This is a genomic window from Anaerobranca gottschalkii DSM 13577 (genome assembly GCF_900111575.1).
Taxonomy (GTDB): Bacteria; Bacillota; Proteinivoracia; order Proteinivoracales; family Proteinivoracaceae; genus Anaerobranca; species Anaerobranca gottschalkii.
Genome location: NZ_FOIF01000011.1, coordinates 1 through 48,247, shown reverse-complemented (window position 1 = coordinate 48,247; position 48,247 = coordinate 1). Strand labels below are relative to the sequence as shown.

Genomic DNA, 48,247 nt, shown 5'->3' with positions numbered 1-48,247 from the left:
AGTAAAATGAATAAAAAAGTTAATCAATCATTTGTAGGAATACCACATCAAGAATTTATAAAAAAGGTAATGTATAAAGCAGAAAATGTGGGAATAAAAGTAATACTTGTAGATGAGAGTTATACAAGTGGAACATCATTTTTAGATAATGAATTGCCTATAAAAGAAAACTACAACAAATCAAGACGAATCCATAGAGGTCTATTTAGGAGTAATAATGGCACTTTAATAAATGCAGATTTAAATGGAGCATATCAAATAATGAAAAAAGTATTCCCCAATGTATTTTCGGAGGGGATAGAGGGTGTGGGGTTATACCCAATCAGAGTAAACATAGCTTAAGCTGTGTTGACTGATAAATAATTTTATTAAAATATTTAATATTTTTATCGATTTTAATAAAATTAATAACCTGGTAAACTGTCCTATTAGTTCATGAAACTAGCTAATTATTAAATTATAAATAAAGGTAAAAAATGAGATGAAAACAAGAAAAAGTAAAATAAAAAAAACAAAAAAGAAGGGATCAGCATATGAAAAAAACTGTCTTAATCACAGGGGCATCCCGGGGTATTGGAAGGGAAACAGCTAAATTATTTGCACAGAATAATTACAATGTAGCCATTAACTACTATCAGGGGGAAGAAGCTGCTGAAAGTTTATTTCGGGAACTAATTAATAATAACTACAGTGCAATAAAAGTAAAGGCTGATGTCAGAGACAGGAAAGAAGTAGATAAAATGGTTACCACTATATATAATTACTTTGGCAACATAGATGTTTTAGTAAACAATGCCGGTGTTGCTCAAGAAAAACTATTTACTGATATATCTGAAGAGGATTGGGATTGGATCTTTGATGTCAATGTTAAAGGGATATTCAACTGCTGCCAAAGTGTTTTACCTAAAATGATATCTAATAAACAGGGTAAGATTATTAACATATCATCAATCTGGGGAATAACCGGTGCTTCCTGTGAAGTACACTACTCTGCTGCAAAGGCAGCAGTAATTGGTTTTACCAAGGCACTGGCTAAAGAAGTTGGACCATCTAACATTCAAGTTAATTGTGTTTGTCCAGGGATTATTCAAACAGACATGATCTCCCACATAGATGAATCAATAATGGAAGAACTGAAAAGGGAAACACCTTTAGGGGTAATCGGTTCACCAAGGGATGTAGGTGAACTGGTATTATTCCTTGCATCAGATAAAGCAAATTTTATTACAGGCCAAATTATCAGTCCTAACGGTGGATTAGTAATATAAAATATGGTATAATTTTTTAAATTATTGATTCATCAAAATATTTTTTATAAGGAGAGGGGATGGTTCCGTGTTTAAATTATGGATGAAAAAAAGAAAGGATGAAGAGTTAGCCCGGATAAATACTGAAGAACACATTAAAGGACAAGAAAAATTAGTAAAGCTTAAACAAAATGAAGAAAATCTTTTACATAATTTGGATGTTAGAATTAAAGACTCCCAAAACCAAACGGAAAATTTAATTAGTATCATTGAAGCCATTTCCAAGAGGGTAGAAGAACAAGTAAAGTATATTAACCACGTTGTTGATGAAATAACCAACTACTCTGCCATGGCAGAGGAATTGGCTGCCAGTTCCGACACATCCTATCAAACAGCGAAAGATACCTTAGATGTCATAGAAGAAGGTAGTAAAGCTGTCCATAATACTTTAGAAGCTATGGAAGAAATTAAAAAATCAATAACTTCTGTTATGAATGAAATAACAGAATTAAAATCTGCCGCTGCACAAATTGATAGTATTTTAGGTATAATAAAAGGGATTGCCGATCAAACCAATTTATTATCATTAAATGCAGCGATAGAAGCAGCTAGAGCTGGAGAAGCTGGGTTAGGATTTGCCGTAGTTGCTAAAGAGGTTAAAGTCTTAGCCGATAGAAGTGCAAAATCTGCCGATGATATTTCAAAAATTATTGAGAATATCAATTTAAATGTAACAAAGACAGTTGCTGCTATTGAAAAGAGTAACGAAAAAATAATTGAGGGTTCACAGATAGCGGAAAAATCCAATACATCTTTTAACAAAATTCAATCATCTATAAATCAGTTAATTGCCAGTATGAAAGAAATAAATAGTTCGATTAATGAGCAAAGCAGTGGCCTAGAGGCAATACTAATGTCAACAGATAATATGACAAAGATCTCCGAAAAGGCAATGTCAATGGTGGAAAGTGCTTTAATGAATACCCAGTTTACTAAAGCAGCATTAACGGCTTTAGGTCAAGTTGCTCTTTTATTAGACGGAATGACAAAGGAATTAATTAAAGAAACTGCCGATGTTGAAAAAGAACCTATTAACCTGACATTTTACTTTGGAGGTTCTTTGCCTAGTTTAGATCCAGCTATTAATAACAGTATAGAAGATGTAAGATTTTTATCAAATATTCATGCCGGTTTACTTACAACCAGTGAAAGTGGAGATGTATTACCCGCTTTAGCTAAAAACTGGTATGTTGAAGATGATAATTTAACTTGGGTATTTAATATTAGAAATAATGCTACTTTCCATAATGGGAAAAAAATCTATGCAAAGCACATCAAATACTCTTTAGAAAGGGTATTATCACCAAAGCTCAACTCCCCTAACACCTGGTTTATTGATTACATAGAAGGTGCTAAAGAATTCATGGAAGGAAAAGCTCAGGAAGTTAAGGGAATTAAGGTACTAGGGGATTACAGTTTATCAATTAAGCTTTCTTTTCCTTTTAGTGGATTTTTGCTGTTTTTATCCCAACCTTGTTTTGCTGTGATGGATCCTGAAGAAGTAGAACGGGGAAGATTCATAGGCTGTGGAGCTTATATGATAGAAGAGGTCAATGAACAAGGTTATAAACTTAAAGCCTTTGATAATTATTTTGGTGGAAAACCCTATTGTGATTACATAAATGTAGTAAAAAAAGATGATAATCCCTTAGAAAGTTTTAAAAATAAAAAATATGATTTCTTCATAGTATCTAACAAAAAAGAGTTAGAAGAAATCAAAGAAACACCATATTACAATAGACTTAAAAGTTATGAACTTTTAGGAACTATCTTTATTGGTTTTAAAATTAAAAATACCGACTCTCCTTTTACTAAAAAAGCAGTAAGGAAAGCCTTTAATTATGCAATTAACAAAAAGAGGATAATTGATGAATTGACAGGTGGGTTAGGCTCTATAGCAAAATGTGTAGTTCCTTCCGGGTTAATTCCTACTGACCATGTTAGAGGTTATGAATATAATCCTGAAAAAGCTAAAGAAATTTTAAGGAAAGAAAAGGTGAATTTAAGTAGACCTGTTAATATCCTTTGTGGACCGAAGACCCATCCTGTACTAAAATTTATCGAAGAAGATCTAAAGGCACTAGGCTTAACATGTAAATACACTAATGTATCAAATGAAGAATATAGATCCACAAAACTACAAAAGGGTTATGATATTTTCTTTTATGGTTGGTATGCAGATGCTATGGAACCTTCTTCATTTATTGAGCCACTATTTGTCACAGGAAGTACTTCAAATTTATGTGGTTATGAAAATGATTATTTAGATAAGTTGCTAAAACTGGCTAAAGAAACGACTAATCCCATGAGAAGGTTGGAATATTATAAGGAAATTCAACAAATACTCTCTGAAGATGTCCCATGTATCCCTTTGTATCATCCCCACAACGGAATCATCACCGGAGAAGATGTCCTTAATGTAAATTTATCTAATATAGCTATGATTAAATTTGATAATATTATTAAGGGATAACAATAGGAAAAACCCCACTTGGTAAATACTAAGTGGGGTATTATTAAAATAATAACTTAGGAGGTAATTTTTTATGAATAAAGTCTATTATATAAAAAATACTGGAACAGATTATCAGCAGCTAGGGCGAGATGCTCTGAGGTTATTAAAGGAAGTCATAAGGGAAACCAAACATCAATTCACAAAAGAAGTTCCTATAAAAGTTCACTTTGGAGAAAAGGGCAATAAAACCTTTATACCGGCAATTTGCTATGATGAGATTATTCACTACCTAAAAGAAACTGGGGTATCTCCCTACTATATCGAAACCAATGTTTTATATAGAGGTGCGAGAACTACTAAGGAACAACACATAGAAACTGCAAAAAAACATGGTTTTACCCAAATCCCGATAATAATAGCAGATGGAGATATCGGTACAGACTACTATGAAGTTCCAATTGACAAAGAATATATTAAGAAGTGTAAAATCGGGAAGGAATTTAGTAAGTTCCCTCAATTTATAGTAATGAGCCATTTTAAAGGCCATGGTGGTGCAGGGTTCGGAGGAGCCCTAAAACAATTGGCTATGGGCTTTGCCTCCAGAGGGGGTAAATTAGAACAACACTCAGGGATAGCACCGATAGTCAATGGAGATAAATGTATTAGTTGTGGCCTTTGTGTAGATAAATGCGATTTTGAAGCAATTCAAATCGCTCCTAAAGCAATAATTGATGGAGAAAAATGTGTAGGTTGTGCTGGATGTATAGCCGTTTGTCCTGAAGGGGCAATTAAAAACACCTGGGGAGGATCTAATTTTTTTGAAAAACTGGCAGAATATGCCTACGGAGCGGCAAAGGATAAAGATATAATTTATATTTCCTTTGTTCACAACATCACCAAAGACTGTGATTGTGTTGGTACAGCCATGGAATTGATTGCCGAAAATATCGGTATTTTGGCAGGAAAAGATCCCGTTGCTTTAGATACAGCCTGTTTAGATTTAGTTCAAAAATCCAGTGGAGAAAAGCTCTTTGAAAAGGGCCGGGCTACTTTACACCATGCTGAAAAAATTGGCTTAGGAAGGATGGATTATCAGTTAATTGAAATTGATTAAATCATTATAGTTTAACCGTGGGAAATATCGGCAAGTTCCAGGGTAGAAGGTAAAGTAAAAGGGGATTTATTAAGGATATAGTAACTAGAGATAGTAGTTGCCCTTAGGGCAAAGAATATATCATTTTCGATACTTGGAGATTTTTTTCTATACTCCTTCTCTAAAGCAGTAATAGTATCCTTTATATTGCCCCCTAGTAAGCTGTTAATTTGCAGATTTTCTGCAGTTAGCAGCTTATTCTTATCTAATTTTCTAAAAGTATTGTGGAGGGCAAATTCATATTTCATATGGTTAGATAAATTAAATTTTTCTTTGGAATAGTGGGGTGCACAGAAAAAATCTGCTAAAAAGTGGTTAATTACCCCGAGGGAAACAGAAAACTTCTCTATTTCTTCTAAAGATGATAATTTTTCCCCTTCCTCTAAAACGAAATTGAAGGACTCTTTGAAGTTATGGCCCCTTGAAAATAGAGGTAATAACAAATCTGGTTTGATATTACCGTAAATAAAGGAGTTTTTTCGTAGGTTAAAGAAACCTTGTCTTTTTAGATAGTTATAGACTTTATTACCGATCAAAACATGGGTATTTACAAGCATTTATTCATCTCCTCGGTATTTCGACTTTGTAAGTTCAATTTATCATATCAATATTATTAAAAGATTTCAATAAGGTTAAGTTAATGTAAAAATAAAATATATAAAAGGTGATGTTGTTACCCATCACCTTTTATTCTTTCCCTAAATATTAATATCTAAACAGTTTTCTTTTTCCTAAAGATTTTGTATTTTTTATACTAGGCTTGATAGAGGCTGAAATTTAGTGGAAATTAAAAATATAAAAATAATAATATTTTTTTAAAAAAGGGTATTTATTAATTTGGTAGAATAATATATTTAATGGGGTTTACAAAAAAAGGAGGAGAAAAATGTTCAAAAAAATAATAAGCAGTGCTTTGATTTGTATTCTTGGTATTAGCTTTTTAGGAGGGAGAGTTGCGAAAGCGGAAGAGGTTCTATCTTCACAAGATACAATTCAATCAATCTTAAATGCTAAAGTTGAGGAAAAGTACGATCCTATGAATGGTTGTTTTTATTATGGAATGGATTTTGATTCATTAACAGAAGAGGAGATGCAAATACTCTCAAATGGCAACATTACAGTAAAAATTAATGAAATAATAGTAGCGATTATTATTGGGGGTACGATTATTTACTCTACAGGTAAAAGTGCTGAGGAATGGGTTGCGATATCTATGGAGTGGTCTGCTGATGCTCTCAGATGGGTTGGGAGTGGAGCTGTAGAACTAGTAAGATGGTGGTTTACTTGGGATTACTTCGTGGGATATAATGGAAATGGCTGTGTTAGTTATGATAGAGGAATGACTTGGATATGTCCTTACTAAGGAGAAAAAAATGAGTAAAACAAGATTTGTAATAGAAACCATTTTGACTATAATTGTTTGCATTTTCTTTGTTGGATTTTTAGGTTTAGATGCTTTTTTAGCCAATGTATTGGAAAAAATTTTCGGTGAACCTAATGTGGTTTCAAAAATAATTATACCTCTGATTGGCATACTAGTCTCTTACTTTATAATTCGTAGGAATTACAAGAGATTAACAAAATAACCCCCATTACACAAAACAAGACACCCTCTAAAAGAAGGTGTCTTATTTAATGAAATGAGTCCTTATTTGTTCTTTAAAGCCCCTTTGATAGGTTGTCCATATTTTCTCCTTTAAACAAAGCCATTACATATATATCATGGTATTGGCCATCTCTATAAAGTTCTTCTCTCAAAATTCCTTCTACTTTAAAGCCTACCTTTTCAAAAGCCTTTATTCCCCGCTTATTAAAAGAAAAGGTATTGAGTTTAATTTTATTTATATTTAGTTGCTCAAATATAAATTTGATTAAAACATGGAGGGCATCGGTTCCATAACCTTTACTTTGATAATTTTTATCACCTATGAAAATGCCAATTTCTGCCCAACTATTTTTCCAATCGATTTTATTGATACCACAACCACCGATATATTTACTTTCTTCTAAAGTTTCAATAGCAAAAGAATAGCAGTCTTTAGTAGCACTATTATTTGCCATCCACCTTTCTTCATCTTCCAAAGTGTACAGGTAGGGGATGCCTGGGTTAATGAGTCGTTTAATATCTGGATCATTAATATATGTTAAAGCAGTATTCAAATCTTCTTTCCGATATTCCCTTAATCTTACTTTTTTTCCTGTAAACATAATAAATCCTCCTTAAACTTTAGTCAAATAGCTTTAACTTTCTACCCATTGCTACAGCTTGGGTTCTGCTTTTAACCCCTAATTTTCCATAAATATTGCTGGTATACCATTTAACTGTTCCTACCGTTAGGAACAACTTATCGGCGATCTGTTGGTTACTAAACCCTAAACCTAGTAATTGTAGAATTTCTAATTCCCTAGTAGTTAAATCTTCTACTAAATCATAGGAATTTTGGGAGCTGTTTACTTGTATAGGGATATTTATTTTTTCTTCTTTAATAATTTGATAATAACCGGAATCTTCGGCCACTTTTTTAGCCTTTTCTAAGATTTTTTCTGCCCTTTCTCTATTTCCTAATTTTTTTTCTAAACGGGAGGATAAAAGCAAAGTTTCAATATATAGCTTTTTATCACCTTTTAACTGGGCATTTTCTTCAATTATTTTCAACTGTTTACCTATAGCTGCGGAAATTTTTTCTTCTTCTAATAGGATATTAAATAATATTAAATATCCTTCTTCTAGACCATACTGGACGAGGCTATTTTCCTTAATCCCCAGAGAGGATAAAATTTCTTTAGCTTTAAACTTATTTCCTAATTTTAAGTTAATACGACTTTCCCAGAGGGCTGAAATGTAAAGGAAGACTGATGAAAGAGTTTCTGAGCTGTTAAAGTTAATTTCATTTATTAACTCTAAAGCTTGGTGATATTTTTTCTGGTAATTCAATAAAGCTACTTTATAAAATGAGTTCCAAATATAATATGGTTTTTCAGGTTTACTTAAATATAGCCCTTTTTCTATATAATGTTCTGCTCCTTCTATATTTCCTTTTTCCATTTCCACTGCACCTTTTAAAGCCCAAATACCCCCTACCCGACTGATAAAAGAAAAACCATGCTCCCTAATTAATTGAATTAACTTTTGTATTAATTCTTCCGTTTCTTTTAATTTTCCAAGTTTAAATAATGTAATAGCGACCTTTGTTCCGGTAGATAAAATGAAATAGGGATTTTGATTATCAGTATGATAGAATAAGCTTTTAAGTAATAATGATGGGCTTTTTTAAATTCACCGGAAAAAAACAAAGCATCGCCACAGACAACCGTTGTTGCCATAGACCAAAAGAAATCCCCTTGGGGCAATAAATTTAATGCCTTTTTACTAGTTTCTAAAACATCTGTCAAACAAACTTTGCCAGCATAAATTTTATAATAAACCTGGATAGTCGTTAAAATACCTAAATAACCTTCATCTGAAGAATTAACTTCACTGGCTAAATTTAGGTAATATTCGACTTTTTTCATATCACCTAATATCAGCATTATAAATGCCTTATATAAAATCAAACGGGGATATTTTTTTAAAATATCTAAAGAGAAGTTTTGGAAATATTTATGGATTAATTGCAAATGGTTTAAATTAAATAATTGTTCGATAGGAAAATGATGGAGTACAAAGGCGGTTTTATCAAAGTCATTGATTATATAGCTATGATAAAGGGCAGTACTAGGTTCGTTAGATTGAAGAAAATAGTCAAATGCCCTTTGATTTAAGTGGATAAATTTTTCGTAATAATGTTTTTTTAGCATTGATAATAATATTTGAGAAAAAAGAGGGTGGTATGTAAACCAACTTTTTTTCTCATCTAAGGGTATTAAAAAGAGGTTATCTCTATCCAGTTTAGCTAATATTTTTTCACTATTGGACCGTTCAGTAATTTGATCACAAAGGGTAGAATTAAATCTTTGGAAAATAGAGGTTTCTAAAAGGAAATCTCTAATTTCTTTTTCTTGGTTATTAAATACTTCTTCAGTTAGAAAATGTAAAATAGAACAGTGATTTCCCGAAAACTTTTTAATAAAACCTTCCACATCTTTCGTTGATAAGAGGGAAGATATAGCTAGTTTTAAGCCGGTAACCCAACCTGCAGTTTTTGTTAATAAAATTTCTATTTCTTCATCTTTTAATAACAAGTTATCGTATAGTTTCAGCATTGTAGAAATTTCTTCTATTGTAAACTTTAATTGATTAACTCCAACCTCTAAAAGCTTTTCTTTAGCTCTCCACTTGGCAAGTGGCCAAGGTGGTAGAGAACGGGTAGTAACAACTAGATGAAGGTTTGGAGGTAGGTTTTCAATAAAATAAGCCATTCCTTGATGAATTTCAGAGTTTGTTATCAAATGATAGTCATCAAGGACTAAATACATTATCCCTTCCCTTTCCATTAACTCATTTAATAATGGGACTATAATGCTTTTAGATGACCACTCAGTAAAATAATTATTGGAATTAAGAAAGTGAAGGATATTTTTCCCTAAATTCCTGTCGAATTTTTGTAGAGCAGTTATTATATAGCCCCAAAACAGTGAAGGGCTATTATCATGTTCATCTAAGGATACCCAAGCTGTACTTTCTTTTTCTTTTTCCAACCATATCCTTGTTAATGTAGTTTTGCCATAGCCGGCAGGGGCACAAAAAAGGGTTAATTTACGACAAAACATTTTTCCAACTTGTAAATTATCATTTAATTTGTTTACAAGTTCATAACGGGGTACCACCTTTGTGTTTAATGGGGGAACAATAACTTTAGTTTTTAGAAATTCCTGCATAAATTTCATCTCCCATCCTTAAGGAGTTTATAATTATTTTCAACATAGGAACAATTATTCCTGCTTTTAGTAAGGAATTATTTTAAAAAAGTCTAACTTTTGGCAGGTCAGAAAAAAAGTTGAACAAGTTAAAATTAAACTAGAAAAAATTTGGAGGTGTTATCATGAATGTAATTGAAATTAAAGGGCTAACAAAATACTATGGCGATTTCCGCGCTTTAAATCAAATCAATTTAAATGTAAAGAAAGGTGAAGTACTAGGTTTTCTAGGTCCCAACGGTGCTGGTAAAACCACAACAATTAGGATATTGTTGGGAATGTTAAAAAAAAGCAGTGGTATTGCCAAAATCTTTGGTAAAGATGTTTGGAAAGATTCAGTGGATATCCACCGGCGCTTAGCTTATGTTCCCGGTGATGTTCATCTTTGGCCTAATTTAACCGGTGGAGAAGTTATTGATTTATTTTGCCAGTTAAGGGGTGGGTTAGATCAGAAAACTAAAAAGGGGCTTATCCAACGATTTGATTTAGACCCTACCAAAAAATGTGGCACATATTCTAAGGGAAATAGACAAAAAGTTGCTTTAATCGCAGCCTTTTCTTCCGATGTTGATCTATATATTCTCGATGAACCAACTTCCGGATTAGATCCTTTAATGACCTGTATCTTTCAAGAATGTGTTAAGGAATTAAAGGAAAGAGGAAAAACAATTTTAATGTCAAGCCATATTTTAGCAGATGTAGAAAAATTGTGTGATACAGTAACAATTATTCGCCGGGGAGAGATTGTAGAAACCGGTACCTTAAAAGATTTACGGCATATGACTAGAATAACCATGGAAGTAGAAACTGAGGTCCAACCAACGGAATTAAAAAACTTTGAATGGATTTATAATTTAAAAGTAGTTGATAACAAAATGATTTTTCAAGTAGATCACAATAGAATTAATGAAATCCTTCAATACTTGACGAAGTTTAACATAAAATCTATGGTTAGTACTCCCCCTACTTTAGAGGAATTGTTTATGAGCTATTATGGTGAAGATATAGCTTTATTAAAAAATGGAAAAGGAGGAGGGATTTAGAGTGAAAAATACTGATTTTCAAGGAACAAAGACCTTAGTAAAATTAGCCCTTAGGAGAGATAGAATAATATTACCTTTATGGATAATAGGTATTTTTTTCCTAATAACACTTATTACTGCAGTATACGGGGAATTCACCCCACAGGATATGGCGGAAATGATTATTATGGCCTCCCCTTCTCCGGGAATGCGTTTGTTAATGGCCCCTGCTTTTCCCGAATATGTTGATGGATTAGGCACTTTCTTTTTAGTTAGGATGTCATTGATAATTACTGTTCTCATTGGAATAATGAACATTCAACTAATTATCAGGCATACAAGAAATAACGAAGATACTGGTTGTACAGAGATGTTAGCTTCAATGGAAGTAGGAAGGTATGCCCTATTATCTGCAGCACTAACAGTGGCAGTAATAACTAATATCTTGCTATCGGTATTTATAACCTTAGGATTTGTTGTCAATGGTTTACCATTATTAGGTTCTTTGGCAGCTGGAACATCCTTTGGAGGTATTGGGCTAGTTTTTGCTGGAATAGCAGGGATTACAGCCCAATTAAGTTCAAGGAGTAGAGATGGATCTAGTCTAGCTTTTTTAATAAAAGCCTTTTTAATTTTAATAAGTTCCTTAAGTAATGTATTTGGCCAGTTAAATCAAGGGGGATTAGGTTTTCAAAGTGCTTCTTTTACCTGGGTTTCCCCTGTAGGTTGGGTCCAGCAAATCCACCCCTTTAGTAAAAACAATTTTTGGATTTTACCGTTATTTATCATCTTGTTTCTGATTTTAGTTAAAGGGGCCTTTTCTTTGATCGATATCAGAGATATTGGAAGTGGAATAATTCCCGCTAAAAAAGGACCTGAAAAGGCTGCCCAATGGATGTTAAATCCCTTAGGTCTAGGATGGAAACTACAAAGGAAAGGGATTTTAGGTTGGGCAATCCCAATGATAATCTTTGGAGCTATAATGGGAGGTTCAAGCACAGAATTTGGGGATTTCATGGAAAATATGGAAGGTTTTGAAAACATGATAATCAATAGTGAAAATTTTCTCTATGTCTTTATCGGATTGATGGCTAGTATATTACTAATATACGCTAAAACTGGAGTTATGAGGATGTATTCAGAGGAAAGGGAAGGTTATGCTGAAGGAGTTTTAGCTACCGCTGTTAGTCGAACTACTTGGGCATTGAGCCAACTTATTTTAACGGTACTAAGCTCTATAATTATAATGATAGCTTTTTCTACCAGTGTTGCCTTAGCAGCTGGGGTCTCCTCACAAAGTCTTAGCCAGTTTATAAAAGGGGGGCTTTATCAGAGTACAGGTATTATAGTTGTTATAGGGTTTTCCACTGCTGTATACGGTTTGTTTCCTAAAGTTAGTAAAGCTTTATCTTGGATTGCTGTATTTGCCAGTATCTTTTTAGGTCCCTTCTTTGGTCCTCTATTGAATTTGCCAGAAAGTGTGCAAAAAATTTCCCCCTTTACCCATATAGCAACTTTTCCTCAAGATGTGAAGTTAAGTAATCTGTTAATTTTAATTATAATAAGTGGACTTTTAGCACTTAAAGGTTTAGCTGCCTTCAATAAAAGGGACTTAAAATTATAAAAAATGTAATCAATAAACATGGGGTCAACATACCCCGTTTTTTTTCTTGATTACAGGTATTTAACCTGATATTATTTTTTTAAATAAAGATAAGGTGAGGGGTGGAAGTGTGAGGGTAATATTGATAAACGGTAAAATTTATGTAGAGAAAAATAGATTTTGTGAAGGGTTATTGATTGAAAAGGGTATAATTAAAGAAATTGGTTCTAATGACCAAATAGGAAAATTAAAAGGAGATAAAGTTATAGATCTTCAAGGGAAAACAGTACTTCCTGGCTTTAACGACAGTCATTTACATTTGTCTGGTATAGGTGCAGCTATGTTTAATTGTAATTTAATGGGAACAAATTCTATTGAAGAAGTCATCCAAAGGGGTATTAATTTTTTAAGGGAAAACCCTAATCTCCAGGTCCTTTATGGTAGAGGTTGGAACCAGGATTATTTTATCTTTGGGGAAAAGAGGTTACTAATTAAGGAAGATTTAGATAGAATTTCCAGAGAAATTCCAATAATTTTTGATAGAGTATGTGGTCATCTTTCAGTTGGAAATACTAGAGCATTAGAACTCCTTGGGGTAAATTCAAATACCATTGTCAATGGAGGAACAATAGAGCTTGATGAAAAAGGAAAACCCAATGGTATTTTTACTGAAAGTGCTGTGGCTTTACTTTATTCTCTGATACCTCCTAAAAGTTATAAAGATAGGGAGATGGAATTTTTAAAAGCTCAAGATTATTTATTAAGTTTAGGGGTTACGTCTGTTCAATCCTGTGATGTAGTAGTAGATTCTACAAATCGGGAATCAGAATGTATGTTTAATATTATCAAAGGGCTTTATAAGGAAAAGAAATTAAAAATCCGCTATAGCCATCAATTTAACTATCAAAGGATAGAAGATTTTCATCGGTATATAGATGGAGAATTAAAATCAGAAGGGTATGATGATATCTATTTATCAAAGGGAGGTCTAAAACTTTTTTGTGATGGTTCTTTAGGGGCAAGGACTGCATTGATGCTAGAAGATTATAAAGATGCACCGGGTAACAAAGGAGTAGAGGTATTAACTGAAAGGGAGCTGTCTAATTTTGTAAAATTGGCAACTGAAAATAAAATCAGAGTAGTAATCCATGCCATTGGTAATGGAGCTGTTCAAAGGGTTATCAATGTCTATAAAGATAGTATTGAAAAATGGGGGAATAAAGACAATTATCTTCGCCATGGTATTATCCATTGCCAAATAACTACAAGGGAACAGTTAAAAAAGATTGCTAAATTAAAGATTCCTGTCATGTATCAGCCAATTTTTTTAGATTATGACAGGAAAATTGTGAAGGAACGGGTAGGAGAAGATTTAGCCAATACTTCATATGCCTTCAATACTTTATATAAACTGGGAGCACCAATAAGTTTTGGTACTGATGGACCTGTAGAAAATTGCAATCCCTTTATCAATTTGTATTTTGCTGTAACGAGGGGTGGATTTAACTTAGGTGAGAAGATGAAATTAGAAGATGCCATTGATGTTTATACATTAGGTAGTGCATTTAATGAGCATAAAGAAAGGGTAAAGGGAAGGTTAAAGCCGGGATATGTAGGGGATTTAATCTTATTAGATAAAGATATTTTTAAAATCCCAGAAGAAGAGATAAAGGATATTAAAGTACAAATGACGATGGTTAATGGAGAAATAATTTATCAAAGATAGAATTAAAGTTAAAATTATTAGATATAAATTTAACAAAAATCCCTTTTAAAAAAAGAGTTTTTTTGCTAAAATTCATCTTGTGTATTTGATTAAAGCAGTGGTAAAAATATTAAAAATAAACTTATAAGGGAGTAATTAAAGTTGAAAAATAAAGGACAAAATCAAACACCTCTTTTTACAGCATTAAAAGAATATAGTAAAAGTGGTATAGTGCCCTTCGATGTACCAGGTCATAAGCAAGGTAAGGGAATAAAGGAATTTACTGAATATGTAGGAACTACCCTTATGGAGTTAGATGTTAATTCTGTAAAATGCCTTGATAATATTTGTAATCCTATTGGAGTAATCAAGGAAGCAGAGGACTTGGCAGCTCAAGCCTTTGGTGCAGATCACAGTTTCTTCCTGGTCAATGGTACCACTTCTGGGGTCCAGACAATGATTATGAGTGCTTGCAAACCAGGGGATAAAATCATAATCCCTAGAAACGCTCATAAGTCAGCTATATCTGGCATTATTTTAAGTGGAGCAATACCAATTTATATTCAACCGGAAATAGATGAGAATTTAGGTATAGCCATGGGAGTGACTGTGGAACGGGTGAAGAAAACGATCAAAGCACACCCAGATGCTAAAGCTATTTTTCTTATAAATCCCACATATTATGGAGCAACATCAAATATCAAAGAAATTGTAGAAATAGCCCATCAACATTCTATGGCGGTACTAGTAGATGAAGCCCATGGAGCCCATATGGGATTCCATGAAGAATTTCCCCCTTCTGCCATGGAATTGGGGGCAGATATGAGTGCAGTAAGTCTTCATAAAACTGGAGGTTCATTAACACAAAGTTCCCTTTTATTATTAAAAAAAGGGATAATAGATCCCTTCACAGTTAAAGCAAACCTTAACTTGACCCAAACTACCAGTGCATCCTATTTACTAATGTCTAGTTTAGATGTGGCCCGTAAACAGCTGGCTACCCAAGGTCAAGAATTATTAGATAGGGTATTAAAATTGGTAAGAAAAGCTAGAGAGGAAATAAATAAAATCGATGGATTATATGCCTTTGGTAAAGAATTAGTAGGTAATCCAGGGGTATATGATTTTGATGAATCAAAGCTTGGTGTAAATGTCAGGAAGTTAGGATTAACTGGTTTCGAAGTTTATGATATCTTGAGGGATGATTATAAAATTCAGGTGGAATTAGCAGATTATTATAATATTATGGCTATAGTTAGTTTAGGAGATACAGAACAATCATTAAATGCTTTAGTTAATGCTCTAAAGGATATTGCTTTTAGATATAGAAAAGATGAAGAAATTAAGATGATCACCAATGTCTTAAAAAACCCTGCTGTTATTGTTTCACCCCGGGATGCATATTACAGTAGTAAAAGGGTGGTTAAATTAGATGATGCAGTAGGAGAAATCAGTGGTGAGTCAATTATGGCATATCCTCCTGGAATACCCGTTGTTGCCCCAGGGGAGAGGATTACTAAAGAAATGATTGAATATATTAAATTGTTAAAAGAAGAGGAAACCCTTCTTCAAGGTACAGAAGATCCCTATATAGAATATATAAAGGTACTAGGGTTAAATACCAACGGTTTTGGTAAATAGAAATTTAATGAACACAACTATTAAAGGCAAATTACTTAAATATTTTAAGTGATTTGCTTTTTTATTCATCACAAAACAGTTAAATAATGATATAATTAATGAAAAATTTGATTTTTATTAGACAAATTCCCTGTACTACATTGTTGGAAGAGGAGTTAGAGATTAAAGATAAGTTAATTGGCTTAGGTTTTGAAACTTGGTTTGATTGGAAACCAGATTATTTATATTTTGTTATGGAGTTAAAGTAAAATTAGTTTATGGTTAAGAAGGGTGAATGTAATGAAAGAAAAGGAAGCACATTTTAAACATCTAACGGAAAAGATTTCAGAAATAGTTGCAATTCTCGATTTTACTGGAAATTTTAAGTGGTTAGGTAAATACCATGAGGTTTTAGGTTATGAAGTAAAAGAATTAATGGGGAAAAACGCTTTAAGTCTAATCCATCCCCAAGACCTTCCCCTAATAAAGGGTGAATTCGATAGGTTAGTTAGTGGTGAAATTGAAAAAACAAGGGTAGTTTTTCGTTATAGAAAAGGGGATAATAGTTATATTTGGTTAGAAACTATAGCACAAATCATTAGTGGTGATAAAGAAAAGGGGATATTTTTAACTTCCCGGGATATAACTTCATATTATGAAGAAGGACAAGCTTTAAAATTAATTTTAAAATATTATAATGATTTTATTCAGTACAATAATAAAGAAATAAATTACAAAAAAATAACCGATGATTTTGCTAGTATCGTTAATTCTTTGGCGGTAGCCCTTAATATATATGGGGATGATGGCAAAACTTTTGTAACAAAAGCTATCTCAGTTAAGGGTGAGATTTTAACTAAAGCTGTGAAAATCTTAGGATTTACCTTAGAGGGGAAAGAGTGGCAACATGATAAAATTAGGGCAGAAAAAATAAAAAATCAGGTAACCACTATTTTTCCAAAATTAGAAGATTTAACAGGGGATGTTATACCAAAGGGTATTGTAACAACTTTACAAAATATGTTTAGTATTGGTGAAGTTGCAGTGGTCAAGATAATGGAAGGGGAAAGGATGTTTGGAGATTTTACCATAATTATGCCTAAAGGAACAAAATTTAGGAACGAAACTGTAGCAGAAATATTTGCTAATCAGTTAGGGTTATTGCTAGAAAGGCAGCAAAAAGAAAAAGAAAAGATAGCGATAGAAAGGGCTTTAAGGGAAAGTGAAAGTAAATATCGGAATATTTTTAATCATTCTCCAGTAGGGATTTTTTATTTTAACAGCAGTGGAGTAATTACTGACTGTAATGGGGCCTTTATTGAAATTTTAGGTTCAACAAAGGAAAAAATATTAGGTACTGATATTTTCAGTCTTGATAATGTAGGGGTAGTAAGGGGTACTAGGGAGGCGTTAGAAGGAAAAAATGCCTATTATGAAGGATTATATACTTCTAAAACCAGTGGTAAAACAATTTATGTATTTTCTAAATTTGCCCCTATTTTTACAGATGGTGGGGAGATTACTGGTGGTATGGGGATAGTTGAAGATATGACAGAAAGAAAAAAGATGGAAGATATCCTCCATTTCGAAAAAGAGTATCTTCGTACGACATTACTGGGGATAGGAGAAGGAGTTATATCTACCGATAAATGGGGCTACATAAACTTGTTCAATCCTGGGGCTGAAAAAATAACGGGATGGAAAAGGGAAGAAGCACTAGGGAAGAAATTTTATGAAATAATCAAGGTTATAGCTAGGGAAGAAAATGCTATTAAAATTGAGAGAAAAGATAAGAAGATCATTTATATAGAAAAAAATAAATCACCTATCAAAGATCAAAAAGGAGAGGTAATAGGTGAAATTACTGTATTTAGAGATTGTACAGAAAAAATAGAAAGACAGAAAAAAATAGAGTTCTTAAGTTATTACGATGAATTAACAGAACTATATAATCGCCGTTATATAGTAGAACAGTTAAAAAGACTAGACAATGAATATAGTCTTCCTTTAGGTATAATTGTAATAGACATAAATGGACTAAAAATAACCAATGATGCTTTTGGCCATGATACAGGGGATAGACTAATAAAATTAGTGGCAAATATATTAACCCAGTGTTGTCCACCCCAAAGTATCATTGGTCGGATGGGGGGAGATGAATTTGTCATTTTACTCCCTAACACAAATGAAACAATAGTGGAAGAACTAATAGAAAAGATTAAAGGAAAAGGAGCCCAAAGTAAATTAGAATCAGTAGTTGTATCCTTCGCTATTGGCTATGCTATTAAAAAAGAGATAGTTGAAAGTTTAGGGGAAATCTATAAATTGGCAGATCATAATATGTATAAAGATAAATTAAAAAGAGGGAAATCAATTGGTGGAGAAATAGTAGAAAATGTATTAAAGACAATAAACAGTCAGTATCTTCAAGAACAAATCCATTCTGAAAGGGTTTCCCAATATTGTGAAGCTATAGGTAAGGCTTTAAATTTAACAGAAAAGGAAATTGTAATTTTAAAAGGTGCAGGGGCATTGCACGACATAGGTAAAATAACGGTTTCACCGGAGATATTAAATAAGAGTTCTAAGTTAACCCCTGAAGAATACGAGGAGGTAAAAAGGCATCCAGAAATAGGTTACCAAATACTCCGCTCTATAGATGAATATCGGCTTATGGCGGAATTTGTCCTCTGTCATCACGAACGGTGGGATGGTAAAGGATACCCCAGGGGATTAAAAGGAGAAGAAATACCCTTAGAAGGGAGGATAATCTCTGTAGCCGATGCCTATGAGGCAATGACTGCTAAAAGGAGTTATCAAAAAACTAGAACAAAGGAGGAAGCTTTGGCAGAATTAAAAAGATGTGCCGGAACACAATTTGATCCAAAGATAGTAGATGTTTTTATAAAAGTAATGGGATGATTTTTTATTTACACTCGAAATTTTTATGATAAAATATATAATAGAAAAATAAAATATAAGGCACTAGGAGAGCTGGAGAGGCCAGCTGAGAAAAAGACCCGATAAAGTCTTTGATCCTTAGTACCTGATCTGGGTTATACCAGCGTAGGGAAGTGCTATAAAATTATATATAAAATAAAATCTTTTATTTATATATGATTAATTAGCACATACCTACAGGTGTGTGCTTCTTTTTTTATAGATTTTAAAAAATAAATTTTAGGAGGGATAAAATGAATAAAGAAACAAAAAGATTGGCTACAGCTGCAATTTTCATTGCTATTGGAGTTTTATCTTCTCATCTGTATATACCGATTGGGGTAGCTAAAGTTTTTCCAATACAACACTGTTTAAATTTACTTACAGCCCTTTTTTTCCCTTTAAGCTATACCCTGTATATTCCCTTCACTATTTCTATTCTCCGGAATATCTTAGGTACTGGAACCTTATTAGCTTTTCCAGGGAGTATGATAGGTGCTTTTTTGGCAGGGATCTTGTACAAAAAAACAAGGAAAGTATTTTTCGCATTTTTAGGTGAATTAATAGGTACAGGGGTTTTTGGTGCAATTTTAGCATATCCACTGGCAAGATATGTTTTAGGTAGAGAAGTGGCTATTTTCTTTTTTGTTATCCCATTTACAATTAGCTCTTTTTTTGGGGTAATGATAGGTTATATAATCTTTACTTTAGTCAAAAATGTAATTTTAAATAAAGGAGTTGAATAGTAATGGAGAAATTATTAACTATTGCAGGATCAGATAGTTCTGGCGGCGCAGGAATTCAAGCTGATTTAAAAACTTTTTCCGCATTAGGTACATATGGAATGAGTGTAATTACAGCAATTACAGCTCAAAATACCCAAGGAGTATTTGGAGTTCAAGATGTAGAAGAAGAAATTATTTATAAGCAAATCGAGGCTATTTTCACTGATATAGATGTAGATGCAGTAAAGATTGGGATGGTCTCTAAAAGCAATACTATTGAAACAATTGTAAATGCTTTAAAGAAATTTAAAGCTAAAAATATTGTAGTTGATCCTGTAATGGTATCTAAAAGTGGGTATCATTTATTGAAATCAGAAGCAAAAAAATCTTTAATTGAAAAACTTATTCCTATTGCTAAAATAGTTACTCCTAATATTTTTGAGGCAGAAGTAATTACAGGAATAGAGATAAAAGATATTAAAGATATGGAAAAGGCAGCTAAAAAAATTTATGGACTAGGCCCCCAATATGTATTAGTTAAAGGAGGACATTTATCCCATGAACCTATTGATATTTTATATAATGGTGAAAAATTTAATTATTATAGGGCTGTAAGGATTGAAACAAAAAACACCCATGGCACCGGTTGCACGTTATCTTCTGCTATTGGGGTATATTTAGCAAAGGGGTTTTCAGTAGATAAGGCCGTTGAAAAGGCAAAGGATTATATCACCTCAGCTATAAGTAAATCTTTTCCGTTAGGAAAAGGAGTTGGACCTGTTCATCACTTTTATTCTTGGTGGTAGATAGGAGGGAAGAATCATGATAAAAGAACTTTATAAATTAGATAATATCCTATTGGAGATAAAAAAACAAAAGCCCCTTGTTCACCATATTACAAATTATGTAACTGCCAATGATTGTGCTAATATAGTTTTAGCATTAGGGGGAAGTCCAGTAATGGCTGAAAGTATTGAAGAAATTGAAGAAATCGTCTCTGAAGCGTCGGCCCTCCTTTTAAATTTAGGGACGTTGACGGAGAAGGCTGTTCAATCTATGATTATTGCAGGGAAAAAAGCTAATATATTAAATATACCAGTAATTATGGATCCTGTAGGGGTGGGGGCAAGTGAGTTTAGAAGAAAAATGGTAGAAAAAATATTAAAAGAAGTAAAAGTAAGTGTTATAAAAGGTAACCTCACTGAAATCAAAAACATTTATGGATTAAAGGAAAAGGGTAAAGGGGTGGATTCAGCTAATAGTAATTTTTCTTACGAAGAAAAAGTAGAATTAGCTAAAAGGTTGGCTATTAAATTTACATGTGTAGTAGTAGTTACAGGAGAAATAGATATAATTACCGATGGTAAAAAAATTTATAAAGTAAAAAATGGTACACCTAAATTAACACAAATAACCGGTACTGGTTGTATGATAGGCTCTATAATTAGCACTTGTTGTGGTGTGACTAACGATTATTTATTAGCCAGTACTTTAGCTATTTTGATAATGGGAATTTCAGGGGAAAAAGCTTGTAATGGTAGAGATGGGATAGATATTGGTACATTTAAAGTGAAGTTATTTGATGCTATAAATAATTTTTCTAAAGAAGATTTAGCTAGGGGGAGAATTTATGAAGGGTAAAACAAAGATAAAAGGGATTTACGTGATAGCAGACTTTGGGATTATTAAAGATAGCCCCTTTGAATATATTTTAGAAACTATCCTAGAAAGTGGTATTGATGCTATTCAAATACGGGATAAAGAATCTGATACCCATACCTTATACAAAAGGGCCTTAAAAATAAAAAAAATTACTGAAAAATATAGGATTCCATTGATAATCAATGATAGACTTGATATAGCTATTGCAGTAGATGCAGATGGGGTTCACTTAGGACAAAAAGATTTGCCTGTCCAAGTTGCTAGAGAAATACTAGGGGATGATAAAATTATAGGGCTTTCTGCAAGTAATTTAGAAGAAAGTTTAAAAGGAGAAAGGGCAGGAGCAGATTACCTTGGGGTTGGTTGTCTGTTTTTTACCGATACGAAAAAGGATACTAGAAAAGTGACTGTAGAAATGATAAAAAGAATTAAAGAAAGAGTAAAAATACCAGTAATAGCTATTGGTGGGATAAATAAGAGGAATTTAGGTGAAATTAAAGGAAATGTAGATGGCGTAGCTGTAGCCTCAGCAATATTTAAATCCGATAATATAAAAAGGGAAACCTTAGAACTTGTAGAGAGTTTTTGGAAAGGATAAAATATAACTTATTGTTTCCCATTATTACTTAATTTTTCCTTAAAAGACTTATCATAAATTTTTGTCTGCTGCTCATCAAGGGAAGGGGCAGATTGTGGTAGCTCCTGTTGTATTTCTTCTGTAGATATCTTTTTATAATATTCCTTCATCCTTACCCCTTTTGTAATAAAAAGGGCAAACCAGATGAAAAAGATAGCTAAAGTAACACCTACTAAATTGATAAATACATCGGTTAAACTGGCAACCCTTGTCGGCACAAAACTTTGTCTATACTCGTCAAGGATGGCAATAATAGTTCCACCTAAAAAAGCCAAAAGGATAGCGGACCTTACCTTTTTGACATAATGGCTGGCTAGTAGGAAAAAAGCTAAGGTTATAAAGAAAAACATAACTACATGGGCAATTTTTCGTAGAATAAATTCTACAATCCTAGGGTTATCGCTGGTATACTCTATAAAATCCCGACCGGCAACTTTAAAGGGTCTTAGGTCACTAATATCAAAGGGCAGGGAATTACCAAGCCAATTAGAAAAACGGACCAAGGACATATCGAATTTGCTAAGGATATTTTCTAAAAGGGAATGGATATATCTAAGGACAGGCAAAACTTGCAAACCTGGTATCGAGGATAAATAAAAAATAAGACCGATAAAAAAGAATAGAATTAACCAAGCTCTAACTTTCATGAAAACACCTCCCTATACTTAAGTTAACTGAATTTTACCATAAAATTAGCCCATTTTCTAGTAAAATAGCCACCTTAAGTAAAATTAAGGTGGCTTAAATCTTTCGTTTAGTTAATATTTTTAAAAGGGTCCAAGAAGTGCCGTAACCTAATATAAAGGTAATTAAAAAAGGGAGGAAAATTATTAAAGGGTTAGTCAATAAATTTATGGGAAACCAAGCTAAAATGAAAGTAATTACAAACAATGTTAAAAGGATTTGAATTGCAGGGAAAAAACCGGAGGCAAAGGCTATACTGTATTGGTTAGCATATGTTTTAAAAATTAGGGCACAAAAAACTTCTGTTAAAATTCCCCCTAACAAGGTAATTATAGACATCCAGATAAAAAATATGCTCAACACACCACCAATAACTAAGGAAAATAGGGTAATTACCCCAAATTTTTTTATTTTTAAAGTAACTAAAGTTATCCCTGCACCGTAAATAGGAGCCACTATTATGCCCCTAAAGGCAGGGATTGGTAGTATCTGCATAAGGGGGAGTAAAAGATATCCCCCTGCTAAAATAGTAGCAACCACAATGGAGATAAAAACTAATTCTTTTATCTGAAAATCTTTCATAGATTTAATCCCTCTATCCCTAAACACTCTATCATACGACTAAAATTTTTATTTTCTTCTAGAGTTTTGATATAAAACAATAATATTTTAGTTAAAATATCTTCTAATTCTTCTAAAGTAGTTACATTGACCAAATGTTGGGCTAGGTGGGGTTTTCTCCCCAATCTTCCCCCTATTATTACTCTATATCCCTTTTCCCCTTCAGTGATGGATTTAGTAGGGCAGGCCCTAATGCATAGTCCACAATCCAAGCATTGGCTATAATCGATTATAGGGTCTTGGGATAGGGTTATTAATTTCTCAGGGCAAGAACTGATACATCTATTACATTGTATGCAAAAGCCAGAAATAATTTTTGGTTTTACATAACCAATAACCCCTATATCTTTGATCTGAGGTTGTGAACAGTTATTAGGACAACCGCTAATGGCAGCTTTAAATTTGTGGTGATATAGGATTGGGCCTTGAATTTTTTTACCGATTTTTTCTTCTAAGTGTAACTTTTTAATAATCCTATCTAATAATAAAGCTACTTCTTCATCGTTAAATAAAGTTAGGGGACATCCCTTTAAACCTCCACAAAGGGCAATTTCTTTATACTTTGTATTTTCGATACCTTCAATAGTTAAATCTAATTTAGTTAAATCCTCTAAATCTTTATTTCTTTTTGCCAACTCAACATCTTCTATATCAACAATTTCTTTACCCCTTAACTTAGCTACTTCTTCTGCCTTTTTCTTTGCAAAGTTTCTAATGAAAAAGGGAGCTTTTTTTATCCTTTCCTCAGCTTCCTTAGACCAATCCATTTAAAACACCCCTTAAGCATAACTATGCAAACTAGGTAGTAGGGTATTAACACCGATATAGGTAAATAATACACATAAAAATCCTATAACACTTAGTATTGCTGCTTTTTTACCTTTTAAACCTTTGGTTATTCGGACATGGAGGTAAACAGAATAAATTATCCAGGTAATGAAGGACCATGTTTCTTTAGGATCCCAAGCCCAATACCTACCCCAAGCCTGTTCAGCCCAAATGGCACCAGTTACTATACACAAAGTTAGGAAGATGAACCCTAAAGCTATGGCCCGATAACTAATTAAATCCAGGGTTTCTAAAGATGGCATGTGTTTATTGAGAAAATTGTCCTTTGGGAACTTGTTTTTTAATAAATACATACAAGATACTCCACAGGCAACACCAAAGGATCCATAGCCTATTACCGCTGTAGATACGTGGAAAACTAACCAATAACTTTGTAAAGCAGGCATTAAAGGACGGACATCCTTTGATTGCATAGCTGCATAACCAATAATAATAAAGATTATAGGGGTTACAAAAGTACCCATAGCTTTGTACCCATATTTTTGTTCAAAGATTATAAAACATAAGGCAATACCCCAAGCAAAACTTGTGGCAAATTCGTATTGATTAGTTAAAGGGATTCTGTTTGCTCCAAATCCCCTAGCAATTATAGCTACAGTATGGAAAACTAAAGCAATTTTAACAAAAAAGGATCCGTATTTACCATAGCTCTCTTTTTTAATAACAAAAAAGAGAAAATATAGGACCATAGAAACAATATACGAGGTGATGGCTATATTAAAAAAACTGTTTTCTATCTGAAGAAATCTCTGAAGTTCCATAACTCTCCTCCTCTAATAAATATTTAATAATCTTTCAATTTCTTCTTTAAAATTTTCTTTGTTTTTATCGGTATCTCCCCAAATAATCACTTTTCCATCTTTCATTTTCAAGGCTTTAAGTTGTTTAGGGAAGAAGTAAAATGCAAACATAAGTCCATGGAGTAACAATAAACTTCCCAACTTAGCACCAGGTATTCCTGGATCACTGGTAATTTGCAGGAGAGTAAAGTGTCTAGGGTTATCTATGATAAAGGTATATTCTTCCCAATTTAGTTCTTCACCCATTCCGATGACATTCATATCAACTCTCCGCCCCTCATAAAAAATAGTATAAAGGAGCTTTGGATTATCTGGGAATGGGCTAATGGTACGGGGTCTTCCAGAGGAGTTATCAAAATGGGGATAAAAATTAACAAATTGTAAAGCAATCCTTTGATTATCATCTACGTGGATTTCGCCTTGATAAAGGATTCGATTGGCAATTTCTTCACCATTTCGCTTTAACTTCATATCAACTGCCCAACCGGTACCGTTTTGATATACACTAAATTTCTCAGCCCTAAAGGGGTTGTTAACAGAAAGTTCTCCTGCTTTAATAGCTTTTTTGCTATTAAAGTCTTTAACTGTAATATTACTTATATATTGATTGACTGTTAGGTCATCTCTAAACTCAATACGAAAATCATCTATTTGTATTTCATATGGAGTACCTTCTACCCTTTCAGAAATCCCAGGAACTCCATAGATATATGTTTCAAAACCAGTAATTTGCCCAAACATATAAGATAGTATTATTATCAATAACCCTACATGGGATAACCAAGAGCCTAAATAACCTAGCCTATTTTTATGGGCGAAAAAATAAGTGCCTTTAGAAGTTTCTATTTTCTTTACCCTATTAAATTTTCCTTTCCTAAATAGTTTTTCAATATTTACTTCACTATTAGATATTACTTTTTTAACTAAAAAATCTTTTCTATTTAATTCTTTATCTAAAGAAGGGACATTTACCATTCTTTTGATAATTTTAGGTAGCCTGATGATACTACATAATACTAAATTAACAGCCAGTAATACCATCATAGTAATAAACCACCAAGAATTATAAACATCGTGTAAATTTAATGTGGTTATAATAGTATACATAAAAGAACTATATTCCCGTTGATAAAAAATTAAGGGATTTTTTTGGGGAATTACAGTTCCTGCTATAGAAGAAATGCCAATAATGAGTAAAAGAATTATTCCAAACCTCATGGAATGAAGGGCTTTCCAAATTTCTTTTAAAATATTATCTTCTTTCATTACTTTTACTCTCCTTTTTCTTTTTATAAAACCTGTGTAAATGGGGCATAAAGCCCCATTTATATTAGATCTTTTATTAAATATTAAGTTAGATTATCTTTGATTTCTCAACAACTCCAGCCCTTTTTCCGCATAGTAACGGGCGGCATCTAAAGTTTCGTGGGCTAACTTGGAGTTATGGAATCCTGTACTATTTTCAACGAAAACAAAATCCCATCTCCATTGAGCTTTTCTGTGATAACTCCTAACTTCATTTAAAAATTCTTCTGAGTATTTGCCGCTTTCTACCGCCTCTGTTAACTCCTGGATTAGCTGAACTATTAGAGCACTTACTTCATTGGTTTTGGTATATACACCTAACTGAATTTCTTCAACACGGGCGATCAAGTCCTCTGCATCTCCGGTATGGCAACCCATACAGGAAGCTTCTATATACTTTAAAGGACTTGTCCAGTGATGGGATCTAAACAAATCTCCATCATCATTTTCGACTTTAGGCATATGACAATCGATACAGCTTAAGCCAAATTTGCTATGTACACTGCCGTAATATGTTTCAAATTCTGGATGCTGTACCTTTAATAGTGGAGTTCCAGTCGTAGGATGAATCCAATCATAATAACCCCGTTCATCGAAATATTTTTCCATTCCATCGACTGTTATTCCATATTCCCAAGGTAAAACAACTTCTTTAGTTACAGGGTCAAGATAATATTCTACGTGGCATTGGGCACAGGTTAAATCACCCATTTTAAATTGGGTATCTAGAAGTTCTAAGGCTTCTTTTAAGTGGTTTCTAGTGATGACAGCTTCACCTGGAGTACTTAGATGACAGTCATAGCAACTAATGGGGTTAACTGCCTTAGCTGCCATTTCAGTAAAATCCATAGCATAGAAATCTTTGCCATATTCATTTACCATATCTAAGTAATCCGCTGTTTTACAGGTTAAACAACTGGCACCTGGTTTAGGTCTAGCAGTATTTATGGCATCTTCGAGGGAATAGACATGTCCTCTAGCCTTTAAATAGTCTTTACTAAACCCCATACCTGCATAAAGGACTTTTAAGTCTGGGTACTTTTCCAGATAATCAACGGGAATTGAACCACCAAAAGTTGTGGCTTCCATTTCAGCATTTTTTAAGTAAGTATTGTATTGATCTGGATACTTATCCGCCCAGTACTCAGCAGGAACAACCCCTTGAGGCATTTCTGGTAGCGTATTTTGAGATGAACAGCCTGTGAAAAATAACACAACCACGAGAATAAAGAATATACTCTTCATTAACTCACCCCCTTTCTGTATCGTGAATTATATAACAACCACAAAAAAAAATCTGTGATCTACATCACATATATATATATCTTTTAAAACGTGATATAATAATGGTAATAATAATCAGTGGAAGGAGTTTAAGACATGACAAAGGTTTATCTAAAGTCAGGAGAACAAAAAAGAATAGTAAATGGTCATCGTTGGATATATTCTAATGAAATCGAAAAAATAGAAGGAGGATATGAGCCGGGGGATATAGTTGATGTTTATGACTTTAAAAGCCGGTTTATAGGGAGAGGTTACATAAACCCCAAATCAAAAATCACAGTAAGGCTCTTTACCTATAAACAAGAAGAAATAAACAGGGAGTTCTTTAAAACAAAAATAGAAGAAGCGTGGCAATATCGACAAAGGATTATGGATACAAACTGTTGCCGGGTTATATTTGGAGAAGCGGATTTTTTGCCTGGTTTAATTGTAGATAAATTTGGAGATTACTTAGTTATTCAAACTTTGGCTTTGGGTATCGATATCCACAAATCCACTATTGTGGAGCTATTAGATGAAATTATCAAGCCTAAAGGTATATATGAAAGAAATGATGTTCAAGTGAGGGAATTAGAAGGCCTTGATCAAAGGAAGGGTTACTTAAAAGGTAATTTTCCTACAAAAGTTCAAATTATAGAAAATGGGATTAAAATGTGGGTAGATATAGAAAATGGGCAGAAAACTGGATACTTCTTGGATCAAAAGGAAAATCGTCTAGCAATTGCCCCCTTTGTAAAAGACAGTAAAGTTTTAGATTGTTTTAGCCACACCGGTTCCTTTACTCTCCATGCCTGTCAATTTGGTGCTAAACAGGTCACTGCAGTTGATATCTCTGAACATGCTATAGAAACTATTAAAGAAAATGTCGCCTTAAATGGATTTGAGGAAAAAGTAGACTATCGTTTAGGAAATGCCTTTGATATATTGAGGGATTTACAAAGGGAAGGGGAAAAATTTGATGTAACTATCCTCGACCCTCCAGCCTTTGCTAAATCAAAAAAAGCCTTAAAGGGTGCTATTAGGGGATATAAGGACATAAACTTAAGGGGAATGAAAATTACTAAAAATGGTGGATTTTTAGTTACAGCATCTTGTTCCCACTATATGACCCCAGAGCTTTTTATGGAAGTAATTAAAGATGCCGCAGCAGATGCTAAAAAGATTTTGCGTCAAGTGGAATTTCGAACACAGTCAAAGGATCATCCAATAGTGCTAAACGCCGATGAATCTCTATATTTAAAATTTGGTATCTTTCAAGTTTTAGATAGATAACTATTTTAAATATTTGAAAGGAGAGGATTTCAATGGGTAATTGTAATTGTTGCCGAGGAAGTAATAAGTCTGTCCAGCCAGTAATTGGTGAGTATGTTTGTTATTGTAATAAAGTGACGGAAAAAGATATTGTCAATGCAATAGATAATGGTTGTAATACTGTTAAGGAAGTTATTGAAATGACTGGAGCCATGAAAAATAGTAATTGTGCTGTTAACAACCCTAAAGGAAGATGTTGTTATCCAGATATTGTAGAAGTTTTTAATAAATATAAAAAATAGGTTTAGTAAAGTCTAAATTATTATCAATCATTCATAGGGGAAATCATAAACTGAATAAATAGATAGAAATAAGGTGGTCCCTATGAAAAAAAGGATAATCGGTTTATTATATTCCGGAGAGTTAGATAAAGATCTTTATTTAAAATATCAAAATGCTTGCAATAAATTACCTGATCAAATTGTATTACTACCTATTACTAAAGAAAACCTAAAAAAAAGATCCTTTGCTCTTCCCCAAGGGATCTATAATCTCTGTTATAATAATACTGATAAAATAATTAAAGAAGTTGAAAAGATAGTCGGGAAAAATAGGGTTTTTAACAGAATAACCAAATTTGACAAATGGGAAATTTACAATTTATTACTCCCAACAAAGGAAATTCTTTTACCTAAAACCTTAGAGTTTACCTCTGCTAATTTAAAATATTTTTCTGAAATAGAAGATAAAATTATTTTAAAACCCAAGATAGGTAGTAAAGGGGAAGGAGTAATTTTACTAGAGAAAAAAGAAGATGGCTATTATCTTATAGATAAAGCTTTCAATAATCCGGTGAAATTTTCCCATATTGATGAAATTATCCACTATATATCCATACTTACCAAAGGCTACTTAATCCAAAAGTTTGTAGAAAATAAAAGGCTAGGAACAAATTTTTTCGATATTAGAATTTATGTACAAAAAAACATTTGGGGTAGATGGCAAATAACCGGTGGAATTAGCAGGATAGCAGTAAACAAAAGTTTTATTACAAACATAGTAAAAAAAGTGGTGGACTATACCATTCCCCTCCAAGAGTTATATTCTGAAAGAGTGGTATTTGAAATTATAGAAAATTTAACATATACCAGTTTACAGGTTGCCAATATATTAGAAGGGAAGTTTGGCTTATTAGGAGAATTGGCGGTGGACTACTCCCTAGGATTAAATGATAAAATATATATAATCGAGGTTAATGGAAAACCAATGAAAACTTTAGCCAAAAGGCTTCAAAGTCCAGAACTATATAATAACCTCTATTTAAGACCAATGGAATATGCCTATTACCTTACAAAAACAAAGTTATAAGAGCCCTAAAAGGGCTCTTTAAAGTATTTTATGGTTCTTCTCCATTGCCATTACCATATATTAAAGGCTCTATACTTACGATGTGGGCACAACAGATTACAATTCCATCTAAAACAATGGTATTTTCCCTTATTTCTTCGATTTCTCCTTCAATTGAATTAGCAACAGTCTTAATTTTTACCTTATCACCTATTTTAAAATCCTCTGTTAAATCTAAGCAACTGCAACAACAATTTTTAATTCCCATAAATTACACCTCCCCTCAATCTATTTTATGGAAAGGTTGAAAATTAGTGCAATTTTTATGGTATGATATATATACAAAATACAAGTGAGGGAGGATAGCTGATGATTATCGGTGTAGGGGTAGATATAGTTGATATCCCCAGAATAACTAAAGTTTTAGAAGGGAGGGGGGAGAAGTTTTTACAGCGGATATTTACAAAAAAAGAATTAGAATTGATGTCATTAAAACCTGCTACCGTTGCAGGCCGTTTTGCAGCGAAAGAAGCAGTGGCGAAGGCTTTGGGAGTGGGAATAGGTTTGATTAGTTGGCAGGAAATTGAAATAATCAAAGATAATTTGGGAAAACCTAAAGTAAGGCTAACCGGTAGGGCATTAAAACGGGCAAAGGTCTTAGGAATAGCAAGGGTACATCTATCTATTAGCCATTCTAAAACCCAGGCAGTTGCCTATGTTATCGGGGAGGGTTAAAGGTGAAAGCGCTTAAAGGCAGTGATGTTAAAAAAATTGATCTATTGTGCCAGGAAAAGTATAAAATACCCACCCTTTTACTGATGGAGCACAGTGGTTTAAAGGTGGTAGAAGAAATTCAACATTATCCCGGACACACTAAGTTTACCGTTATTGTAGGGAAAGGGAATAATGGAGGAGACGGATTAGTAGTAGCAAGACTTTTACATCTTAAAGGATTTTCCGTTAAAGTTTTTCTAACAGAAGAAAACCTCCAAGGTGATGCAAAAATTAATCTAGAAATAGTTAAATCCCTCCCTATCCCGTTGTTTAGAGACCTTCCTTCATTGGATAGGATTTTAGAAGAAACCGATGTAATTATAGATGGATTATTTGGTGTTGGGTTTAAAGGGACAATTGGAGGAATTGCTAAGGAAATAGTACAAAAAATTAATTCTTCTGGTAAATACGTCCTTTGTATTGACATTCCCTCAGGATTAGCAGGGGACGGACCAATGGAAAATAGGGAAATTGTCAAAGGTGATAAAACAGTAACTTTAGGATTACCAAAGGAAAATTTACTTCTTTCCAAGGGAAGGGTCTATGCTGGAGAACTGGTGGTAAAAGATATCGGCATTCCCCCTGAGCTAATAAATCAATACAAAACTGATACCTATTGGTTGACAGAGGATATCGTTAAAAAGCTCTTACCTAAGAGAAGTCAAGACAGCCATAAAGGGAGTTACGGAACTGGCATTATTGTAGGGGGAAGTAAAGGGATGTCCGGTGCAGTTATTTTAGCTGCCCATGCTGCCCTAAGGGCGGGGATAGGTCTCCTCTACACCTTAGTTGATAGAGAACTGGTTAATACAATTGAAACCTCAAGTTATGAATCTATTACCCTGGAAATGGAAGAAGATCTAGAAAAATTTAAACCTATTTTGGTAAATTATCTAGCAAAGGCCCAAAGTCTACTTATAGGACCGGGTTTTTCTACAAATAATAGGGAAGAATTATTTATTTATATTTTAAATAATTTCCCTGGAAAAATTATTATCGATGGCGATGGTTTAAACCTTTTAGCAAAAATACAAGATTATTCCCTTATTAGGGAAAACCACATATTGACACCCCATCCTAAAGAAATGAGCAGGATTATTGGACTTACTGTAGAAGAAATCCTTAAAGACTCCATAAATATTGTAAGGGAATATAGTAAAAAATACCGATGTACTATAGTATTAAAAGGAAGTACTACCTGTATTGGTACAAAAAATGGGGAAGTTTTTTTAAATACCACTGGCAATAACGGTTTAGCTACCGGTGGAAGTGGCGATGTATTAGGAGGAATTATCTTAGGGTTATTAGCCCAAGGTCTATCGGTGGAAGAAGGAGCTCAGCTTGGTGTATATTTACATGGGTTAGCTGCAGATATTATAGCTGAAGAAAAGGGGTATTTCAGTTTATTACCTAGGGATTTGCCAGAGGCTTTGGCTTTAGCATTTAAAAAATTATATTAAAGGAGTGTGGCAAGATGTTGGTAAAAGAGTTTTATAATAAAGAGGTAATCAGTATAAACAAGGATCAGACTGTAGAGGAAGCAACACAGTTAATGATAGAACATAACGTTGGAGGACTTCCCGTTGTAGATAATGAAAATTCCTTAGTGGGAATGGTTACAGAAAAAGATATCCTTTCCCGCCACAAAAAAATAATGCCACTACCATATATCGATGTTTTAGGGGTCTTTTTGTACTTAGAAGATCCTGGAAGGGCTAATGAAGAACTAAAAAAATCTTTAGCGGTAAAAATAGAAGATTTAATGTCAACTCCTGTATATTCAGTAACTTTAGAAGATGAGATTGATATTCCCTTAGAATTTATGGTGAGAAAGGGATTTAATCGAATTCCAGTGGAACAAGACGGCAAACTAGTGGGAATTATAACCCGTCATGATCTATTAAAAGCAATAGTAAAAAAGGAGGAATGATTTCTTGAAAAAAATCTTGATTTTACTATTACCTACCCTGTTGTTTACAGCTTGTGGTTTTAGTGGTTTTGTAAATTCCTTAGAAAAACAGTACAATTCTATCATTGGTTATCAAGCAAACTATAGGATTTTAATGGATGATAATGAATTCCAAGTAGAGGAAATTTACCAAAATAAAGGACAGTACCATTGGATTTTGATTTGGTCAGATAAATACCGGCAAGAAATAATTTTAGAAGGGGATAAAGTAAAGTTAAAAAATCATCATTATCCAGGAGTAGTAGAGGGGAAAAGGGAAAACTTTAAACTCCCTTCTTTTGCCTTGATCGGTCTTTTAGAAGAGGTTATTAAAAATAAAGATAACATTAAAATTATTTCACCAAATCAAATAGAAGTAAATGGTGGGGAAATGGTAATATATCATCAAGATAATCAAATAAAAGAAGTAAAGTTAATTTTGGGGGGAAGCGAATTATTAGTAAAATATGAAAATATTGAAATAAATAAAAGGAATTAAAATTTTCTTGTCGAAATATATCTAGGAGAGGGGGGAATTTTTGATGTACCGAAAAACCTTTGCAGAAATTCACTTAGACAATATAATTCATAATATCGGAGTTTTGACAGAAAGGTTGCCTAAAGATGTAAAAATCATGGCTGTAGTTAAAGCTGATGGCTATGGCCATGGCAGTGTAGAAGTTTCAAAAGCAGCCATTAAAGGTGGGGCAGAATATCTGGCAGTGGCATTGGTGGAAGAGGCAGTTGTCCTTAGAGAAAATGGTATTACAGATACCCCTATTTTAGTTTTAGGTTATACTCCTCCCCAAAGTGCCGATGATTTAGTAAGATACAATATAACCCCGACCCTTTATGATTTAGATTTAGCTAAAGCCTTAAACTCAAAATTGACTAATAAAATAAAAGTTCATGTCAAGGTAGATACAGGAATGGGTAGATTAGGGGTTTTGCCAAGAAATATCAACTCTTTTTTATTAGAATTAACAAAATTGGATAATATAGAAGTAGAAGGAATTTTTACCCACTATGCCGCAGGGGAAGAAAGGGAAAATCCCCATACTGTAAAACAGTTTCTAAAATTTAAAGAAATTTTAGCTAATCTACCTTACCAAATCCCCTTAAAACACATAGCTAACAGTGCAGGGGCTATGGAAAATTTAACAGATCAATCCTTCAACATGGTCCGTTTAGGTATTGCTATGTATGGTTTATACCCCTCCCAAAAACAAAAAGGAAAAGTTTTCTTGAAACCTGCTTTAGAATTAAAGAGTGAAATAGCTTATTTAAAAGAAGTGGAAAAAGGTGCTCCTATAAGCTACTCTATGACCTATAAAACATCTGGTCCTGCAACTATAGCAACTATCCCCATAGGCTATGCCGATGGCTATTTTAGAGATTTTTCCAATAAAGGATTTGTCACAATTAAAGGGAAAAAAGCCCCCGTTGTAGGTAGAGTATGTATGGATTATATTATGGTAGATGTAACGGGGATACCAGTCAAATTAGGAGATGAAGTACTGATTTATGCCTTAGAAGGAGAAAATACCGTTGATAATTTAGCACCTTTAATAGATACTATAAACTATGAACTGGTATGTGCTATATCTAAGCGTGTTCCAAGAATTTACAGAGGATTAGAAGGCTAAAAGATTGCATAAAAATACTAGTCACGGTATAATATTTAATATGCTCTTCGTTAAGGGAAAGTATTGACAGGAGGTGCCCTCTATGGCTCAGACAAGACGGGTAATGATTACAGTTCCTGATAATCTTTTACAGGAATTAGATAGAATTGTTAAAAGTGATAAACTAAATCGTAGCCAACTTATACGGGAGGCGGTAAAATTGTATCTTGGAGAGAGGTATAAAAATCAACAAAGGATATTAAATAGAGAATGGATGCAAAGAGGCTATATGGAAATGGCAGAAATAAATTTAACCCTTGCCAATGAAGCTATTAGTGCTGAAAACGAGGCTGCTTCAGTGACAGAACAGATGGTTTGTGGAGCGTGATTACCATGTCTGTTAAAAGAGGGGATGTATACTATGCCGATTTAAGCCCTGTAGTGGGCTCTGAACAGGGGGGTATTAGACCAGTATTGGTCATTCAAAATGATGTAGGCAATAAATTTAGTCCCACAGTAATTGTGGCAGCAATTACTTCCCAAATTCAAAAGGCAAAACTTCCTACCCATGTAGAAGTAGAAGCTGAAAAATATGGTTTAGAAAAGGATTCAGTAATTTTATTAGAGCAAATTCGAACCATAGATAAACAAAGACTTAATGAAAAGGTGGCCCATATTGGAGAGGAAAAAATGGGAAAAATCAATGAAGCCCTTTTAATTAGTTTAGGTTTAATAGATTTCTAAAAGACGGGAGATGTAAAACCGTCTTTTTCGCTTTTTTTAGTTAAATTATTAGTAAAGGAATACTTTAAATATGTAAAAAGAAAACCAAAAAGGAATCTAAATAACGGGGGAGAAATAATTATTTAAAGGTACAAAAAAATAGTAGTGGGGTGGGGAATTTGAAGCCATTAATAGGAATTACTGCCATGTTTAATTACAAGTTAAATAGGAATATGTTGGGAGATGATTATGTAACTGCAGTGGTAGAAGGAGGGGGAATCCCGTTAATCATACCGTCCAATATCAGGGTAGAAAACATTCCTGAACTTATATCTAAAATTGATGGATTATTACTCTCAGGTGGTGATGATGTAAATCCTTTGATATATGGAGAAGAGCCCCATCCTAATTTGGGAGATGTAGACCCCCTTAGGGATGTTCTAGAAATTCATTTAGTTAAAACTGCCATAGAGAAAAAGAAACCTATTTTAGGGATTTGTAGGGGGTTACAGGTATTAAATATAGCATTAGGTGGGACAGTTATCCAAGATATATTTTCTCAAAAAGAAAAGGTTATAGGACATAGACAAAAAGGCCCTAGGTATTATTTAAGTCATCAAGTATACATTGAAAAAAATACCCTCTTAGCTGATGTTATTGGAAAAGAAGAGCTTTTAGTTAATTCTTTCCATCATCAATGTATAGGAGTTTTAGGTGATAATCTTTTAATAAATTGTAAAAGTTCCGATGGGATTATTGAGGGAATAGAAAGTAAATGTGGTAATATTTTAGCTGTACAGTGGCATCCAGAGAATTTGTGGAGATATACCGATGAGAATATTAAGCTATTTAAGTGGTTAGTAGATAAATCAAAATAAGGGAGGAAATATTGTGTCTGAGGTATTAGTTGAAGTAATAAGGGGAGAATTGGTGGAAAGTTGTCATCGGGGCTATGTAGCGGTGGTCAACAGTCAAGGGGAATTGGTATACTCAGTGGGTGATCCTTATCATATTAGTTACTGGCGCTCTTCTGCAAAGCCAATACAAGCTATTCCCGTGGTGGAATCGGGGGCTATGGAAAGGTATGGGATCACTTTAAAGGAACTTGCTCTGTTTTGTGCTTCCCACAGTGGTGAAGATTTCCATGTAGAAGGAGTTTTAGAGGTCTTAAAGAAAATCAATCTTAACCCAGAAGAGCTCCGTTGTGGTAGTCATTTGCCGTATAATAAAGGGGCAGAGGTTAAACTGTGGGAAAAAGGACTTACTCCAAGTAACTTGCACTGTAATTGTTCTGGTAAACATGCAGGAATGTTAGTTGTTTGTCAGCAAAAAAAATATCCATTAGATGACTATACAAGGATAGAACACCCCCTTCAGCAAGAGTTGTTAGAGTTGGTAAAGGAATTTTGTAATTACCCAAAGGAAAAAATAATAATTGGTATCGATGGGTGTGGCGTCCCTGTTTATGGTCTACCTATATACAATTGGGCTTTAGCTTATGCCTATTTAGCAGATCCTTTTATTTTGGAAGGACAAAGGGGGAAAACAGTAAAGATTATCACTGATGCCATGACCCAGTTTCCAGAGATGGTTGGTGGAACTGATAGGTTGTGTACTGATTTAATGAAGGTAGGGAAAGGTAATTTAATTGCCAAAGCAGGAGCTGAAGGGGTATACTGTATAGGGATAAAAGATCAAAAATTAGGTATTGCTATAAAAATGGAAGACGGTTCTCCTAGGGGCAGGGAACCTGTAGTTATAGAAGTACTAAAACAATTAGGGGCATTAAGTGATGAAGATTTAGCTATACTGAAGAAGTATCACTATCCAGAAAATAGAAATCACCGAAAAGATTTATGTGGAATGATAATTCCTAAATTTACCCTCAAAGGGGTATTGGCATAAAAATTGCATATAAAAATAGGGTGCAAAATAAATTTTAGGAGGTTTGTAAAAATGAGAGATGTTGTTATTGTAAGTGCTGCCAGAACTCCTATTGGAAGTTTTGGAGGTAGTTTGTCAAGCTTATCCGCTGTGGACTTAGGAGTTGTTGCTGCTAAAGAAGCAATTAAAAGAGCTAATATTTCCCCTGAAATTATCGATGATGTAATTGTAGGTAACATATTATCTGCTGGATTAGGACAAAATGTTGCAAGACAAGTGGCAATTAAAGCAGGAGTACCTGAGAATGTACCAGCATTAACTATAAACCACTTATGTGGTTCTGGATTAAGATCTGTAGCAATGGCTGCTCAATTTATTGCAGCTGGAGATGCTGATGTTATTTTAGCTGGTGGTACTGAAAGTATGAGTAATGCTCCATATCTTTTACCTAATGCAAGATGGGGTTATAAAATGGGTGAAGCTAAAGTTCTTGACTCTATGATTCATGACGGTCTAACTGATGCTTTCAATAACTATCATATGGGAATTACCGCTGAAAATATCGCTGAGCAATGGGGATTAACTAGAGAAGAACAAGATCAATTTGCATTACAAAGCCAATTGAAAGCCGAGAAAGCTCAGAAAGAAGGCCGTTTTAAAGATGAAATAGTACCTGTAGAAGTTCCTGGTAGAAAAGGTCAAGTAACAGTTGTTGATACCGATGAGTATCCTAAACACGGTATGACTATTGAAACTTTAGCTAAACTTAAACCAGCCTTCAAAAAAGATGGTACTGTAACTGCCGGTAACGCCTCTGGAATTAACGATGGTGCTGCAATGTTAGTAGTAATGGCTAAAGAAAAAGCTGAAGAACTTGGAATCAAACCTTTAGTAACTATTAAAGCCCATGCAATTGCAGCTTTAGATCCAAAGATTATGGGATATGGTCCAGTGCCAGCAACTAAAAAAGCCCTTGAAAAAGCTAATTTAACTATAGAAGATATTGACTTAGTTGAAGCTAATGAAGCTTTTGCTGCTCAATCTTTAGCAGTAGGTAAAGATTTGAATATTAACCCAGAAAAATTAAATGTAAATGGTGGAGCTATTGCATTAGGTCATCCTATCGGCGCTTCTGGTGCTAGAGTTTTAACTACATTAATTTATGAGATGATTAAAAGAGATGCAAAAACTGGTTTAGCTACATTGTGTATTGGTGGCGGCCAAGGAATTGCTATGATTGTTGAAAGATAATAACGTTTAAGAGGTATCCGTATTTGGATACCTCTTTTATATTTATAGCGATATTTACTATTGCAAATAAAGGAATGTAGCTTTAGAATGGTTATAGGTAATATTTAAACAGAAGGTGGTTAAGATGAAAATAAAAGAGGTTATGAGCCCTAAACCTGTCACTTTATTAGAGGAAGATACCCTTCAACAAGCTGCCGATATTTTGGGAAAATACAAAATTGATAGTGTTCCCGTGATTAATAAAAGGGGTAAACCAGTAGGGATATTTTCTAAAAATACTTTTTTAAATGCCATAGCTGAAGGGAAACCTATTAGTACTACAGTAGTAGAAATTATGGAAAGGGACTTTAGTACTGTTAATGGAGAAGATAATACCAGTATTATCTTTGACAGGGCAGAAGATAAGTTTTTAGTGGTAGATGATGAAAATAATTTGGTAGGGATACTGACAAAAAAAGATTTACTAAGGGTATATTATGAGAAATTGAAATATACCACTACAAATCTTAATGCTATGTTAGAATCTGCTAGTAATAGCATAATTGCTATCGACTTAGAATATAAAATAACTTATTTTAATAGATCGGCAGAAAAAATTGTTGGGAAAAGTAAAAGTGAAGTCTTAGGTAAAGATATTAGGGAAATACTCCCTCAAACAAGACTTCCAGCAGTGGTAGAATCTGGGGAAGCAGAGATTGGAAAAACCCTTAAAATTAATGATTATACTGTAATTGCTAACAGAACTCCAATAAAATTAGGGGACAAAATAATAGGGGCAGTTTCCGTTTTTCAAGACATTACCGATTATGAAAATGTCTTATTAGAATTAGATAAGCAAAAGAATATAACTGATGTTTTAAATACAGTAATGGAACTGGCCTATGATGGGATTTTAGTAGTAGATAAACAAGGGCATATAACAATGATTAGTGATGCTTATTCTAAATTTTTAGGGGTTAATAAAGATGAAGTGATAGGTAAACATGTAACTGAAGTTATTGAAAATACTAGAATGCATATTGTCGCCCAAACTGGAGTTCCTGAAGTAGCTGATTTACAAAAAATTAAAGGAAACTATATGATAGCTACCAGAATCCCTATAATCAAAAATGGAGAATCGGTCGGGGCGGTAGGAAAAGTAATCTTCAGAAATGTAAAGGAACTAGATACCCTCTATAAAAAAGTAAGTAAAATGGAAAAACAACTAGAACACTATAAAGGGCAGTTAAAGATGTTAAATACTAGTAAATACTCTTTTAATTGTATTGTTGGTAAAAGCAATGCTTTAGAGGAAGTGAGGGGGTTTGCCAAAAAAGCAAGTTTAACTGATTCTAATGTATTAATTATTGGTGAAAGTGGAACAGGGAAGGAATTATTTGCCCATGCTATTCACAATGCTAGTTCCAGATCGGATTTTCCCTTCGTAAAGGTCAATTGTGCAGCTATTCCCAATGAATTGTTAGAATCAGAGCTTTTTGGTTACGAAGAAGGCTCATTTACCGGTGCTAAAAAAGGTGGGAAAATAGGTAAATTTGAATTGGCAGATGGAGGTACAATTTTCCTCGATGAAATAGGGGACATGCCTCTACAAATGCAAGCCAAATTACTCCGGGTATTACAAGAAAAAGAAGTAGAAAGAATAGGGGCTATAGGAGCTAAAAAAATAGATACTAGGATTATTGCAGCAACTAATCAAAATTTAGAGGTAATGGTTAAGGAAGGAAAATTTAGAGGTGACCTTTATTATCGACTTAATGTTTTGACATTAAACATACCCCCCCTTAGAGAAAGGCCTGAAGATATAGAGGATCTAGTTATTCATATGATAGATAAACTCAGCAATAAACTAGGAAAATATGTTGATAAAATATCACCTGAAGCTATGGAATATCTTAAAAAATATAGTTGGCCAGGTAATGTAAGGGAATTAGAAAATGTTTTAGAACGGGCAATCAACTTAATAGAGCGTGATACCACTATCCAAGTCATTCACCTTCCTGAAAAAATAACAGGTCAGATTCCTCTAAAAAAGATAAAATCTTTAAATGAAATTATAGAAGAAGCTGAGAGACAAGGTATAATCGACGCACTAAGAGCTTGTAATAATAATAGATCTGAGGCAGCAAGATTACTGAAAATTAGTAGATCAAGTCTATATGAAAAAATGGGTAAGTATAACCTCTAATAAAAGTGTCTAAAAATTGAACAAAAATTTTTAATAATTAAATAAAAATTGTTTGGAATTACGGACATAAGTAAGTTTCCTATAAAACCTGTCTGGAATATAACACACCAAAACTTTAAGATTCAAAGTTGGTGTATTTATTGCCGGACAGGTTTTTGCTTTTTGCATATTGGTGTCTGCAATTAAAGACACAAAAAGGTTAACTATAAAAATTTTTCTAAAAAATAGATGATTTTTCCCGTTATTTAACATTGGCATGATTTTTGCTGAAATAAAAAGAGCATAAATATGCATAAAGTTATTAAGAAAATAGGAGGTAAAATTTATGGCTGTAAAAAAGTCAAAAGTTATGTCAGCTATGGAAGCAGTGGCTTTAATTAAAGATGGTGCCACTGTTGCAAGTGGAGGATTTGTCGGAAATTGTCATCCTGAAGAGTTAACTTCAGCCATTGAAAAGAGATTTTTAGAAGAAGGTAAACCACAAAATATCACATTAGTTTACGCAGCAGGTCAAGGAGATGGAAAAACCAGAGGTTTAAACCATCTAGGACATGAAGGCCTTGTAAAAAGAGTTATTGGTGGCCACTGGGGTCTTGCACCTAAATTAGGTAAGTTGGCTAATGAAAATAAAATTGAAGCTTATAACTTACCTCAAGGTGTTATTGCCCACTTATTTAGGGATATAGCTGCTGGAAAACCTGGTACTATTACCCATGTAGGATTAAAAACCTTTGTTGATCCTAGAGTAGATGGTGGTAAAATTAACAGTGTAACTAAAGAAGACGTTGTAGAAATTATCAATATCCATGGTAAAGAATATCTATTCTATAAAGCGTTCCCTATCGATGTAGCCTTAATTAGAGCGACATATGCCGATGAAAACGGTAATGCAACTATGGAAAAAGAAGCAGTAACATTAGAAGCATTATCCCTTGCTCAAGCTGCTAAAAACTCTGGTGGTATTGTAATTTTACAAGTAGAGAAAGTTGTAGCTAATGGTACTTTAGATCCTAGATTAGTTAAAATCCCAGGTATTTTAGTTGATGCAATCGTAGTAGCTGAACCACAAAATCATATGCAAACCTTTGCTGAACAATATAATCCAGCATATTGTGGTGAAATAAAAGTGCCAGTTCAATCATTAAAACCACTAGAATTAAATGAAAGAAAAATCATTGCTAGAAGGGCAGCTATGGAGTTAATACCTAATGCTGTAACTAACTTAGGTATAGGTATGCCTGAAGGTGTAGCAATGGTAGCAAATGAAGAAGGAATTGGAGGTGAAATGAAGTTAACAATTGAGTCTGGTCCAGTAGGAGGAGTACCAGCAGGTGGTTTAAGTTTCGGAGCAGCTATTAACCCTGATGCAATTTTAGACCAACCTTATCAATTTGACTTCTATGATGGCGGTGGATTAGATGTTGCATTCTTAGGTTTAGCTCAATGTGACCAAACAGGAAACGTCAATGTAAGTAAATTTGGTCCTAAAGTTGCTGGTTGCGGTGGATTTATCAATATTACTCAAAATGCTAAAAAACTTATTTTCTGTGGAACCTTTACTGCTGGGGATCTCCAACTTAAAGTAGAAGACGGTAAATTAGTAATTGTTAACGAAGGCAAAAATAAAAAGTTCATTAAACATGTAGAGCAAATTACCTTCAGTGGTGAATATGCTAATGATGTAGGTCAACCAGTTCTTTATATCACTGAAAGGGCAGTATTTAAGTTAAGTAAAGAAGGTTTAGTTCTTATTGAAATTGCTCCTGGTGTTGATTTGCAAAAAGATATTTTAGATCAAATGGAGTTTAAGCCAATCATCGCCGAAGATCTAAAGGTAATGGATGAAAGAATTTTCAGAGAAGAAAAAATGGGTTTATCATTTTAATTAAAAAAGAAAAAAAAGGGAGGATAAAACATGTTAGGTATTATTATAGGATTAGTTCTTTTAATGGTTCTTGCCTATAGGGGAATGTCAATTATCTGGATTGCACCTATCTGTGCATTATTAGTTGCTTTATCTGGAGGATTAGAGTTACTCCCCGCTTATACTGATACTTATATGACAGGGTTTGTTGGATTTACAAAAAGTTGGTTCCCTGTGTTTATGCTTGGAGCAATTTTCGGTAAACTAATGGAAGATACCGGAGCTGCTAAGTCAGTTGCAGCAGGTATAACTAAACTTATTGGAAAGAAAAGAGCTATTTTAGCGGTTGTAGTTGGTTGCGCTGTATTAACTTATGGTGGAGTTAGCTTATTCGTAGTTGTTTTCGCAATGTATCCATTAGCAGTGGCAGTTTTTAGAGAAGCTAATATTTCTAGAAAACTTATTCCAGGTGCTATTGCCTTAGGTTCCTTTACATTTACTATGACTGCTGTTCCAGGAACTCCTCAAATTCAAAACTTAATTCCAACTAAATATTATGGTACAACTGCAGCAGCTGCACCTATCATGGGTATTGCCGCAGCGTTAGTAATGGCTGTAGGTGGTTACTTATACTTGACTTGGAAAGAAAGAAAATTGACAGCTGCTGGTGAAGTGTTTACTGAGCCAAGTAACTATCAAGAAAACGGTAATGGTAATCTACCTAATCCAATCCTTTCATGCTTGCCTTTAGTTTCTGTAATCGTTACGTTAAATCTTTTAGAATGGCATATAATTGTTGCACTTTTTACAGGTATCATTTTAACTATCATATTAAACTTCAATTACTTTAAAACTTCTTTTATGGAAAGACTAATCAAAACTATCAATGCTGGTGCTTCTGGATCTGTTATCGCTATTATCAACACCAGTGCTGCAGTAGGTTTTGGTAGTGTTGTTAGAGCAGTTCCAGGTTTCCAAACATTAACTGATATGGTATTGGGTATTAAAGGTAATCCACTTATTTCTCAAGCCTTAGCAGTTAACCTTTTAGCTGGTGCTACAGGTTCAGCATCTGGTGGTATGGGTATAGCTTTAGAAGCACTAGGAGAAAAATATGTAGAGTTAGCTAATGCTGCTGGAATGAGTTTAGAAGCTTTCCACAGAGTAGCATCTATTTCATCAGGTGGTTTAGACACATTACCTCACAATGGTGCTGTATTAACATTGTTAGCTATAACAGGACTAACCCATAAAGATTCATATATCGATATTTTCGTAGTAGGTTCACTGATTCCAATTGCTTCTGTAGTTGTTGCTATAATATTTGCAAGTTTAGGACTTGTGTAGTAAATTATATATAGACAGAAATTTGATTTAAAAATATAGGAGGGATTTGTAATGAGGTTAAAGGACAAAGTGGCTATTATTACCGGTGCCGGTAGAGGTATTGGTGAATTCACAGCTAAGAGATTTGCCCAAGAAGGTGCTAAAGTAGTTGTAGCTGACTTAAATGAAGCTGATGTAAATAAAGTTGTAGAAGAGATTAAAGCTGAGGGCGGTCAAGCTATCGGAATGATTGTCAATGTAACTGACAGAGAGCAAGTAGATAAAATGGTAGCTGATACTTTAGAACATTTTGGTGGATTAGATATCCTTGTAAACAATGCTGGTATTACTGCAGATAATACTCTTCTAAAAATGACTCAAGAAGAGTGGGACCGGGTTATCAATGTTAACTTAACTGGTGTATTCCACTGCGGTCAAGCTGCTGCTAAAGTTATGGCTGAAAAAGGAAGTGGAGTTATCTTAAACGCAACTTCAGTAGTTGGTCTTTACGGTAACTTTGGTCAAACCAACTATGCTGCTACTAAATGGGGAGTTATTGGTATGACTAAAACTTGGGCTAAAGAGCTTGGTAAAAAAGGTATCCGTGTAAATGCTGTAGCTCCAGGATTTATCGTAACACCAATGACTGCTAAAATGCCTGAAAAGGTATTAGATATGATGAAAGAAAAATCACCTCTTAAAACTTTAGGTTATCCAGAAGACATTGCCAACGCTTATCTATACTTAGCTTCCGATGAAGCCAGGTTTGTAACCGGTACAGTGCTAAGTGTAGATGGTGGAGTAGTATTATAGAATATTGAATTTAAAAAGGCTGCCCATTGGCAGTCTTTTTTTTTTACACTTCATAAATGTTTTATCTAACTAGTATCTCCTAACAATAAATGGTATAATATTATGGAATGACCGGTTAATCGGAGGTGGTTAAGTGTCTAAAGTAGCTATTACCAGAGCTTATACATATAATGAAGGGGAAGTAAAAAGAGGGTTAGAAGAAGGGTTTAATTTATTAGGTGGAATCCAATTCTTTGTTAAACCGGGGCAGAAGGTTTTACTTAAAGTTAATGCATTAAGTGCCAAACCCCCAGAACAAAACGTTACGACCCATCCCCAAGTAGTAGGATGTATGATCGACCTTTTACATGAAGTAGGATGCCAAGTGTGGGTAGGTGACAGTGCAGGGGGGAACATGGAAGAGGGAAATCCCACTGGAAGGGCCCTAAAGGTAAGCAAAATTGCAGAGATAGTAGAAAAAAAGGGAGCAAAGCTTCTTAACTTTGATACCACAGGTATTGAAATCCGTAAAGGGGGCAAAGTCTTTAAAGAACTATATATTGCAAAACCCCTTTTTGAAGCTGATGTTGTTATATCTATGGCTAAATTTAAAACCCACGGCCTTACCCTTTTGACTGGGGGAGTAAAAAATATGTTTGGGGTCGTTCCGGGCAGAGCAAAGGCTAATTACCATAAAGAGGCTCAGACAGTGGAACAATTTTGTTTAGGCCTTTTAGAGCTTTACCGGGAAGTAAAACCCCACCTTACTGTTATTGACGGTATCGAAGCTATGGAAGGGAACGGACCATCAGCTGGGAATACTAAAAAATGTGGGATTTTAGTGATATCGCCAGATGCTATAAGTGCCGATAGGGTACTAGGGGAAATCCTTCCCTGTAAATTTGAAGATGTCTTAACTACTTATTGGGGGCATCATCTGGGTTTAGGGGAAGGGGATATTAAAAATATCCAAGTTTTAGGCTCTAAAATCCATGAATTAGGGATAACCCCATTTAAATTACCTAATACCAAATTTGTATCTAGACTTCCTGGGTTTATGACCAGCCTTGTGGTTAACTTGATGAAAGTTGTTCCAGAAATACAGAAAGAATGTATAGGTTGTAAGTTTTGTGTAAATAGTTGTCCAGTAGACGCCATGGTCTTGAGGGATAATAAAGCGGTTATTGATTATGCTAAGTGTATCAGCTGTTACTGTTGTCATGAACTATGCCCTAAAAAGACTATAGAACTTAAACATGCCAATAAATTAGGAAAAGTTATAGCTAAGTTATTAAATAGGAGATTATAATATTGAAAGGAATGATATGGTGGAAATATTAAAGATAGTAGCACTTCAAACGAAAATCGATGAAAAGAAAGTTAAAAATACCATCGAATTATTACAAGAAGGAAATACTGTCCCTTTTATAGCCCGTTATCGTAAAGAGATGACAGGGGGGCTTACAGAGGAAGAAATCCGCCTGGTAGATGAAACTTATCAGTATCAACAAAACTTAAAGACTAGAAAAGAAGAAGTCTATCGGTTAATCGAAGAACAAGGGAAAATGACTGAAGAAATTGCCGAAGGAATTAAAAATGCTGTAAAGCTACAACAATTAGAAGATATTTATAGACCCTTTAGGCCAAAAAGAAATACCCGGGCAAGTATAGCAAAGGATCTAGGGTTGGAACCTTTAGCTGAAGAAATTTTAACAAAGGATATTCCTTGGCAGGATCTGGCACAACCCTTTGTCAACGATAAAGTTGAAGATATTCAAAAGGCATTACAAGGGGCTAAAGATATCATTGCAGAAGGAATGGCAGATAAAGGGGAAAACCGGGAATTTGCTAGGAAATTTGTCTTTGAACGGGCTGTAATGGAAGTTGTTGCTGTTGATAAAAATTTGCAATCACCCTATGAAATGTACTATGAATATTCAGAAGGGGTAAAAAAACTGCCTCCCCACAGAATTATGGCTATTGATCGGGGAGAAAAGGAAAAGTTTTTAAAAGTAAGTATAGTATTTGATAAAGAAGAATTGACTGAAGAATTGTGGAAGAGAAATTTCCAAGAAACACCTAAAGTAAATAGAGAAGTTATTAGAGAGGCATTGGAAGACGGAATTAGTCGATTATTACTTCCAGCAGTGGAAAGGGATATCCGTAGAGGTTTAACAGAAACAGCCCATGAAAAAGCATGTAAAGTTTTTACTGCCAATTTAAAATCCTTATTACTTCAACCACCTACTAAAGGTGTTACTGTACTAGGTTATGACCCTGCCTATAGAACCGGTTGTAAGTTAGCTGTTGTAGACCCAACAGGTAAAGTTTTAGATATAGCTGTAATTTATCCTACACCACCCCATAACAAAGTAGAAGAAGGAAAAAAGAAAATACTAGAACTGGTAGATAAATACAATGTAACTGTTATTGCCATTGGCAATGGAACAGCTAGTAGGGAAAGTGCCGAATTTGTCGCAGAGTTTATCAATGAGCGACCAGGTCTAAGCTACACTATAGTAGATGAAGCAGGGGCAAGTGTTTATTCTGCCTCGCCACTGGCTAAAGAGGAATTTCCTGACTTAGATGTAGCAGAAAGAAGTGCCATTTCCATTGCCCGGAGATTGCAAGATCCATTGGCAGAACTAGTGAAAATACCTCCCCAATCTATAGGTGTAGGGCAGTATCAACATGATGTGGATCAAAAGAGATTAGCAGCCCTCTTAGGTGGGGTAGTAGAAGATTGTGTAAATAATGTAGGAGCTGATTTAAATACCGCCAGCCCCTCCTTATTAAGTTACATTGCCGGGATTAAACCAGCCATTGCTAAAGGAATAGTTAAGTATAGGGAAGAACAGGGAGCCTTTAAGTCAAGGGAAGAATTATTAAAAGTACCTAGATTAGGACCTGCTGCTTATCAGCAATGTGCCGGGTTTTTGAGGATCAAAGGTGGAATTGAACCTCTAGATTCTACTTCTGTACATCCAGAAAGTTACCAAGCGGCAGAAAAACTTTTAGAGATATTAGGATACTGTAAAGACGACTTAGCTAAAAGGGGAGGTTTGCCTGGTATAAGGGGAAAGGTAAAGGAAGAAGAGCAAAGGGAGCTAGCAGAAAGATTAGGCATTGGTGTACCAACATTGATTGATATATTAAACTCATTGGAAAAGCCAGGTCTTGACCCCAGGGAAGATTTACCTAAGCCTTTATTCCTTTCAGGGGTATTAAAACTAGAGGACTTAAAAGAAGGGATGATTGTTAAAGGAACAATTAGAAATGTTTTAGACTTTGGAGCCTTTGTAGATATTGGGGTAAAAGAAGCAGGGTTAATCCATATTTCCGAGTTATCGGAAAAGTTTGTCAAACATCCCTTAGAAGTAGTCAAGGTGGGGGATGTAGTTAGTGCCAAAGTAATAGGAGTAGATCCGGTAAAACGGAGGATATCTTTAAGTTTAAAAGGAGTAAATTAGTTTTAAATTTCTCCAGCTTGAATAAAATCATAATGGAGAAAAAATATATGAAAATATAAAAGGGAGGAATTTAACAGCTAACAAAATATTATAGAACTATTTACAAAATTTTTTGTTTTATATAATGTTTGTGTTATAATAAATTCAAGAGATGATAAAAATGAAATATTATTCTATAGGAGAGTTAGCAAAACTTATAGGTAAAAATCCTCAAAACATTGAGAGAATGGGATAAAAATGGTAAAAGGGTAAATAAAGTAAAGAAAATGATTAAGGAGTTGGTAGAAGATGATAAAGACTTACAAAGTAATGCTTCTACCTAACAACAAACAAAAAACTAAACTAAAGGAATGTGCAGGGGTTGCAAGATGGGCATATAATTGGGCTTTAGCTACAGAACAAGAGAATTATAATAACGGTGGTAAGTTTTTAAATGATGGAGAACTTAGAAAAAGATTAACAGAGTTAAAGAAACAAGAAAAATATGCTTGGCTTAAAGACTATTCAAACAATATAACCAAACAAGCTATTAAGGATGCCTGCCTAGCATATAAAAATTTCTTTGAAGGTAGAGCAGA

General features: G+C 33.9%; 47 protein-coding genes, 1 pseudogene and 1 riboswitch. Of the genes and pseudogenes, 37 read left to right on the top strand and 11 right to left on the bottom strand.

The annotated features are described in order from the left end of the window. The 4 genes from BMX60_RS04780 to BMX60_RS04765 all read left to right on the top strand — a co-directional run. Positions 1–342: zinc ribbon domain-containing protein (locus tag BMX60_RS04780; RefSeq protein WP_143055901.1), on the top strand; the 342-nt coding region annotated here is incomplete at its 5' end. A gap of 191 nt (positions 343–533) precedes the next feature. Beyond that, entirely contained in the window at positions 534–1,268 is a 735-nt protein-coding gene (gene ymfI, locus BMX60_RS04775; protein WP_091349724.1) for an elongation factor P 5-aminopentanone reductase, read from the top strand. Between the two features lie 67 nt (positions 1,269–1,335). Further along, a complete protein-coding gene (locus BMX60_RS04770) occupies positions 1,336–3,780 on the top strand; it encodes an ABC transporter substrate-binding protein (RefSeq protein WP_091349723.1) in 2,445 nt (814 codons plus the stop codon). A 73-nt stretch (positions 3,781–3,853) separates the two neighbouring features. After that, positions 3,854–4,876, top strand: coding sequence for a DUF362 domain-containing protein (locus tag BMX60_RS04765; RefSeq protein ID WP_091349720.1), 1,023 nt, complete (start codon positions 3,854–3,856; stop codon positions 4,874–4,876). A gap of 11 nt (positions 4,877–4,887) precedes the next feature. Here the strand turns inward: BMX60_RS04765 and BMX60_RS04760 are convergent, their stop codons facing one another. Beyond that, positions 4,888–5,472, bottom strand: coding sequence for a zinc dependent phospholipase C family protein (locus BMX60_RS04760; RefSeq protein ID WP_091349718.1), 585 nt, complete (start codon positions 5,470–5,472; stop codon positions 4,888–4,890). 329 nt (positions 5,473–5,801) lie between these two features. Between BMX60_RS04760 and BMX60_RS04755 the strand changes: the two genes are divergently transcribed. Then, positions 5,802–6,278, top strand: a complete 477-nt coding sequence (locus BMX60_RS04755) for a hypothetical protein (RefSeq protein WP_091349716.1) — start codon at positions 5,802–5,804, stop codon at positions 6,276–6,278. Positions 6,279–6,288: 10 nt separating this feature from the next. Then, entirely contained in the window at positions 6,289–6,501 is a 213-nt protein-coding gene (locus tag BMX60_RS04750) for a hypothetical protein (protein ID WP_091349713.1), read from the top strand. Positions 6,502–6,574: 73 nt separating this feature from the next. On the opposite strand, the gene BMX60_RS04745 is transcribed toward BMX60_RS04750, so the two are convergent. Genes BMX60_RS04745 through BMX60_RS04735 form a run of 3 tightly spaced genes read right to left on the bottom strand, consistent with a single transcriptional unit; the run spans position 6,575 to position 9,733 of the window. Beyond that, positions 6,575–7,123, bottom strand: coding sequence for a GNAT family N-acetyltransferase (locus BMX60_RS04745; RefSeq protein WP_091349711.1), 549 nt, complete (start codon positions 7,121–7,123; stop codon positions 6,575–6,577). A 19-nt stretch (positions 7,124–7,142) separates the two neighbouring features. Beyond that, positions 7,143–8,096: a LuxR C-terminal-related transcriptional regulator gene (locus BMX60_RS12275; RefSeq protein ID WP_242945710.1), complete on the bottom strand. Its 954-nt coding sequence runs from the start codon at positions 8,094–8,096 to the stop codon at positions 7,143–7,145. After that, positions 8,069–9,733 (bottom strand): winged helix-turn-helix domain-containing protein, encoded by a 1,665-nt coding sequence (locus BMX60_RS04735; RefSeq protein ID WP_091349706.1) that lies wholly within the window; start codon positions 9,731–9,733, stop codon positions 8,069–8,071. Before BMX60_RS04735 ends, BMX60_RS12275 begins: the two co-directional genes overlap by 28 nt. Before the next feature lie 164 nt (positions 9,734–9,897). Between BMX60_RS04735 and BMX60_RS04730 the strand changes: the two genes are divergently transcribed. From BMX60_RS04730 to thiE, 10 genes are all read left to right on the top strand, one after another. After that, on the top strand, positions 9,898–10,815 hold the full coding sequence (locus tag BMX60_RS04730; protein WP_091349704.1) for an ABC transporter ATP-binding protein: 918 nt from the start codon (positions 9,898–9,900) through the stop codon (positions 10,813–10,815). Between the two features lies 1 nt (position 10,816). After that, positions 10,817–12,418, top strand: coding sequence for an ABC transporter permease (locus tag BMX60_RS04725; RefSeq protein ID WP_091349700.1), 1,602 nt, complete (start codon positions 10,817–10,819; stop codon positions 12,416–12,418). A gap of 109 nt (positions 12,419–12,527) precedes the next feature. Beyond that, positions 12,528–14,123, top strand: a complete 1,596-nt coding sequence (locus tag BMX60_RS04720; RefSeq protein ID WP_091349698.1) for an amidohydrolase — start codon at positions 12,528–12,530, stop codon at positions 14,121–14,123. 141 nt (positions 14,124–14,264) lie between these two features. Next, positions 14,265–15,743 carry an aminotransferase class I/II-fold pyridoxal phosphate-dependent enzyme gene (locus BMX60_RS04715; protein ID WP_091349696.1) on the top strand — a complete coding sequence of 493 codons (1,479 nt, stop codon included), beginning with the start codon at positions 14,265–14,267 and terminating at the stop codon, positions 15,741–15,743. Positions 15,744–15,841: 98 nt separating this feature from the next. Next, positions 15,842–15,991, top strand: a complete 150-nt coding sequence (locus tag BMX60_RS12015; RefSeq protein ID WP_177159702.1) for a hypothetical protein — start codon at positions 15,842–15,844, stop codon at positions 15,989–15,991. 31 nt (positions 15,992–16,022) lie between these two features. After that, positions 16,023–18,644 (top strand): sensor domain-containing diguanylate cyclase/phosphohydrolase, encoded by a 2,622-nt coding sequence (locus BMX60_RS04710; RefSeq protein ID WP_091349693.1) that lies wholly within the window; start codon positions 16,023–16,025, stop codon positions 18,642–18,644. 55 nt (positions 18,645–18,699) lie between these two features. Further along, positions 18,700–18,812, top strand: a riboswitch (TPP riboswitch). 104 nt (positions 18,813–18,916) lie between these two features. Further along, a complete protein-coding gene (thiW, locus tag BMX60_RS04705) occupies positions 18,917–19,408 on the top strand; it encodes an energy coupling factor transporter S component ThiW (RefSeq protein WP_091349691.1) in 492 nt (163 codons plus the stop codon). Positions 19,409–19,410: 2 nt separating this feature from the next. Then, a complete protein-coding gene (gene thiD, locus BMX60_RS04700) occupies positions 19,411–20,193 on the top strand; it encodes a bifunctional hydroxymethylpyrimidine kinase/phosphomethylpyrimidine kinase (protein WP_091349689.1) in 783 nt (260 codons plus the stop codon). 16 nt (positions 20,194–20,209) lie between these two features. Then, positions 20,210–21,028 carry a hydroxyethylthiazole kinase gene (gene thiM, locus BMX60_RS04695; protein WP_091349687.1) on the top strand — a complete coding sequence of 273 codons (819 nt, stop codon included), beginning with the start codon at positions 20,210–20,212 and terminating at the stop codon, positions 21,026–21,028. Continuing rightward, positions 21,018–21,647 (top strand): thiamine phosphate synthase, encoded by a 630-nt coding sequence (gene thiE / locus BMX60_RS04690; RefSeq protein ID WP_091349684.1) that lies wholly within the window; start codon positions 21,018–21,020, stop codon positions 21,645–21,647. The genes thiM and thiE overlap by 11 nt, the downstream gene beginning before the upstream one ends. An 8-nt stretch (positions 21,648–21,655) precedes the next feature. Here the strand turns inward: thiE and BMX60_RS04685 are convergent, their stop codons facing one another. From BMX60_RS04685 to BMX60_RS04660, 6 genes are all read right to left on the bottom strand, one after another. Next, positions 21,656–22,333: a VanZ family protein gene (locus BMX60_RS04685; protein WP_091349683.1), complete on the bottom strand. Its 678-nt coding sequence runs from the start codon at positions 22,331–22,333 to the stop codon at positions 21,656–21,658. 94 nt (positions 22,334–22,427) lie between these two features. Beyond that, positions 22,428–22,952 carry a hypothetical protein gene (locus BMX60_RS04680; protein WP_091349680.1) on the bottom strand — a complete coding sequence of 175 codons (525 nt, stop codon included), beginning with the start codon at positions 22,950–22,952 and terminating at the stop codon, positions 22,428–22,430. Then, the gene (locus BMX60_RS04675) at positions 22,949–23,758 is read right to left on the bottom strand and encodes a 4Fe-4S dicluster domain-containing protein (protein WP_091349678.1); all 810 of its coding nucleotides are present in this window, start codon (positions 23,756–23,758) and stop codon (positions 22,949–22,951) included. Before BMX60_RS04675 ends, BMX60_RS04680 begins: the two co-directional genes overlap by 4 nt. A gap of 12 nt (positions 23,759–23,770) precedes the next feature. Further along, the gene (gene ccsB / locus BMX60_RS04670; protein ID WP_091349674.1) at positions 23,771–24,601 is read right to left on the bottom strand and encodes a c-type cytochrome biogenesis protein CcsB; all 831 of its coding nucleotides are present in this window, start codon (positions 24,599–24,601) and stop codon (positions 23,771–23,773) included. A gap of 12 nt (positions 24,602–24,613) precedes the next feature. Next, the gene (locus BMX60_RS04665) at positions 24,614–25,906 is read right to left on the bottom strand and encodes a cytochrome c biogenesis ResB family protein (RefSeq protein WP_091349672.1); all 1,293 of its coding nucleotides are present in this window, start codon (positions 25,904–25,906) and stop codon (positions 24,614–24,616) included. Positions 25,907–25,999: 93 nt separating this feature from the next. After that, the gene (locus BMX60_RS04660) at positions 26,000–27,190 is read right to left on the bottom strand and encodes an ammonia-forming cytochrome c nitrite reductase subunit c552 (RefSeq protein WP_091349670.1); all 1,191 of its coding nucleotides are present in this window, start codon (positions 27,188–27,190) and stop codon (positions 26,000–26,002) included. Between the two features lie 135 nt (positions 27,191–27,325). On the opposite strand from BMX60_RS04660, the gene BMX60_RS04655 reads away from it, so the two are divergent. The 3 genes from BMX60_RS04655 (at position 27,326) to BMX60_RS04645 (ending at position 29,848) form a co-directional block, all read left to right on the top strand. Next, positions 27,326–28,501, top strand: a complete 1,176-nt coding sequence (locus BMX60_RS04655) for a class I SAM-dependent rRNA methyltransferase (protein WP_091349667.1) — start codon at positions 27,326–27,328, stop codon at positions 28,499–28,501. A 32-nt stretch (positions 28,502–28,533) separates the two neighbouring features. Further along, complete coding sequence (locus tag BMX60_RS04650; protein WP_091349664.1) at positions 28,534–28,782, top strand: (2Fe-2S)-binding protein; 249 nt, start codon at positions 28,534–28,536, stop codon at positions 28,780–28,782. Positions 28,783–28,864: 82 nt separating this feature from the next. Continuing rightward, positions 28,865–29,848 carry a YheC/YheD family protein gene (locus BMX60_RS04645; RefSeq protein WP_091349663.1) on the top strand — a complete coding sequence of 328 codons (984 nt, stop codon included), beginning with the start codon at positions 28,865–28,867 and terminating at the stop codon, positions 29,846–29,848. A gap of 28 nt (positions 29,849–29,876) precedes the next feature. On the opposite strand, the gene BMX60_RS04640 is transcribed toward BMX60_RS04645, so the two are convergent. After that, entirely contained in the window at positions 29,877–30,095 is a 219-nt protein-coding gene (locus tag BMX60_RS04640) for a hypothetical protein (RefSeq protein ID WP_091349660.1), read from the bottom strand. 101 nt (positions 30,096–30,196) lie between these two features. Between BMX60_RS04640 and BMX60_RS04635 the strand changes: the two genes are divergently transcribed. From BMX60_RS04635 to BMX60_RS04555, 18 genes and pseudogenes are all read left to right on the top strand, one after another. After that, on the top strand, positions 30,197–30,562 hold the full coding sequence (locus tag BMX60_RS04635) for a holo-ACP synthase (protein ID WP_091349657.1): 366 nt from the start codon (positions 30,197–30,199) through the stop codon (positions 30,560–30,562). 2 nt (positions 30,563–30,564) lie between these two features. Continuing rightward, the gene (locus BMX60_RS04630; RefSeq protein ID WP_091349655.1) at positions 30,565–32,061 is read left to right on the top strand and encodes an NAD(P)H-hydrate dehydratase; all 1,497 of its coding nucleotides are present in this window, start codon (positions 30,565–30,567) and stop codon (positions 32,059–32,061) included. A gap of 14 nt (positions 32,062–32,075) precedes the next feature. Further along, complete coding sequence (locus BMX60_RS04625; RefSeq protein ID WP_091349652.1) at positions 32,076–32,531, top strand: CBS domain-containing protein; 456 nt, start codon at positions 32,076–32,078, stop codon at positions 32,529–32,531. Positions 32,532–32,535: 4 nt separating this feature from the next. Further along, on the top strand, positions 32,536–33,048 hold the full coding sequence (locus BMX60_RS04620) for a hypothetical protein (protein WP_091349649.1): 513 nt from the start codon (positions 32,536–32,538) through the stop codon (positions 33,046–33,048). A gap of 43 nt (positions 33,049–33,091) precedes the next feature. After that, positions 33,092–34,195: an alanine racemase gene (alr, locus tag BMX60_RS04615; protein ID WP_091349646.1), complete on the top strand. Its 1,104-nt coding sequence runs from the start codon at positions 33,092–33,094 to the stop codon at positions 34,193–34,195. A gap of 82 nt (positions 34,196–34,277) precedes the next feature. Further along, the gene (locus BMX60_RS04610; protein WP_091349643.1) at positions 34,278–34,562 is read left to right on the top strand and encodes a CopG family ribbon-helix-helix protein; all 285 of its coding nucleotides are present in this window, start codon (positions 34,278–34,280) and stop codon (positions 34,560–34,562) included. Continuing rightward, positions 34,562–34,918 carry a type II toxin-antitoxin system PemK/MazF family toxin gene (locus tag BMX60_RS04605; RefSeq protein WP_479722604.1) on the top strand — a complete coding sequence of 119 codons (357 nt, stop codon included), beginning with the start codon at positions 34,562–34,564 and terminating at the stop codon, positions 34,916–34,918. The genes BMX60_RS04610 and BMX60_RS04605 overlap by 1 nt, the downstream gene beginning before the upstream one ends. Positions 34,919–35,076: 158 nt before the next feature. Continuing rightward, complete coding sequence (locus BMX60_RS04600; RefSeq protein ID WP_091349640.1) at positions 35,077–35,775, top strand: gamma-glutamyl-gamma-aminobutyrate hydrolase family protein; 699 nt, start codon at positions 35,077–35,079, stop codon at positions 35,773–35,775. Between the two features lie 13 nt (positions 35,776–35,788). Further along, positions 35,789–36,802, top strand: a complete 1,014-nt coding sequence (locus tag BMX60_RS04595; protein ID WP_177159701.1) for an asparaginase — start codon at positions 35,789–35,791, stop codon at positions 36,800–36,802. A gap of 51 nt (positions 36,803–36,853) precedes the next feature. After that, a complete protein-coding gene (locus BMX60_RS04590) occupies positions 36,854–38,032 on the top strand; it encodes an acetyl-CoA C-acetyltransferase (protein WP_091349636.1) in 1,179 nt (392 codons plus the stop codon). A 124-nt stretch (positions 38,033–38,156) separates the two neighbouring features. Continuing rightward, positions 38,157–40,217 (top strand): sigma-54-dependent Fis family transcriptional regulator, encoded by a 2,061-nt coding sequence (locus BMX60_RS04585; RefSeq protein ID WP_091349633.1) that lies wholly within the window; start codon positions 38,157–38,159, stop codon positions 40,215–40,217. Between the two features lie 325 nt (positions 40,218–40,542). After that, positions 40,543–42,102, top strand: a complete 1,560-nt coding sequence (locus BMX60_RS04580; RefSeq protein WP_091349630.1) for an acyl CoA:acetate/3-ketoacid CoA transferase — start codon at positions 40,543–40,545, stop codon at positions 42,100–42,102. 30 nt (positions 42,103–42,132) lie between these two features. Further along, the gene (locus BMX60_RS04575) at positions 42,133–43,428 is read left to right on the top strand and encodes a GntP family permease (RefSeq protein WP_091349628.1); all 1,296 of its coding nucleotides are present in this window, start codon (positions 42,133–42,135) and stop codon (positions 43,426–43,428) included. Between the two features lie 51 nt (positions 43,429–43,479). Next, positions 43,480–44,220 carry a 3-oxoacyl-ACP reductase FabG gene (gene fabG / locus BMX60_RS04570; protein WP_091349626.1) on the top strand — a complete coding sequence of 247 codons (741 nt, stop codon included), beginning with the start codon at positions 43,480–43,482 and terminating at the stop codon, positions 44,218–44,220. Between the two features lie 133 nt (positions 44,221–44,353). Further along, a complete protein-coding gene (locus BMX60_RS04565; protein ID WP_091349624.1) occupies positions 44,354–45,508 on the top strand; it encodes a DUF362 domain-containing protein in 1,155 nt (384 codons plus the stop codon). 16 nt (positions 45,509–45,524) lie between these two features. Continuing rightward, a complete protein-coding gene (locus BMX60_RS04560) occupies positions 45,525–47,669 on the top strand; it encodes a Tex family protein (RefSeq protein WP_091349622.1) in 2,145 nt (714 codons plus the stop codon). A gap of 160 nt (positions 47,670–47,829) precedes the next feature. Further along, a pseudogene (locus BMX60_RS12460) lies at positions 47,830–47,905 on the top strand (MerR family transcriptional regulator); the annotation flags it as partial. Positions 47,906–47,957: 52 nt separating this feature from the next. Beyond that, positions 47,958–48,247: helix-turn-helix domain-containing protein (locus tag BMX60_RS04555; protein WP_143055899.1), on the top strand; the 290-nt coding region annotated here is incomplete at its 3' end.

Coding starts and splice junctions, on each gene's coding strand:
- ymfI (WP_091349724.1), top strand. CDS start 534: ATGAAAAAAACTGTCTTAATCACAGGGGCATCCCGGGGTATTGGAAGG.
- BMX60_RS04765 (WP_091349720.1), top strand. CDS start 3,854: ATGAATAAAGTCTATTATATAAAAAATACTGGAACAGATTATCAGCAG.
- BMX60_RS04760 (WP_091349718.1), bottom strand. CDS start 5,472: ATGCTTGTAAATACCCATGTTTTGATCGGTAATAAAGTCTATAACTAT.
- BMX60_RS04755 (WP_091349716.1), top strand. CDS start 5,802: ATGTTCAAAAAAATAATAAGCAGTGCTTTGATTTGTATTCTTGGTATT.
- BMX60_RS04750 (WP_091349713.1), top strand. CDS start 6,289: ATGAGTAAAACAAGATTTGTAATAGAAACCATTTTGACTATAATTGTT.
- BMX60_RS04745 (WP_091349711.1), bottom strand. CDS start 7,123: ATGTTTACAGGAAAAAAAGTAAGATTAAGGGAATATCGGAAAGAAGAT.
- BMX60_RS04735 (WP_091349706.1), bottom strand. CDS start 9,733: ATGCAGGAATTTCTAAAAACTAAAGTTATTGTTCCCCCATTAAACACA.
- BMX60_RS04730 (WP_091349704.1), top strand. CDS start 9,898: ATGAATGTAATTGAAATTAAAGGGCTAACAAAATACTATGGCGATTTC.
- BMX60_RS12015 (WP_177159702.1), top strand. CDS start 15,842: ATGAAAAATTTGATTTTTATTAGACAAATTCCCTGTACTACATTGTTG.
- BMX60_RS04710 (WP_091349693.1), top strand. CDS start 16,023: ATGAAAGAAAAGGAAGCACATTTTAAACATCTAACGGAAAAGATTTCA.
- thiW (WP_091349691.1), top strand. CDS start 18,917: ATGAATAAAGAAACAAAAAGATTGGCTACAGCTGCAATTTTCATTGCT.
- thiD (WP_091349689.1), top strand. CDS start 19,411: ATGGAGAAATTATTAACTATTGCAGGATCAGATAGTTCTGGCGGCGCA.
- thiM (WP_091349687.1), top strand. CDS start 20,210: ATGATAAAAGAACTTTATAAATTAGATAATATCCTATTGGAGATAAAA.
- thiE (WP_091349684.1), top strand. CDS start 21,018: ATGAAGGGTAAAACAAAGATAAAAGGGATTTACGTGATAGCAGACTTT.
- BMX60_RS04685 (WP_091349683.1), bottom strand. CDS start 22,333: ATGAAAGTTAGAGCTTGGTTAATTCTATTCTTTTTTATCGGTCTTATT.
- BMX60_RS04680 (WP_091349680.1), bottom strand. CDS start 22,952: ATGAAAGATTTTCAGATAAAAGAATTAGTTTTTATCTCCATTGTGGTT.
- BMX60_RS04675 (WP_091349678.1), bottom strand. CDS start 23,758: ATGGATTGGTCTAAGGAAGCTGAGGAAAGGATAAAAAAAGCTCCCTTT.
- ccsB (WP_091349674.1), bottom strand. CDS start 24,601: ATGGAACTTCAGAGATTTCTTCAGATAGAAAACAGTTTTTTTAATATA.
- BMX60_RS04665 (WP_091349672.1), bottom strand. CDS start 25,906: ATGAAAGAAGATAATATTTTAAAAGAAATTTGGAAAGCCCTTCATTCC.
- BMX60_RS04660 (WP_091349670.1), bottom strand. CDS start 27,190: ATGAAGAGTATATTCTTTATTCTCGTGGTTGTGTTATTTTTCACAGGC.
- BMX60_RS04655 (WP_091349667.1), top strand. CDS start 27,326: ATGACAAAGGTTTATCTAAAGTCAGGAGAACAAAAAAGAATAGTAAAT.
- BMX60_RS04650 (WP_091349664.1), top strand. CDS start 28,534: ATGGGTAATTGTAATTGTTGCCGAGGAAGTAATAAGTCTGTCCAGCCA.
- BMX60_RS04645 (WP_091349663.1), top strand. CDS start 28,865: ATGAAAAAAAGGATAATCGGTTTATTATATTCCGGAGAGTTAGATAAA.
- BMX60_RS04640 (WP_091349660.1), bottom strand. CDS start 30,095: ATGGGAATTAAAAATTGTTGTTGCAGTTGCTTAGATTTAACAGAGGAT.
- BMX60_RS04635 (WP_091349657.1), top strand. CDS start 30,197: ATGATTATCGGTGTAGGGGTAGATATAGTTGATATCCCCAGAATAACT.
- BMX60_RS04625 (WP_091349652.1), top strand. CDS start 32,076: ATGTTGGTAAAAGAGTTTTATAATAAAGAGGTAATCAGTATAAACAAG.
- alr (WP_091349646.1), top strand. CDS start 33,092: ATGTACCGAAAAACCTTTGCAGAAATTCACTTAGACAATATAATTCAT.
- BMX60_RS04610 (WP_091349643.1), top strand. CDS start 34,278: ATGGCTCAGACAAGACGGGTAATGATTACAGTTCCTGATAATCTTTTA.
- BMX60_RS04590 (WP_091349636.1), top strand. CDS start 36,854: ATGAGAGATGTTGTTATTGTAAGTGCTGCCAGAACTCCTATTGGAAGT.
- BMX60_RS04585 (WP_091349633.1), top strand. CDS start 38,157: ATGAAAATAAAAGAGGTTATGAGCCCTAAACCTGTCACTTTATTAGAG.
- BMX60_RS04580 (WP_091349630.1), top strand. CDS start 40,543: ATGGCTGTAAAAAAGTCAAAAGTTATGTCAGCTATGGAAGCAGTGGCT.
- BMX60_RS04575 (WP_091349628.1), top strand. CDS start 42,133: ATGTTAGGTATTATTATAGGATTAGTTCTTTTAATGGTTCTTGCCTAT.
- fabG (WP_091349626.1), top strand. CDS start 43,480: ATGAGGTTAAAGGACAAAGTGGCTATTATTACCGGTGCCGGTAGAGGT.
- BMX60_RS04560 (WP_091349622.1), top strand. CDS start 45,525: ATGGTGGAAATATTAAAGATAGTAGCACTTCAAACGAAAATCGATGAA.